The sequence below is a fragment of the Erwinia sp. TECH1 genome (genome assembly GCF_054057575.1).
This window is the reverse complement of sequence record NZ_JBSRZK010000001.1, coordinates 689,328-744,868: the sequence shown is the minus strand read 5'-3', so window position 1 is coordinate 744,868 and position 55,541 is coordinate 689,328. Positions and strand designations below refer to the sequence as shown.

The following is a 55,541-nucleotide window of genomic DNA, read 5'->3' as shown; positions in this document are numbered from 1 at the left end:
GCGTCACGCTGTTCGATCGGGCAGCCGTTATCGGTGGTCAGTTTACGCTTGCCAGGCAAATTCCGGGCAAAGAGGAGTTCAGCGAGACGCTACGCTATTACACGCGCCAGCTGATGCTGAATAACGTTACGCTGCGGCTTAATCATGCCGTCACGGCAGAAGATCTGGCCGGATATGACCAGGTGGTGCTGGCAACCGGCGTATTGCCGCGCACGCCGGAAATCCCCGGTATCGACCATCCCAGCGTGCTGAGCTATCTGGCGGTGCTGCGCGATAAAAAACCGGTGGGCAAGCGCGTGGCGATTATCGGTGCGGGCGGTATTGGTTTTGATATTGCCGAGTATCTGACCCAGCACGGCGAGCCAACCAGTCAGAACATCACGGCTTTCTGTCAGGAATGGGGCATTGACCGCACGCTGCAACAGCCTGGTGGCCTGACAACGCCGCAGCCGCCGCAGAGCGAGCGCCAAATCTGGCTGCTTCAGCGCAGGCCAGGCAAACCCGGCGCCAGCCTTGGCAAAACCACCGGCTGGATCCATCGCGCCAGCCTACAGATGCGTCAGGTCAAGATGTGGGGCGACGTGCAGTATCTGAAAATCGACGATGACGGCCTGCATATTCTGCATCAGGGCGAGCCGGTTCTGCTGGCGGTGGATAACGTGGTGATCTGCGCGGGCCAGCAGTCCGATCGTCGTCTGGCGGAAGCGCTGGGCGACCGTCCGGTGCACATTATCGGCGGCGCGGATCGCGCGTTAGAGCTGGATGCACGGCGCGCTATCGCCCAGGGCACGCGGCTGGCGTTAACGATTTAGCCGGGCCAGCGCGGCGAAGCTTTTCCTGGCGGCGGCAACAAAAGTTATTCGCTGTTCACATCGCCAGGTTAAGCTGTCAGGACTCAGGACATCCGTTAAAAAGGTCGCCCGATGCCGCACGCTTACCATTCCACCCTGCTCTCTTCTCTTGCCTGGCTCGATCATGCTTTTCAGCCCGCTGGCGAGCCGCCGCCGCCGGAAAGCATCATGAATCGTCAGCGCCATACGGCTAATGTCCTGCTGAGCAGCGAAGCGCTGCCGGTGAAAAGCCACGAGGCCGACGGCCTGATTGCCACAGATTCGTACCCCGTTGCGGTCTATACCGCCGACTGCCTGCCGGTGCTGATCGCCGACGTGCGGCAGAAGCAGGTCGCCGCCGTTCATGCCGGGCTGAACGGCGCGCTAAAAGGCGTGCTCATTCAGACTATCCATCGGCTTTGCGAGCGCGGTGCAACGCCGGACAGCCTGTATCTTGCCGTTGGCCCGTCGATTGGGCCGTGCTGTTATGAACTGGGCGAGGATCGCATCGCGGCTATGCGTCAGGAAAACCCGCACGACCTGCGGCCGTTGCTGGCGTACTCCACGCGGCAATATCGCAATCCGCAGGCGGTAAGAGCGCAGGCAATCGGCACCACGCAGGGCGTCTGGTTCGATCTGCCGCTGCTGGCGAAACGCATGGCGATGCGCGCAGGCGTGCCGGAAGCGCAAATCGAGCTGAGCGGCATCTGCACCTATTGTATGGCGGAAGAACAGGCGAGCTATCGCCGCAACGGCCATTTTCAGCATGGCTATCAGCAGCGATATGCCTGGATCAGGCGGCGTTAACGCAGTTTTACCGAACGCAGGATCACAAACTTTTGGTTAGAGGCGACGGTGGTGCAGTTGCCGAACAGCTTCTTCATTTTGCGATAGTAGTCGAGATGACGGTTGCCGACGATGCGCAGCTCGCCGCCGTATTGCAGACAGCGGCGCGCATCGCGGAACATCTGCCAGGCAATATGATCGGTCAGCGTGTTCTGCTGATGGAAAGGCGGATTGCAAAGCACCGCATGCAGGCGATCGGAAGGGAAACCGGCCAGCGAGTTATTGACCGCAAAGTGGCTGCGCGCCATGTCCTGCGGGCGGTTAACCTCCACGTTCATCCGGCTGCTGGCGACCGCCATCCAGGATTCATCAACGAAATGCACTTCCGCCGTGGGATTCTGCTCCAGCGCCATCAGGCCGATCACGCCGTTGCCGCAGCCCAGATCGACAATTTCACCGTCGATATTATCCGGCAGATGCGCCATAAAGAAACGCGCGCCGACGTCCAGCCCGCTGCGGGCAAACACGTTGGCGTGGTTATGAATGTGGTAAGGCGTGCCGTCCAGCGGCCAGCTGTAGGTTTCCGCGCCTGCGGCCAGTTCCGGCAGCGCTGGCGTACAGTAGATCAGCCGCGCTTTTTTTACCGCCAGCGACGTGGTGGTTTTCCCCAGCACGCGCTCGAACAGCTGTAGCGTCGAGGTATGAATATCTTTTGCTTTACCCGCCGCGATAACCTGCGTTTCCGGCGTTACCACATGGCGCAGCGCGCGCAGCTGTTGCTCCAGCAGCGCAAGGGATTTAGGGATTTTTATAAGCACGCGGGCCGGGCTGGCGGGCAGCGCGGCCAGGCTGTCCAGAAAATGCACGTCGCCTTCGTCCATGCCGTTTTCCAGCAGGTTCTGCCGCGTCGCCTGCTGGCTGATCCACGAGTCGCTGATGCTAAAAAGTTCTTCGCCCACCAGCGCACAGGCCAGCGCGCCAAAGGTGTCGTTAAAGATCAGCGTCGTGCCGTTGGCAGGCTTGTCCGCAACCTGTTGCAGCAAATATTCATCGGCGGCGTCCCACGCCTGTAACGGGCTTTCTTCACGCATCTGGGGAAAACGGTGCAGCGTCAGCGTGCGGTGGCTCAGTTCGAATTGGCTCATGGGATCTCCGGCTGGATAAAAATTCCCGCGAGTTATCCCCTAAAATGCGCCGACAGTAAATGTTTTTCTTGTTCAGGCGAGAGTTGCGACCGCTGTCACCTTTTCTTCTTTTGTCGCCACCGTGCCGCGCTGACTTTGTTATCGCCTGAAATTGCTGATTTTTTCCTGACGGATCCGCGCTGCCTGCGGCTGCCGTCAGCCGCGGGTTGCCTGATGCTGATGAATAATAGCGAGAATGTCCTCAATGGTTGCGTTTAACAGCCGACCTTCCCGATAGGCCTGTAGCTCGGCTTCACCGCCGTGGATCGCTTTTTCCGGTCTTTCCACAAAAGTGCCGATCGGCTCAAACTTCTCATCCAGCACCACGGTAAAAGGGATCCGCACCTTATCCAGCGCCAGCGCGGGCAGCAGCGTACGTTCCGCCCGGCTTTTGCTGATAATCGCCTGGGAGATGGTCGGCTGTAGCTCGCTGATAAACTGCATCGCGGTCACGTTGCGCTGGCAGTCCGGACACCACAATTCCGCTGCGGTCAGCAGATAATAAGCGCCGCGCACCTGTTTTACCTGCTCCTTCAGCTCGCTGGAAACATACTCTTCCGAGTTCAGCTTCGCGCGCGCCCTCTTTGACGGCGGCAATTTCGCCAGCCAGGCCGGTTTTGGCAAAAGCCTCAAAGCCCGCGCCCGCGCTGAACAGCTCTCTGTAATCAATCATGATGACTCCGAATCATTCACTAAACCGACAGTATGCGAAAAGGTCTTAAGGCTTGCAACGTCACGCGCCGTCGACGCAAAGATCCCCCGGCGCGGCGTCCGCATGATAAAATCCGGCTTTCGACCATTATTTATGTGGGAGCGCCTGTGTCTTTACTCTATTTACAAGGTTATCCGGAGTCATTGCTGACTCAGGTGCAGCAGCTAATCGATCAGCAGCGGCTGGGCGAAGTACTGCAAAAACGCTATCCCGACACGCACGCCATCACCAGCGACAAAGCGTTATATGACTACGCGCTGACGCTGAAAAACCAGGCCCTGCGTAACGCACCGCCGCTGAATAAAGTGATTTACGACAGCAAAATCAAGGTAATGAAACACGCGCTGGGGCTGCACACCGCCATTTCCCGCGTGCAGGGCGGCAAGCTAAAGGCGAAGGCGGAAATCCGCGTGGCGACCATTTTTAAACAGGCGCCGGAGGCATTTTTACGCATGATCGTGGTACACGAGCTGGCGCACATTAAAGAGAAAGATCATAACAAGGCGTTTTATCAGCTTTGCTGCCATATGGAGCCGCAGTATCACCAGCTGGAATTTGATACGCGCCTGTGGCTGACCGAACAGGCGCTGCGCGGCAGAGAAAGCTAGCGCCGCCGCGACGTGCCTCCGTGCTCGCCGCGACCTGCTGTCGCATTATAAAAAGTCCTTTGCTTTCTGGATCAGGCTGGTTTTGGTAAGCGCGCCCAGAAACTTGCGCTCGACAGGATTATTCAGCACCGGCAGACGCTCCAGCGTCACCCTGGCGAAGGCTTCCCAACCTTCCGTAATGGTTTGATTCTCAAAAATATAAGGGAAATTCTCGTCCGTTACGCAGCTTATCGGCGAGTTCAGCGTAATCTCCTTATCCAGCACCTTGCGCGAAATATCGTGGATCGACACCGCGCCCATAAACTGACCGGTTTCGTTAATCACATAGACGAAACGTTCGCGCTTCAGCGAGCTCACCGCCAGCGCCTTGCCGACGGGATCCTGCGGCTGTAGCGCCGCGCCGGAAACGATAAACTGCGAGATAATGCCGTTGTCAAAATCGAACTTGGCGTCCGAACGGCTGAAATGGCGCTGAATAACCGGATAGGTGCTGCTGGATTGCAGACGGTACACCACCATAAAAGCCAGCACGCAGGCGATCATGGTTGGAAACAGCAGGCTGCTGTTTAGCGTCATTTCCAGCACCATCAGCATCGCCATCAGCGGCGCCTGGCTGACCGAGGCCAGCACCGCGCCCATGCCCACAGCGGCGAAAATGACGACGTTATCCACCGGCAGCCCGGCCAGCGCGGCCAGGCTGGCAACCACCACGCCCAACAGCGCGCCGGTCAGCAGCGATGGCGTAAACAGCCCGCCGACAGCGTTGGAGCCAACCGAAATAGCCGTGGCCAGCATCTTTAACAGCAGCAGCGCAATCAGCCCTTTTAGCATAAAGCTGCCGGCCATGATCTCCACAATCTCCTCATAGCCGTTGCCGAGCACCTTAGTGCTGCCGATAGCCAGCACGCCCACCATCACGCCGCCCAGCCCCAGCCGCAGCGGCAGGCTTTTAACGCGGCTAAAGCGCTTACGGCTCTGCGCGATCAGCCAAATCAGCGTCCAGCCGGCCAGGCCCGCCAGCAGGCCAATCAGCACCGTCAGCAGCATGTTTTCCGGCGTCAGCGCAAACTGCGCGTGGGCAAAAGGGTAGATGGCGGAACGATAGCCCAGCGCGGACATGGTCAGCACGGCCACGCCAGCCGAGATAATCAGCGGGATCAGCCGCTGTAAGGCGGAAATGCCGAACGCGATTTCCGCCACAAAGATAGCCGAGGCAAGCGGCGCATGATAAACGGAAGAGAGCCCGGCTGCCGCGGCCATCGCCACGACGTCCGTGTTCTTCAGCGGCAGATTTTTGAAGCAGAAGCGGCCCATCAGGCTGCCCACCAGCGCCGAAATCTGCACCATCGGCCCCTCCTTACCAATGGACGCGCCGCTGCTGATGCTGGCGATGGAAGAGAGCGCGCGAAACAGCGAGGTTTTGGTCGGCACCGCGTCCAGCCTGGCGTTGATCACTTCCAGATAATCGGTGCGAACCGTCGCTTTCTGTTCAATAGCGGTGGCGTAGCGCAGAAAAAATCCGGCCAGTACCCCGCCGCCGCCGACAATCAGCGGCCACGTATACCAGGGCCAGACGCCGATAGCCTGGGTCACATCCTGACGGCTGCCGAACATCAGCAGATTGATGCCTTCTATCAGCAAGCGGAAACCCAGCGTCACCAGCGAAGCCGCCAGCCCCACAGGAATAGCGACCAGCAGGCTGGTCCAGTTAAGTGCATGTTTACTGCCTGTGGACATGAATTTTTTGACCTCGCCGCCGTTAACCTGCTCTTATCGTGAGAGAGGCAGCGTTAAAAATCAAATAGTCAGCGCGCCCGCCGCGCTTTTTTGCCTGCTACGCTGGTAGATAAGGTTACGGCGCGCACGGCGCCCGGCTCAATGAATCAACCGTTCGGGAAAAATTATGATCCGCTTCGCTGTTATTGGAACCAACTGGATTACGCGTCAGTTTGTCGACGCCGCGCACGAAACCGGCAAAATGAAGCTTACCGCCATTTATTCACGCACGCTGGAGCAGGCTCAGGCCTTCAGCCGCGACTATCCCGTTGAGCATTTTTTTACCTCTCTCGATCGGCTGGCGCAGTCGGATGCGGTAGACGCCGTTTATATCGCCAGCCCCAACGCGCTGCACTGTCAGCAGGCGCTGCTGTTTTTACAGCACAAGAAGCACGTGATTTGTGAGAAGCCGCTCGCCTCTAACCTTCGCGAAGCGGAAGCGATGATCGCCTGCGCGCGCGCTAATCAGGTGGTGCTGTTCGAAGCGTTTAAAACGGCCAGCCTGCCGAACTTTCACATTTTGCGCCAGGCGCTGCCGAAGGTCGGCAAGCTGCGCAAGGCGCTGTTTAGCTACTGCCAGTATTCATCACGCTATCAGCGCTATCTGGAGGGAGAGAACCCGAATACGTTTAATCCGGCCTGGTCAAACGGCTCGATAATGGATATCGGCTACTACTGCCTGGCAGCGGCGGTCAGCCTGTGGGGCGAGCCGGCGCGCGTGGTCGCCACGGCTTCGCTGCTGGAGAGCGGCGTCGACGCCCACGGTACGGTGGTTATGAGCTACGACGGTTTCGACGTGACGCTGCTGCACTCCAAAGTCAGCCAGTCCGATCTGCCCGGCGAAATCCAGGGCGAAGCGGGATCGTTGGTTATCGGGCAGCTGGCCGACTGCCAGCAGATCCATTTCATACCGCGCGGCGCGAAGCCGCAGGATCTTAGCCAGCCTCAGCACATCAACACGTTACTGTACGAAGCGGAAACCTTTGTCCGGCTGGTGGAAGAACACGCTGTAGACCATCCGGGCCTGACCGTGACGCGCATCACAGCGGCGCTGCTGACGGAGATCCGTCGCCAGACCGGCGTGGTTTTTCCTGCCGATGCGCTGGCCGCCGTGTAAATATTGCTAAATATTTCTGCGTAAGATTGACCAATGTGCTCGCGGCCACTATCTTCACTGCTGCAAAGGGGAGTAACTTCTTCGTCGGTCAATCGTCATTACGGTGCGTAAGCGCCCGGTTGCCGGGCAGTCAGCAAGCTGACTGTAAGTGAGACCTTGCCGGAAGGCGAGGTTTGCTCACAGCAAAAATAGTGTGGCTGACGTCTTCCGATGTTGGCCATTTTATTTTTGACAGGACAAAACTATGAATACTGTAGGCACGCCGTTACTTTGGGGCAGCTTTGCTGTCGTGGTGGTGATTATGCTGGCCATCGATCTGCTGATGCAGGGGCGGCGCGGCGCGCAAACCATGTCGATGAAGCAGGCCGCCTTCTGGTCGCTGGTCTGGATTAGCCTCTCGCTGCTGTTCGCCGCCGGGCTGTGGTGGTATCTGAAAGAAACCGTCGGGCCGCAGATCGCCCATACGCAATCCCTCGCCTTTCTGACCGGTTACGTGCTGGAAAAAGCGCTGGCCGTCGATAACGTTTTCGTCTGGCTGATGCTGTTCAGCTACTTCTCCGTTCCTGCTGCGCTTCAGCGCCGCGTGCTGATTTACGGCGTGCTGGGCGCCATCGTGCTGCGTACCATCATGATTTTCGCCGGCAGCTGGCTGGTGTCGGAATTCAGCTGGATCCTCTACCTGTTCGGCGCGTTTCTGCTGTTTACCGGCGTCAAAATGGCGATGGCAGGCGGCGATGAAGGCGCGGTAGGCGATAAGCCGGTGGTGCGCTGGCTGCGTGGCCATCTGCGCATGACCGATAACCTGGAAGGCGAAAAGTTCTTTGTGCGCCGCAACGGCCTGCTCTACGCCACGCCGCTGCTGCTGGTGCTGATTATGGTCGAGCTGAGCGACGTTATTTTCGCCGTGGACAGCATTCCGGCTATTTTTGCCGTTACTACCGATCCCTTTATCGTCCTGACCTCTAACCTGTTCGCTATTCTTGGCCTGCGCGCGATGTACTTCCTGCTGGCTAACGTGGCAGAACGCTTCTCTATGCTGAAATATGGTCTGGCGATCGTGCTGATTTTTATCGGTATCAAGATGCTGATCGTCGATTTCTATCATATTCCGGTGGCGGTTTCGCTGAGCATCGTCGGCGGTATCCTGGCCATTACGCTGCTGATTAACGCTCTGGTTAACCGCCGCAACGATCGTTTAGCGCTGCGGAAATAACTTTTACCCTGACGTAACAGCCAGGCCCGACGGCAGAATATTCCGCCGCCGTCGGGCCACTTTTCGCTTCCCCTGCCAACACATTTCCTTATACTGCCTGCGCAAACACACCGATGCCGTCAGTTCAGCGCACACGACGCTGAGGCGCATTCCATCACTTTTACAGCTGGTTTTTATATGAGTAATGAAAAGAATCGTCCCGGCCTGTTGCAGCGTCTGATGCAGGCAGGCCTGGTTACGCAGATCTTGATCGGTCTGGTCGCTGGCGTGGCGCTGGCGTGGTTTTCCAAAGAGAGCGCGCTTTCCGTCAGCCTGTTCGGCTCACTGTTTGTCAGCGCGCTGAAAGCCGTAGCGCCGCTGCTGGTCATGGTGCTGGTGATCTCCTCTATCGCCAACCACAAGCAGGGCCAGAAAACCTCTATCCGCCCTATCGTGATACTGTATCTGCTGAGCACGTTTTTTGCCGCCGTGCTGGCTGTGGCGTTCAGCCATTTGCTGCCGCAGACGCTGACGCTGAGCGCCGCCAATAATGAAATCACGCCGCCGTCCGGTATCCTGGCCGTCTTAAACGGCCTGCTGATGAGCATGGTTTCCAACCCGATCGACGCGCTGATGCATGCCAACTATATCGGCATCCTGGTGTGGGCGATTGGCCTGGGCTTCGCTTTCCGCCACAGCAGCGACACCACGCGCGCTTTCCTGAATGATGCCTCCGACGCCGTGACTTATCTGGTGCGTATCGTGATCCGCTTCGCTCCTGTCGGTATTTTCGGCCTTGTGGCGTCGATTCTGGCCTCTACCGGCTTTTCGGCGCTGTGGCAGTACGCGCATCTGCTTGCCCTGCTGCTGGGCTGTATGCTGCTGATGGCGCTGGTTATCAACCCCATTCTGGTCTACTGGAAGATCCGCCGTAATCCTTACCCGCTGGTCTTTACCTGCCTGCGGGAAAGCGGCGTCACCGCCTTCTTTACCCGCAGTTCGGCGGCCAATATCCCGGTAAATATGGCGCTGGCGAAGAAGCTTAATCTGGATGAAGACACCTATTCCGTCTCGATCCCCGTGGGCGCCAATATCAGTATGGCGGGCGCGTCCATCACCATTACCGTGCTGACGCTGGCGGCGGTGAATACGCTGGGCATCCATGTAGATATCGGCACCTCGATCCTGCTTAGCCTTGTGGCCTCCATCTGCGCCTGCGGCGCGTCCGGCGTGGCGGGCGGTTCGCTGCTGCTGATCCCCGTCGCCTGCAATATGTTCGGCATCCCTAACGATGTGGCGATGCAGGTGGTAGCCGTAGGCTTTATTATCGGCGTTCTGCAGGACTCCGCCGAAACGGCGCTGAATTCTTCCGCCGATATTCTGTTTACCGCCGCGGCCTGCATGGCCGAAGAGCGTCGGGTGGAACAAAAAGCTTAACCGGCGGCGCCGTCAAAAGATGGCGCCCTGCTCAGCGAGAAATCCTGCCCTGCCGAACGGGTGGGGTTTCTCGCCCTGTCGCGCAGCGTTACGCGCCCGCTATAAAGTCACCCCGCTTTTAAAAATCGCCAGCTCGCGAAAATCATTCAGCTCGTTTCTGGTCTGACGGCCGCAGGCGATTTCCACCAGCAGATCGATAAATTTTTCCAGTAGCGTCGTCATCTCCACGCCCTGAAGCAAAGGCCCGGCATCAAAATCGATCCAGTGCGGTTTCTTCGCCGCCAGTTCGCTGTTGGTCGCCAGCTTAACGGTGGGCACAAAGCCGCCGTAGGGCGTGCCCCTGCCGGTACTGAACAGCACCATATGACAGCCCGCCGCCAGCGCGCTGGTCGCCACGGCATCATTGCCCGGCGCGCTGAGTAAATTCAGCCCCGGCTTGCGTACGCGCTCGCCATATTTCAGCACGTCCACCACCTGGCTCCGACCCGCTTTCTGCGTGCAGCCCAGCGACTTTTCCTCCAGGGTAGTGATGCCGCCCGCTTTGTTGCCCGGCGAAGGGTTTTCAAAAACGGGCTGATGGTGCTGCAGGAAATAACGCTTGAAATCGTTAATCATATCGACAGTTTTGCGAAAGGTTGCTTCGTCCCGACAGCGGTTCATCAGGGTCTGTTCGGCGCCAAACATTTCAGGCACTTCCGTCAGCACGGTGGTGCCGCCGTTGGCTATCACCTCGTCTGAGAAACGTCCCAGCAAGGGGTTAGCGGTAATGCCGGAAAGGCCATCCGAGCCGCCGCATTCCAGGCCAAACGTCAGCTCGCTTAGCCGTCCAGCCTCGCGGCGATCGTTACGCATCGCTTTATACAGGCGACGTAGTTGAGCCAGCCCGGCTTCCACTTCATCATCGTGCTGCTGTAGCGTCATAAAGCCGACGCGATCGGCATCCACTTCGCCCAGCGTCTCGCGAAAAGCATCGATCTGATTGTTTTCGCAGCCCAAACCTATCACCAGTACCGCGCCGGCATTTGGATGGCGCACCATATTTTGCAGCAGGGTGCGCGTATTGAGATGGTCTTCTCCCAGCTGCGAGCAGCCATACGGATGGGTGAAGAGGAAAACGCCGTCAATATCTGTCGCGCCCTCGCTTTCTGCCATAAAGCGGGCCACCATTTGCTTTGCTATACCGTTGACGCAGCCAACCGTTGGCAGGAGCCAGAGTTCGTTACGAATGGCGGGCCTGCCGTCACGGCGGCGGTAAATCTGCACTTCGCGATCGCCAGCCGGTTTTGGCAGCGTGACGAAATCCGGCCGATAGCGATAGGCATTTACGTCCCCAAGATTGGTACAGAGGTTATGAGAATGGACCCCTTCCCCTGCGGCGATCGCCTGGGTGGCATGCCCAACAGGCAGGCCATATTTTATAACCGGCTCATCCACAGCCAGCGGTAAAAGGGCGAACTTGTGCCCACGCGCGACAGGCTGTTGCAACACGATTACGTGCCGGTTTGCTTCCAGCGCCTCGCCTTCCGCCAGGTCAGCCAGCGCGACGGCGACGTTATCTTCAGGATCGATCCGGATATAACGCTGCATAATGTTTTCCTCAGCTAAGCGGGGCTGGCGTATGCCCTTGCTGATAAGTCGTGGCACAAATACCGTTACCCTTGCGGTCAGTCCCGGTACGGCATTGCGCTCCTTCCCCGGTATTGCGTTTCGCCCAGGGCGTTTTCTGTCCGTACTGGTAGCGGAGCCGCAACGGTTCAGGACGGCGGTTACAGCTCAACGGCAAAATAGTCGCGCGCATTGTTAAAACAGATGTTTTCCACCATTTTGCCCAGCAGATTGAGATCGGCCGGTGCTTCACCGTTATCCACCCAGCCACCGATCGTTTCACACAGCAGGCGACGGAAATATTCATGCCGCGTGTAGGAGAGAAAGCTGCGGCTGTCGGTTAACATGCCAACGAAACGGCTGAGCATGCCCATTTGCGCCAGCTGCGTCAGCTGTCGCGTCATGCCGTCTTTCTGATCGTTGAACCACCACGCGGAACCGAACTGCATTTTGCCCGGCGCTCCTTCGCCCTGAAAATTGCCGGCCATCGTGGCGATAACTTCGTTATCCCGTGGGTTCAGGCAGTAGAGAATGGTTTTTGGCAGCGCATCCTTTCGGTGCTGGGCATCCAGCAAACGCGCCAGCGGTACGGCGATCGGAGCGTCGTTAACAGAGTCATAGCCCACGTCCGGCCCCAGCCGCGCAAACTGACGACTGTTGGCGTTACGCAATGCGCCGATATGATACTGCTGAACCCAGCCGCGCTGAGCATACTGCGCACCAAGCCATACCAGCACCGCCGTTTTAAATTGCGCAATCTCCAGCTCGTTCGGGCTTTTTCCGGCAAGACGCCGCGCCAGGATGCCGTCCAGCGTGGCTTCGTCCGCATCGGCATACAGCACAACATCCAGCGCATGGTCGGCAATTTTACAGCCGTGAGCGGCAAAATGGTCAAGCCGGCGGCTGAGTGCCTGACGGAGATCGTCGAAGCGGACAATATCCGTATCGCTAACCGCAGCCAGTTTTTGCAGATAGTCACAGAAGCCGCCAGCCTCCAGATTTAACGCCTTATCAGGACGCCAGCCTGGCAATATTTTGACAGTGAAGCTGGCATCTTCAGCGAGCAGGCGATGGTAGCGCAGGTCGTCGACCGGATCGTCGGTCGTGCCCGCCATTTTCACATTCATCTGCTGCATGATACCGCGGGCGCTGAACGCATCCTGTGCCAACAGCGCGTTGCACCGCGACCATATTTCTTCCGCCGTTTCCGACGACAGCAGCGTGTCCGTAATGCCAAAAGGTCGGCGCAGCTCAAGATGCGTCCAGTGGTAAAGAGGATTGCCAATGGTATCGGGCACCGTGCTGGCCCAGGCGGCAAACTTCTCACGATCGCTGCCGTTACCGGTAATCAGCGCTTCCGGTACGCCATTCGCCCGCATCGCTCGCCATTTGTAATGATCGCCTTTTAGCCAGATGTCATACAGATTTTTGAATCGATAATCCTCGGCAATCTGCTGCGGCGGCAGATGGCAGTGGTAGTCAAAAATGGGCTGCCCGGCCGCAAACTCATGGTACAAGCGGCGCGCAAACTCCCCCGACAGCAAAAAATCTTCCTGCATAAAACCCGACATACCCTTCTCCTGTGGTCAACATCCTTTGCTGCAAAGTTATCATACCAATTATTGAGATACGGCGTAATTTTGTGCAACCCCGATCACAAAAATGCCATTTACGCCTGACGGCGTTGCCGGGACAAAAAATAACCTATTGATTAATATAATATTAAAAAAACATTAGCCGCCTGGGCTGCAATTGTGACGTTTCTCTCCTTTAGAATCTGTATGACAAGTTATTGTTGCGGCATTCAGCCTCCTGACAGTACGGCGGTTGGAGAGTTAACGTGCGGGTGCCAACCAGCAAGCCGTCCCGCGTTGAAAAGGAAGCCATAAATCAATAGGGATTAGAAAAAGCGGGAGAATTTTATGCGTAAAATCAAAGGACTGCGTTGGTATATGATAGGTCTGGTCACGCTGGGCACCGTGCTGGGCTACCTGACACGCAATACGATTGCCGTTGCCGCGCCTACGCTGGAATCACAGCTGCATATCACGACCCAGCAGTACTCCTATATCGTCGCCGCCTATTCGGCCTGCTATACCGTGATGCAACCCGTCGCGGGTTATATCCTTGACGTGCTGGGAACGAAAGTGGGTTACGCTCTGTTTGCCATTCTTTGGGCGATTTTTTGCGGAGCCACGGCGTTGGCCAATAGCTGGACGGGACTGGCGCTGGCTCGTGCCGCCGTAGGCGCGGCAGAGGCAGCGATGATCCCCGCCGGATTAAAAGCCAGCAGCGAATGGTTTCCGGCCAAAGAACGATCTATCGCGGTAGGCTATTTTAATGTCGGCTCGTCCATTGGCGCCATGCTGGCACCGCCTCTGGTTGTCTGGGCTATCGTGGCGCACAGCTGGCAGATGGCCTTTATTGTTACCGCCATCCTTAGCTTTATCTGGGCGTTATGCTGGCTGATTTTTTATCAGCATCCAAAAGATCATAAAAAACTGCATGAAACCGAGCGTCGGTACATTCTTTCAGGCCAGGAAGCGCACCATCAGGTCAGCAATGCGACCAAAATGAGCGCCTGGCAAATTGTTCGCAGCAGGCAATTCTGGGGGATCGCGCTGCCGCGCTTTCTGGCTGAGCCCGCATGGGGAACGTTCAACGCCTGGATCCCCCTGTTTATGTTTCGGGCCTACGGCTTCAATCTGAAAGAAATTGCGCTGTTCGCCTGGATGCCGATGCTGTTCGCCGATCTTGGTTGCATCATCGGTGGCTATCTACCGCCGCTGTTCCAGCGCTGGTTCGGTGTCAATCTTATCGTCTCGCGTAAGCTGGTGGTTACTATGGGCGCGCTCCTGATGATTGCTCCCGGCACCATTGGCTTATTCAGCAGTCCCTACACCGCGATTGCCCTGCTTTGCGTAGGCGGCTTTGCTCATCAGGCGCTGTCGGGCGCGTTAATAACCCTTTCCTCCGATGTGTTTGGCCGCAATGAAGTGGCGACCGCCAATGGCCTGACGGGGATGGCGGCCTGGAGCGCCAGCACGCTGTTTGCGTTGATCGTCGGCGCCCTGGCGGACACGCTGGGATTCAGTCCGCTGTTCGCCGTGCTGGCGCTGATGGATGTGCTTGGCGCAGTAGCTATCTGGACATTATTAAGCAACCAACCCGCAGTCGATCAGAAGCAGCAGAGCGTCAGGTCGGCCGGGGCCGCCGCGCGCTAGTCCGGGTTTCTCCCGCCCGGCGGAAGTGGTATAACAAATTCCATCATTGTGCGGCAGGAGAAAGATTATGGTGTTGGCCGAATCCCGACGTCTTTACCAGCAGCTCGCTGCGGAATTTAAACGTCGTCTGGAGGAAGGGGTTTATGCCGTTGGCGAGAAATTACCGGCTGAACGCTTTATTGCAGAAGAAATGGGCGTCAGCCGCACTGTGGTGCGTGAAGCGATCATCATGCTGGAAGTAGAAGGATACGTTGAGGTACGCAAAGGCTCAGGTATCCATGTGATCTCACAACACCAGAGAAACAGCGTCGTTCCGGACGAACAGTCAGAATTTGCCAGCTTTGGCCCGTTTGAACTGCTACAGGCTCGCCAGCTGATTGAAAGCAATGTGGCAGAGTTTGCCGCCACTCAGGTAACCCGGCAGCATATTCAGCAGTTAATGGAAATCCAGCAGCAGGCCAGAAAAGAAGATCGCTTCCGTGATTCAGAATGGGATTTAAAATTCCATGTGCAGATTGCCCGCGCCACGCAAAACGGCGCGCTGGCCGCTATTGTAGAAAAAATGTGGCTGCACCGTTTGCACAACCCCTACTGGCTGAAACTGCATGAACACATTGACGACAGCGCTATGGAAAGCTGGTGTGACGATCACGATCGCATACTTAACGCCTTGATGCGTAAAGATCCGGCCGGCAGCAAGCTGGCCATGTGGCAGCACCTTGAACATACCCGCCAGATGCTGTTTAAAGCCACTTCAGACGATTTTGAACCCAGCATCGATCGTTACATGTTTACTGAAAATCCCGTTGTCGCCATCAAAGGCATCTCTGTGACCGATAAGTAAGGGTTTTGCCGCCGCCAGGCGGCGAAATTATTGCAGTTAACCCTCTAATTATGTCAGCCTGTGTAAAACTCCTTTGCACCTCCTGATTGCGCCTGTACAACAACGGTAATGCTGGCTTTGCCCAGGCTTATCAGACCGCATTCATAACGATTTGACGGCCCGGCGTATCAAGCCCGACAGGCCGTTTATTTTCACCTTTGTTTCTTTTTTTCGTGTTAAGACCAGGTTCCGCACGCATACTAACTACAACCATTTGTGATGAACTTTGCCGGAACATGGCGAAAATGCTATTCAGGGACACTTTATGGATATTTTAAAAGCGCTGGTCCATGCCCTCTGGCACCAGGATTATGTCATGCTGGCCGATCCCTCCTTGGTCTGGGCAATCTATTTAGTGCTGTTTATGATCTTATTTCTGGAAAATGGCCTGCTTCCTGCCGCTTTCCTGCCGGGCGACAGCCTGCTGATCCTGGTCGGCGTGCTGATTGCCAAAGGCACGATGAATTTTCCGCTTACGCTGCTGGTATTGACTACCGCCGCCAGCCTGGGCTGCTGGGTAGGCTATATTCAGGGGCGCTGGCTGGGCAATACGGCCACGGTGCAGCGCTGGCTCGCCCATCTACCCGCGCAGTACCATCAGCGCGCGCACGCTTTGTTCCATCGCCACGGGCTTTCGGCCCTGTTGATCGGCCGCTTTATCGCTTTTGTCCGCACGCTGCTGCCGACCATTGCCGGGCTGTCGGGCTTAAACAACGCGCGCTTTCAGTTCTTCAACTGGGTGAGCGGGCTGCTTTGGGTACTGATCCTGACGGTGCTGGGCTTTGCGCTGGGCAGAACGCCTCTTTTTCAGCGGTATGAAGATCAGCTGATGGCTTGCCTGATGATGCTGCCGCTGATTTTATTGGTTGTCGGCCTGTTTGGGTCGCTTTATGTTTTATGGAAAAAGAAACGCACTATGAATGAGAAAGGAAACTCATGATGAAAAATTACGCTTCCCGCAAACGAATACTGGGCCTGGTGGCGCTGGCATCGGTTGCGCTGACAATGATTGCGCTTTTGCCTGCCCTGTTTGGCGGTGAAACGGCGCTGCAAATTCGGGCCTCTCGCCAGGGTATTACGGTGCCGGACGGCTTCTATGTCTATCAGCGGCTGAACGCGGAAGGCATCCATATTAAAAGCATCACGCCGGATAAAAACACGCTGGTGATTAAATTTGATTCACAGGAGCAAAGTACCGCCGCCGAGAAAGTGCTGCGCCGCCTGCTGCCGGAAGGCTTTGATATCGCTCAGCTCGAACAATCTTCTGAGTGGCTCAGCCGCATCAGCCCGCATAAGCAGAGCATTGGCTAAGAAACGTGCCCGGCAGTGCCACTTCCGGGCCTCTATCCTTAAGAATCTTCTCTCTTTTTGAGCTTTCCGCATTTCCTGACTATGCTTAACTGGCCGGCGTAAGCGGCAAGCATGACAGGATTAACGGGGTTGTATCAGCGAACCCAAACAATGGAAGGTCACTTTATGAAATACCGCACGATCCTTGGCCTCAGCCTTTTATCCCTGACCACTTTCGCTCAGGCGGCAGACTCGCTGTGCCTGCAAAAAGAGCAGGACATTCAGCACGAGATCGATTTAGCCCGTCAGCACGACAACCAGCGCCGCGTTACTGGTCTGGAGCGGGCGTTGACGGAGGCTCGCGCGGGCTGTACGGACGACAAACTGAAGGCGAGTCATCAGGAAAAGATCGATGAGCTGCAGCAGAAAGTGGAAGAGCGGCAAAAAGAGCTGAACCAGGAGAGAGCGGATGGCGATGATAAAGAGAAAATCGCTAAACGTGAACGCAAGCTGGCAGAAGCAAAACGTGAACTGAAGGAAGTCCAGGCCGCCCCTTACTGAGGCAGGCAGGATTCTCATTACTGATTATAAAGGAGTTTGTTATGTCAAAAGATATCACTTCCGATCATCTGCGTGCGGAATTAAAGAATCTGGCGGATACGCTGGAAGAAGTGCTGAGCAACACCACTGACAAATCAAAAAACGAGCTGGACAAGCTGCGTAGCAAAGCACAGAGCGCGCTGAAAGATACCCGCGCACGTTTAGGCGACTCCGGCGATCGCCTCGCCAAAACTTCGCGTGAAGTTGCCGATAATGCGGACGTTTACGTGCGCGAAAATCCATGGACCAGCGTGGGCATCGGCGCCGCTATCGGCGTAGTGCTGGGCGTGCTGCTGACGCGTCGATAACAATGAAAGATTCCCAGCAAAGCCAGGGCCCAGGCAAAGGGGTCATCAACATCGGGCAGCGCCTCGTCACCACTCTGGTCGGGATTGTAGAAACCCGCGTCAGGCTGGCCGTCGTGGAGCTGGAAGAAGAGAAGGCGAACCTGATCCAGCTGTTGATCATGGTCGGGCTGACCATGCTCTTTACCGCTTTTGGCCTGATGAGCCTGATGGTGCTCATTATCTGGGCGGTGGATGCACAGTATCGCCTGATGGCTATCGGCATTACCACGGCGGTGCTTTTTGCATTAGCGCTGTTCTTTGGACTCTGGACGCTGGCCAAATCTCGTCGTTCTACCCTTCTGGGCGCTACCCGTAAAGAACTGAAATCCGATCGTAAGCTACTGGAGAACGATTAATGAGCCGCGAGCGTGACGAGCGTAAGGCCGAACTGCTGCGTCAGATCCAACAGCAGCGGCTCGATCTCAGCATCCAAAAGAAATTCTGGCTGGAAAGTACTGCCCGTTACGATCGCGGCTGGCTAACGCTGCTCAGCCTGAAGCGTTATATTGCGGTCGGCAGCGGCCTGGCGGCTATCTGGTCGGTGCGTAATCCACGCCGTATTACCCGCTGGGCCAAGCGCGGCCTGGGTATCTGGAGTACGGTGCGTATGGTACGCAACTTCCTGCCGGGCCGCTGATGCTTTCTGTTCTTTCTCAGGTTCAGCCTCGCTGAACCTGAATACTCAATTTTTCTGAAGAACTTTGACAGTTTAACTCGCTTACAATCCTCTCTCCTGACGAATATTATCTTCTGCAACGACCGGGAATTAACGCGTATTCAGCGTCATAACCGGGCTTCATGCGGCCAGGAGCTATTCCGGCCAGATAAAATTTATCGGGGATTAACATGAAAAAATTAGAAGATATCGGCTTTCTGGTCGCGCGTATTTTGATGCCTGTCCTGTTTATCGTGGCGGGCTGGGGAAAAATTACCGGTTATGCGGGCACGCAACAGTATATGGAAGCAATGGGCGTACCGGGCTTTTTACTGCCGCTGACCATTTTGCTGGAGTTCGGCGGCGGTCTGGCTATCCTGTTTGGCTTCCTGACGCGCTTTACCGCCATCTCCACCGCCATTTTTACGCTGATTACCGCATTTGTGTTTCACAGTAATTTCAGCGTAGACGGTAACTCTATTAACTTTATGAAAAATATGAGTATCTCTGGTGGTTATCTGCTGCTGTTTATTACCGGCCCTGGTGCATACAGTATCGACCGCTTAATTAAAAGAAAAAAATAAACAATGATTAAAGCAGGGCTTTATGCCCTGCTTTCAATAAGCGCCAGCGTATCTGATTAAAAGATTAACCAATTTCTTAACCAGACGACTATAACGTTAATTTTTCTGTACGGTATAAAAATAATGCCAGGGGATGTGACTCTCCGAACCAGACCGCCAATTAAGCCGATTTATTTTTGATCTGTGAGATAGCGCTGATACCAAAATTAACGATACCGACGATGCCGGAACCGATATTCGTAATAGCGCTAATGAAATCCAGTTCCAGAATGCTGCCGATACCGGATCCCAGCGTACCCGCCGCCGAGGTTGCATCCGTTGTCAGGCCACCCGCTGACGTGCCCAGATCCACAACGCCGCCAATGGCTGCGCCAATGCTTTTACCTAAATCTGCAAAAAAGCCAGCACCTGAGACAACTTCAACTTCCTGGCTGTTTAATTCACGCATAAAATTCTCCTTTTTTATTAATAACCCCACGCCATAAAGCAGGCGAGAACTATTTTAATGACAGCCAGCAAAAAAAGTCAAATATCTACAGGCCCAAATCAATACAGAATAAAGGCAGCCTTAAAACAGGCATTGTATTAATGGTGAAAACCAGAATGTAATTAGCGCTTTTAATTATAAAGCCGGGGCATTACATCCAGTAAAGTTAAAAAAACCAACCTGATACCCTCTATTTTATCGCATAATTATTTTTAGGAGAAAGTAACGAGCTTTTTTCTGATAACAGGTTATATTCTTTTATTATCATTTAATTATCAGGGAGTTTACATGGGACAGCTTATTGACGGCGTCTGGCACGATAACTGGTACGACACAAAATCCACGGGCGGGCGCTTTAAACGTTCTGATTCTGCCTGGCGCAGTTGGGTAACGCCCGACGGCTCTGCCGGCGCAGACGGCAAAGCCGGTTTTCGTGCCGAGGCGGATCGCTATCACCTCTATGTTTCGCTTGCCTGCCCCTGGGCGCATCGAACGCTGTTGATGCGTCAGCTAAAAGGGCTGGAAAAGCTTATTTCCGTATCGGTAGTCCATCCGCTGATGCTGGAAAACGGCTGGACGTTTGATGAAGATTTTGCGGGCGCGACGGGCGACAGCCTTTATCAGAACGAATTCCTGTATCAACTTTATTTGCACGCTGATAAGGACTATACCGGCCGGGTCACCGTCCCGGTACTTTGGGACAAGCAGCAGCAGACTATCGTCAGTAATGAATCAGCCGATATTTTGCGAATGTTTAACAGCGCATTCGACGCGGCAGGCGCCCGCGCCGGCGATTACTATCCGGCGGACTTACGCGCCAAAATCGATGAGGTGAACGGCTGGGTTTACGACACCGTTAACAACGGCGTCTATAAAGCGGGGTTCGCTACTTCTCAGGCGGCCTATGACGAGGCGGTCACCGCCCTTTTCCAGTCACTGGACAGGCTTGAACAAATGCTGGGGCAGCATCGCTATCTGACCGGCGACCGGCTGACCGAGGCGGACCTGCGTCTGTGGACGACCTTAGTTCGCTTCGATCCGGTTTATGTGACGCATTTCAAATGCGATCGCTATCGTATTAGCGACTATCTGAACCTGAGCGGCTTTTTACGAGAAATTTATCAGCTGCCGGGCATCGCTGAAACGGTCGATCTGGCGCATATCCGCCATCATTATTACCGTAGCCACAAGACGATCAATCCCTACGGCGTTATCTCGACCGGCCCGGCTTTCGACTGGGACGAGCCACACGGGCGCGATGAACGCTTCCGCTAGCCGGCGTTATCCCCTGAGCGGCGCGTGACGCTTCGCCAGCAGCTTAGGGATCTCCCGCAGGCACCATGATTTGGCTTCGCCCATGCTGTCGCGGCGCCAGGCCATAATGATATCGACCTCTTTGCTGTATTCCGGGCTGACAACACGCAGACGCCCTTCGGCAATATCTTTTTCCACCATCGGGTACGGCATGGACGCCACGCCCAGCCCGGCCAGCAGCGCACGGCGCTTATCTTCGATTGAACTGACGGTCAGCCGCTGCTGCTTATCCAGTAGCTGTACGGTCAGTACCGGGCGCTCGCGCGCCGTATCCGCTACGGCAATACCCCGATATTTCACCCGTGATGGTTCCGATAACGGTTCCGGTTCCTGATGGATAGGATGATCCGGGCTGGCGACGATCACACTCATAATGCTGTACAGCTTGCGGGTGTTGATCTCTGAAGAGGCGCGAAAATGCATATCCGGCGCGATAACGATATCCGCGCGGCCCTGCTCCAGCCTTTCCCAGGCGCCCGCCAGCACTTCCGTCACCAGCGCGATTTGCGTATTGGCTTTTTCGGCAAGTTTATCAATCAAAGGAAAGAGATATTCGCAAGGAACCAACGCTTCGGTAACGATAGTCAACTGTGTTTCCCAGCCCCGCGCCAGCGCTTCCGCATCGGTGGTCAGCTTATCGGCCGCTTCCAGCAAAATCCGGCCCCGCTCCAGCAGCATGCGTCCTACGTTGGTAAACTTAGTTCGGTGTCCGGAGCGGTCAAACAGCACCACGTCCAGCTCCTCTTCCAGCTTTTGCATGGTGTAGCTGAGCGCTGAAGGGACGCGGCCCAGCTCATCTGCCGCCGCCGCAAAGCTGCCGCGTCGATCGATAGCATCCATTACTCGCAGCGCCTCCAGCGTCAGAGCGCGATCTTTTGCCATAGCGGTTCTCTTTCAGGATTTTTGAATATGGCAAGCAGATTAACTGGCTAACAATCTGGCGTCCAGCGCCTTACTATAGCGGCATAATAAATGACCGACGCGGTTTGCCGGTTAATAAGGAGGAAAATATGATTACCAGTCGCACCGTACAACAGTGTGGTCAAGCCGATTACGGCTGGCTCCAGGCGCGATACACGTTTTCCTTCGGCCACTATTTTGATCCTCAACTGCTGGGCTACGCCTCTTTACGCGTGCTCAATCAGGAAGTGCTGACACCAGGGGCTTCCTTCCAACCCAGAACCTGGCCAAAGGTCGATGTTGTTAATCTGATCCTGCAGGGCGAAGCGGAGTACCGCGACAGCGACGGCAACCATGTCGTGGCGCGCGCGGGCGAAGCTTTGCTGCTGGCTGCCCAACCGGGGATCAGCTACAGCGAGCATAATATCAGTGGCGAGAAGCCATTGACGCGTATGCAGCTTTGGCTGGACGCCTGTCCCGACAGGGAAAACGCGGCGATTCAATGCCTGTCGATCCCGACTAACGCGAGCGCCATACTGCTGGCCTCGCCGGACGGTGCACAACAGAGCCTGCAGCTTCGCCAACAGGCCTGGATTTATCATCTGAGACTGCAACCGGGCGAAGATGTGACGCTGCCGTTACGTGGTTCGCGCGCCTATCTGCAATCGATTCACGGCGGCTTTACCGTGACCGCATCTTCAGCGGATCGGCAGACGCTTGCCTGCGGCGACGGCGCATTTATCGAAAAAGAGCAGAGCGTGACGATAACGGCAACCACGCCAACGCGCGCGCTGGTGATTGATTTAGCCGAGTAGTCGCCGTTGCCTACTCCTGTAAAACTCGCCAGCGATGCATGACGGGTTTAGCTGCCTGATACGTCAAATAAGCTGATGGGCACGGCGACCCTCTCGCCGATTGACCAGCCTTTTTTGCCTAAAATATGCTGAGGCGTGTTTTCCGGCACGGTAAAAAAGAAGGTGTTGCTCTCTTCTTCTACTTTTCCCTCGTCTAAATCTTCAGGGTCCAGATCCATCTCGTCCAGCTCTTCTTCAGACAGCCCTAAATGGGTGGCCAGTATCGATCTTTTCATCGTTTATCTCCTCAGCGTTAACGCTTACGGTTAAAATTTTCAAAGCGCCGTAGTTATTTTATATCCTCAGGTAAATTTCGTTCGTTAATCGCACGTTGATTTTCTCTGGCCTATTGTCAGAGGTGAGCGATAACACGAGGAGCAGGGAATGAAAAAGCTGGCTGTGATGTTTGTGCTTTTACTGGTTGGCTGTGTCGATTTAGGGCGCATTGGGACGCATCCTGACATGAAACAGGTCTACCTGAAGGGATATCCACACAATGTTGCCGACTGTCTTTTTGCTGCGGCGCAGAGTCAGCACCTTCGGCTGGAGCGGGACGGCCGCCTGACTCAAGGTATTGAAAAGTATAATCTGACGGACAGAAATTACGACAACGTGGCCTGGATTGAAATTGCGGCAGCAGGCCGTCAACAATCCAGCGTGACCTTCTATTATGCTAAGGAGCCTGACGTCAGCGCGGCGGTTTCCGCCATGGCGGCGCGCTGCAAAGACTCGCGCTTTTAAGCTTTTGCTTTCACAAAAAGCATTGTGAACAGGCCGCACCGCAGAAAGCAAAAAACCCGCCGAAGCGGGTTTCTTACTGAAAATGTTGAAGCTGACCGGTAAGCCGCTTTCCTTTCATAAAAAGCGTCGTGGACGGTTCTGCCGTAGAAAGCAAAAAACCCGCCGAAGCGGATTTCTTACTGAAAATGTTGAAGCTGACCGGTAAGCCGGGTTCTGTCGTGGACAGTCATTCATCTAGGCCAGCAATCGCTCACTGGCTCAAGCAGCCTACCCGGGTTCAGTACGGGCCGTACCTTGTGAACCCCTATTTGGCCTTGCTCCGGGTGGAGTTTACCGTGCCACGAACTGTTGCCAGCCGCGCGGTGCGCTCTTACCGCACCCTTTCACCCTTACCTGATCCCACAAGTGGGCCATCGGCGGTTTGCTCTCTGTTGCACTGGTCGTGGGCTTGCGCCCCCCAGGCGTTACCTGGCACCCTGCCCTATGGAGCCCGGACTTTCCTCCCCTTTGTCTGTCTCCCCCGAAGGAGGACGGCAACAAAGCGGCGACTGTCTGGTCAGCTTCGGCGCGGATAATAGGGCATTCCGCGCGGTTTGTCACCCCTCTTGCTGCTCCAGCGCATACTTATAGAGCGCATTCTTTTTTACGCCGTGAATTTCGGCGGTCAGCGCGGCGGCTTTTTTCAGCGGCAGCTCCTGCTGCAACAGCGCCAGCGTGCGCAGCGCTTCCGGCGGCAGCGCGTCTTCCACGGCCTGATAGCCTTCCACAATCAGCACCATTTCGCCTTTGCGGCGATTTTCGTCTTCTTTAACCCAGGCCAGCAGCTCGCCCACCGGCGCGCCGTGAATCGATTCCCAGGTTTTGGTGATTTCCCGCGCCAGGACTACGTAGCGCTCGCTTCCCCATACGCTGACCATATCCTGTAAGCTTTCCAGCAGGCGATGGGTGGATTCATAAAAAATCAGCGTGCGGGATTCCTGCTCCAGCGCGCGCAGCGTGTCGCAACGGCCTTTGCTTTTGGCGGGCAGAAACCCTTCGTAACAGAATCGATCGGACGGCAACCCCGCCGCGCTTAATGCTGTAATCGCCGCGCAGGCGCCAGGCAACGGCACCACGTTTACGCCCGCTTCCCGGCAAAGACGAACCAAATGATAGCCGGGATCGTTAATCAACGGCGTGCCGGCATCGGAAACCAGCGCTATGCTTTGCCCGTCCCGAAGCTTTGCCAACAGCGTTTCCGCCTTCTGCTGCTCGTTGTGATCGTGTAATGCGAACAGGCGCGCATTGATGGCGAAATGTTGTAGCAACAGCCCGGTATGACGTGTATCTTCCGCTGCGATCAGGTCGACGCTGGCAAGCACCGAGAGCGCACGCTGGGTAATATCGCCCAGGTTACCAATCGGTGTGGGAACGATGTAGAGCGTGCTGGCCGAAATCTCTTCGCGTTGTTTCATTGTTTGATCCGAATTGCCGATTTAATATTGAGCATCTTGAAAAAAACATAACTGGATACAGTATGCTTCCTTCGAAAGTCATTCATAACAAAGCAGGACGCTGCGTGCCTCTGCTGCTGGCGGCCCTGATTTTTGCCGGTTGTTCCGGCCAGGGCCCACAGGCGCCGACGGTCAACGTGCAGGGCACCGCGACAGGCACTTCCGACTCTTATTTGCAGCAAATGCAGCAAAGTTCAGATGATAACAAGGTTGACTGGCAATTACTCGCAATCCGGGCGCTGCTGAACGAAGGAAAAATTCCTCAGGCCAGCGACCAGCTGGCCAACCTGCCGCAGCAGCTGAATGATGTCCAGCATCAGGAATCGCTGCTGCTACAGGCGCAGCTCAAGGTGATGCAGAAGGATGCGGCCGGCGCGGCGCAGCTTTTGCAGCAGATTGATGCCGCCTCCCTGTCGAAGGAGCAGCAGGCCCGTTACTACCAGCTGCAAATTGCCGGCAGCCAGGGATTAACGCAGCTGCGCGCTTATATTGCGCAGGAACCGCTGCTGAGCTCGCCAGCCGATAAGCAGAAAAATATTGATGCAACCTGGCTGGCGCTGAGCCAGATGACGCCAGAGCAGGCCAACGGCCTGGTGATCAACGCCGATGAAAACACGCTACAGGGCTGGCTGGATCTGCTCAACGTCTATAAGGCCAACGTCAGCGATCCCACGATGCTGAAAGCGGGCATCAGCGACTGGCAGACGCGCTATCCTAACAACCCGGCGGCGAAAATGCTGCCAACGGCGCTGAGCCAGGTGCAGAACTTCCAGCAGTCGTCGACCGGTAAAATTGCGCTGCTGCTGCCGTTAAGCGGCCAGGCGCAGATCTTCGCCAAAGCGATTCAGAAAGGGTTTGACGACGCACGCAATGGTGCGCTGGCCCAGCCGGCTGCACAGCCGCAGGCCGCCGCCGCCAGCACCGCACCTGTTGACGCCAATACCGCCACGCCTGTCGATGCCAACGCCGTGCCAGCAGCAGCCAGTCCGGCCACCGATAGCGCTGCTGCTCAGCCAGCTGCGCAAAACAGCGATAGCGCCGCTCAGCCTGCCGTGCAGAACGGCAGCGTGGCGCAAACCGCGCCGCCATCCAGTTCGGCGCAGGTTCAGGTCTACGACACCAGCAGCCAGCCGATAGATCAGGTGCTGGCGCAGGCGCAGAAAGACGGTGCCACGCTGGTGGTCGGCCCGCTGCTGAAAAGCAACGTCGAGCGTTTAGCTGCCTTACAAACGCCGTTGAATATCCTGGCGCTTAACGAGCCGGAGACGGTACAGAACCATCCGAATCTTTGTTACTTTGCGCTTTCTCCTGAAGACGAAGCGCGTGACGCCGCGCATCATATGTGGGATCAGGGCAAGCGTTCGCCGCTGCTGCTGGTGCCGCGCAGCTCGTTGGGCGATCGCGTCAGCAAAGCATTTGCTGCAGAATGGCAGCAGCTGGGCGGCGCGACCGTGCTACAACAGCAGTTCGGTTCGCAGGGCGAGCTGAAGCAGGGCATTAATAGCGGTGCGGGCTTGCGTCTGACCGGTACGCCGATCGTTGCTCAGCCGCAGCAGCCGCAGGGCGTAACTATTGCGGGCCTGACCATTCCGGCGCCGCAGGCGGATACGCCAGCGGCAGGCGACGGCAGCGTGGATTCGCTGTATGTCGTGGCGACGCAGGATGAGATGGCGCTTATCAAGCCTTCCCTCTCCATGCGCGTCAGCAGCCGCAATATGGCACAGATTTATGCCAGCTCGCGCAGCTATCAGGCAGGCAGCGGCCCGGACTATCGTCTGGAGATGGAAGGCGTGCAGTTCAGCGATATCCCGCTGCTGTCGGGCGCTAATCCCGCGCTGATGCAGCAGGCGGCTAAAAACTTTAACAACGATTACTCTCAGGTTCGTCTCTATGCCATGGGCGTGGACGCCTGGACCCTGGCCAATCACTTCAATGAAGTGCGCCAGCTGCCGGGCTTCCGGCTGCAGGGGGAAACCGGCAACCTGAGCGCCACCCAGGACTGCGTCATCAACAGGAAGTTGGTATGGAGCCAGTATCGCCAGGGACAAATCGTTCCGGCATCCTGAGCCGTCAGCAAACGGGGGCGGGCTATGAGCTACAGGCCCGCCGCCTGCTGGAAGGTGCAGGATTAACTTTTATCGCGGCTAACGTCCGCTTTCGCGTCGGAGAGATCGACCTGATTATGCGTGATGGCGAGACGTGGGTTTTCGTAGAGGTGCGCTATCGCCGTAACGATCGGTTCGGCGGTGCCGCCGCCAGCGTAACCCGCAGCAAGCAGCAAAAGCTGCTGAAAGCCGCAGCCTTATGGCTGAACGGTCGCCAGAGCAGCCTTGAGAGCGCCCGCTGCCGCTTTGATGTGGTAGCGATAACCGGCGCACGAACGGACTGGTTGTCCGATGCTTTTACGGCGGAGTAATTTCGCCAACCACTTGCCAGGTGAAAAACGTGCTGGAAAGAATCAAAGTTTGTTTTACCGAAAGTATTCAGACGCAGATAGCCGCAGCGGAAGCGCTGCCGGATGCTATTTCGCGCGCGGCGATGACGATTGTCCAGTCGTTGCTGAACGGCAATAAAGTGCTGAGCTGTGGCAACGGCACCTCCAGCGCCAACGCCCAGCACTTTGCGGCCAGTATGATCAACCGTTACGAAACCGAGCGCCCCAGCCTGCCTGCGGTAGCGCTGAGCGCGGATAACGTGCTGCTGACGGCAATCGGCAACGATCGCCTGCACGACGAAATCTACGCCAAGCAGGTCCGCGCGCTGGGCCATGCTGGCGATATTCTGCTGGCCATTTCAACGCGCGGCAACAGCCGTGATATTGTGAAGGCCGTTGAGGCAGCGGTAACGCGCGATATGACGATTGTCGCGCTGACCGGCTATGACGGCGGCGAACTCGCCGGTTTGCTGGGTCCACAGGACGTGGAAATTCGTATTCCCTCGCACCGGAGCGCGAGGATTCAGGAAATGCATATGTTAACCGTGAATTGCCTGTGCGATTTGATCGATAACACCTTGTTTCCCCACCAGGACGTTTAAGGAGCTATGATGAAGCTGATTTCCGCAACCGCCATCGTGCTGACCGCGCTGATGCTACAGGGCTGCGTTGCCGCCGTGATCGGCAGCGCGGCGGTCGCCACCAAAACGGCCACCGACCCGCGTACCGTGGGCACCCAGGTTGATGACAGCACGCTGGAGTTACGCGTCAGCAACGCGCTGGCGAAAGACAACCAGATCAAAAAAGAAGCCCACATCGTGGCAACGGCCTACCAGGGCAAAGTGCTGCTGACCGGCCAGGCGCCGAGCGCCGATGTCGCTAACCGCGCTAAACAGATCGCCGTCGGCGTGGATGGCGCAACCGAGGTCTATAACGAAATCCGCACCAGCGAGAAGGCCAGCTTTGGCACGGCCTCTTCCGATACCTGGATCACTACCAAAGTGCGTTCCAACCTGCTTTCCAGCGACCAGGTCAAATCTTCTAACGTGAAGGTCACCACCGAAAACGGCGAAGTGTTCCTTTTAGGTCTGGTAACTACCGCAGAAGCCAAAGCGGCGGCCGATATCGCCAGCCGGGTCAGCGGCGTGAAGCACGTCACCACCGCGTTCACTATTCTGCAATAAGCAGCAAAAGCCCGGCCAATGCCGGGCTTTCACTTTTATCATACCGCGTCGCCCGCTATAGCCGACTCAGACAATCCATCGCTACCGCCTTGAAGCTGACAAAATCCTTGCTGTCGCGCAGCCGCGCCATCGCCCGCTCGCGCAGGAACGTCACGAACAGATCGTAAATCGCCATCGCCTCTTCATAATCGCTTTTGCTGATTGCCAGCAGAAAGATCACCGAGGCCGTTTCGTCTCCCCATGCGATGCCCTGCGGCGCCAGCACGGTATAGACCACGCTTTTCTTCGCCAGCAGGCCCAGCGAGTGCGGTAGCGCAATGCCTTCGCCAAACATCGTGCTGACAATGGCTTCGCGCTCCACGACGGAATCGTGAAACGTCTGGTCGACCGCGCCCTCTTTTTCCAGCCGATCGCAGAGCATACGGAACAGCTCCGCCTGGGTTACGGGCTGGTCGATAACAAGAAAATGGCCGGCGTCAAAGAACTTTTCCAGCATATAAGGCCGGGTGCGATCCACCAGCACCAGTTTGCCAATCTGCTCCAGCTGGTATTCCGTGGGAAAAGGCGACATCACCACCACCGGCTTCTGTTTCTCGACAAGGCGCGTAGTGGAGATAACAAAATCTTCTTCAATACCCGGCTGCTGCTCATACTCGCGCTGCGAAATAATATTGTTGACCACGATCTGCGGATATTTCCGCATCAGCATCGCCTGGATCATGCGCACGGTGGAATTGCCGGTATCGCACACCAGCAGCACCTGCGGATGGCGCCGGTAGCCGACGTCATAGTGCCGCTCCAGGCCGACGCCGATATGCAGCACCAGAAATCCCATCTCGTTTTCACTGATGGTATAAGGGGTGTATTTTCCCCAGCTGGATACGGCGGCCAGCGTCACGTCCCACGCCATCGGATAGTGCTGCTTGATGTTCGCCAGCAGCGGGTTAGGAATAGCGATCTGGTAACGCACACGGGTGATCATGGTTTTAATATGCGTCAGCAAATCTGCCCGCAGCTGCCCGTCGCTTTGCAGATTAAAGTTGTAGTGAGTATTGATGTAGCTAAGGATGTAATTGACCAGCGATTCGCCGTCGTCCGGGCTGATGGCATCCGGCGCAATCGCCTCAACGCGCCGTGCCGCGATATTAACGCGCAGGTAGGCTTCTTCTGCGGCTGAGAACGCTTTGCCGGTGAGCGGCTGTAGTAGCGCAATCAGATGGCGCGCCGCGCCTCGCACGTCGTCATCCACGTCGTCAGCCGTGAAATCGGAAAGCGGATAGCCTTCGCTGATGCGCCTTACGGACACCGCACAGTAGAGGCGCAGATAAAACTCACCCTCATCCGTCATCCTGACGGCAAAACGCCCCAGCGACTGGCTCAGCAGCGGCTGTAGCGTAGCCAGAATGCCGCTGTTCAGCACCTCCAGATGCAGCAGCGGATCGTCGGCATCCTCCTGTGCAATCTGGTAGAGCAGATCGGTCAGGCAGGTGCGCACGGCCATTTCGCTGCCGAACAGCTTCATGCCGTAGCGCGGCCGGGTTTCAATCACCAGCTGATAGCGCGCCAGCCACTCTCTCACTTCAGCCATATCGCTTTGCAGCGTGGCGCGGCTGACAAACCATTCATCGGCCAGATCTTCCAGCTTAAGGGAATAGGCTGAGGTGAGAAATCGGGTTAACAGGTAATGCACTCGCGCCGCCGAAGTGCGGGGAATGCGTAAAGACGAAGGCGACTGGTGCCGCAGCTGGCTGTAGCGCTGCGCATCTTCAATTTTTAACCGATAGCCCTCGCCCCGATTCAGCACAAAGCGGATGCCGTGATCGGCCAGTAGCTCATTCAGCGCGGTAATGTCCGTACGTACGGTGCGGGTAGATACCGCAAAACGGCGCGCCAGCTCGTCCTGAGGCAGCGTTTCGTTTTGCAGCGTATCGAAAAGCCTTGCAAGGCGTTGGTTAGGGAATCTCACCGGGTTTCCTGTGGTTGTCTTGGTTGCGCTCCGTTAACGAAACGGGCCGGGATCGCCCGGCCTTGATCGCGCGCTTACCCCACCAATTTTTTTGTCATGGCCAGCAGCGCGCGGACGTCGTCCGGACGAGTATTGCCGGAAGCCTTATCAATAATCGAGCTGTAAATGTGCGGGATGATTTTGCTGACGCCCGCCTCCAGCGCGATTTGCAGAATGGCGGCATAGTTATCCAGGTCGATGCCGCCCGTCGGCTCCAGCCAGAAATCCTGCTCGGCGCAGGCTTTCGCCACCGCGCGAAACTCCTCGACAGCCTTCAGTCCACCCATCGGGAAATATTTCACCGAGCTGCCGCCCATATCTTTCAGCAGCGCAATCGCGGTCGCTATCGGTACTATCCCCTCTGGCGCCTGCGAACTGAGCGGCCCGGTGGAAATTTTGACCATGCCTGGCCTGCCCGTCGGCGAAATCAGGCCGTTAACCACCGTCTGGCGCTGGCCCAACAGCGCGCGGCTGGTCGCCACGCCGGTAAACACCTGGTTCACGTGCTGCGGTTGCAGCTGGCCTGCAATAGCGCTGACCATCGCCGACTGGTTCGGATCGCCCGCCCCCAGCCCAACGGAGAGCGCATTGTCGATCAGCGCCGCGTAGTCACGCATATCGGCAACGGCGCTTGCCACGCTGTCATAGTTTTTCGACAGCACGCCAACCAGCACGTGGCCTTCAGCCGCCTGCCAGATCTCGCGGGCGTTCTCTTTCGATCCTGCCAGCACGTTCAGACAAACGCGATCGCGATAGAAATTTGGCATAAGCGTCATGCTGTTTTCCCTTCTGATAATAATGCTCTGACGGAAACGTAAATAGTATTCAGCTGCTCTGGCGAGACACTGCGCACGTCGACCTCGACAATGCCTTCATTGGCTTTATAGCCGCGAAAATAGATCGCTATCTCGCCTGTTTTTAACCTCTGCACGACGTCGCCCGTGGTCAGACCGATCTTAAGCTCGTCGAAATGGATTTCTGCCCTGGCGATATCTCGTCCGGCGGCATCCCAAACCACGCGCGCGCTGATGCCGTCCAGCGCGTTCAGGTTGTCGATAAACGGCGTCATCTTCTCGACCATCTGTGCGCCGGACATTTTCGGCTGTTGCAGATAGTTTTCGATCGCCTGCGTCAGGCCAAGGATGCCTTCCTTGCCGACCTTCATTGCCCGGCCGATGCCCTGCGACTGGCGCTTCACCCACTCAACGTATTTTTTGCGCCCCATCACCAGCCCGCTCGTAGGGCCTTCGATAGCCTTCGCGCCGCTGTAGATCACCAGATCCGCGCCGCCCTGGTAGTAGCGCTGTAAATCTTCTTCCGCCGCCGCATCGACAATCAGCGGCAGATTATGCTGGCGCGCAACGGCGGCCGCCTGTTCGACGCTGAGGTGGCTTTTCTGCACGCAGTGATGCGATTTGATATAAAGAATGGCCGCCGTTTGCGGCGTCACGGCGGCGGAAAGCTGCGCGGCGGAGCATTCGTTGGCGTAGCCTGCTTCTACCAGACGCCCGCCGCCCAGCGCGACCATAGTGCCGACGGGCGCGCCGTAATTAACGTTATGGCCTTTCGGCACCACGATATGGTGAGGAACAATCAGCGGCGAGGCGTGTAGGTTTTCCAGCAGCCAGTCGTTATCTTTGACGATGACCGCCGCCACGGATTGCGCGATGCCCGCCGACGCGCAGGAAACCATCACCGCATCCTCACAGCCGAGCAGGCTGGCGATATAAGCGCCGGTTTTATCAACCAGATCGTTCATTTCAAAATAGTGGTTAAGGCCGTACTTTACCGTGTCCACCACGTCGGCGGCAGGGGTAGAGACGCCCAGAATGGTCATGCGGCCCGAAGCGTTAATGACCTGTTTTAAGCCATATTTCTCATAAATCGAAGACATGATGCTTTTTCCCTTCTTCGGTAACAAACCAGCGGCCAGCCACCACGGCGGCCAGCGGCACCAGCTGCTTTTCGCCCGTGGCCGACTGGCCTTCGGAATCGGTAAACACGCAGGACGCATCCTGCACGTCGAAAACAGTCAGATCGGCGTCATAGCCCACCTCCAGCCGTCCCTTCTGCGATAGCCGCAGGCCGTCAGCCGCGTTGGCGGTCACGCAGTCAATAATTTGCGGCAGGGTCATGCCTACGCTGAAGAATTTCGCCATCACGTGCGCCAGCGAATGCACCGGCCCGTTAAGGCGGTTGCGGCAGTAAATATCCGAGCTGATGGTTTGCGGCAGAATGCCCTGCGCGATAGCCACGCGCGCCACGTCGAAGCTGAAGCTGGCCGTGCCGTGCCCCACATCCAGCCGCACGCCGCGCTCCAGGGCACGATGAACGGAGGCGCGCAGCTGACCGGCAGGTGTCAGGATGCGGTTGGGCTTGCCGTTATAGCAGTGGGTGATGATGTCGCCGCTGTCCAACAGATCGGCTATTTCATCCAGATTGGGCGGGTTATTGCCAATATGCACCATCAGCGGCAGCCCGCCGTTTTCCTGCTGGATCGCTTTGGCACGGATCAGCGGCTGCACGCCGTTTTTACCTACCACGCTGCTGCTGATGCGCGCCTTGATGCCAAGAATAAACCCTGGCAAACGCTGCACCGCCTCACGCACGCCGACGCGGTCGATTTGCGTCATATCCGCCAGCTCGTTTTGCGTTACGATGCCGGTGCGCGCGATATTCAGCAAGGCGTAAACCTGCGTGCGGGCGCTGCGGGTTAAACGACAGAACTCGTCAACATCGTCCGCGCCGGTGCTGCCCGCATCCACGACGGTCGTCACGCCGGTAGCAACGCCGATGCAGTCCGCTTCGTCGTGATAAATCGGCGAATTGGGATAGCAGTGCACGTGCGAATCGATCCATCCGGCGCTCAGGTAAAAACGCCCGGCCAAATCGTACTCGCGCGTGGCCTGACCGCTGACCTCGCCCAGCGCGGCAATTTTTCCGTTGTGTACGGCGATATCGGTCAGCCCGCCGTCCGCCAGGCGCGCCCGGCGCACAATAAAATCAAACATGGCAAACTCCTCCGTCTGCAAAAGCGGTCGCCAGCGCCGCTGAGCCCTGGCGATCGGGCTAGAGCGCCACCGGGAAAAATGCGCCCAGCAGCATTGCGCCCAGAATGGCGCCGCCGGTAATAGGCTTGTTCCAGAGATAAAACAGCAGCGCGCCGATGAGCGAACCCAGACCGATGGGAATTGAGGCGGCCATAGCCGAGAGAATAATTAGCGGCCCGAGGAAACGCCCGGACGCGTTGCCCGCGCCCATCATGACGTCGGCGCCATAGGTTGAATCGCTGTTATTGATGGTGAACCTGCGCGCCAGAATAATGAGGTAGCCGATCGCCAGGCCCAGGATCAGGCCGGTCAGCAGCGAGGCGGCAAAGTTGGCCACGGGGAAGATAAATCCGGCGCCCAACAGCAGCGCCGGCACGCCAAGGCCGACGCCCGTCTGGATGGCGCCGCCGATATCCAGAATGCCTACCAGCGACCCTTCGATAATACGGGCGAACAGAAAGCTCGCGCCAAAGGCCGCCACCGCGCCATAGACGCCGGTTTCCATACCCGCGCGCAGCATAGAGACAAAGGCGACCTCGTTAAACGCGCCCAGCCCATAGACGTAATACATATGCGTTCCGGCGAACACGCCGGCGGAAAGCAGGCCGACAAAGATCGGGAAAGACCAGTCGGCATACCAGAAACCGCTTTTTGCTTCCATTTTCCTCTCCTTATTTTCCGCTCAGCGCGTTATGGAACATCGACAGCCAGTCCGGCACGCCCAGCCGGAAAGATTCCAGCATTTTCATATCGAAGCCGCGGAAGAAGCCACTCAGGACAAACAGCAGCACGATGGCGAACATCATCACTTTGGTGACGCGATGCCAGCCGCTCTCTTCAACGCCCTTGCCGATCAAAATGCCCAGCACCAGTCCCGGCACCGCATTGCCCATAATCAGCTGCGCCAGGCCGCCGAAGATGGTGGCCCAGAAACCCGATTTTTTACCGGCATCGATTGCCGCCAGCCAGAAGATCACTGGCATCACGGTATTGACCAGCAGGTTAGCCGCAGGCACCAGCACCTTAACGGCGGTGATCTGGAGCGCCGCCGGCACGGCCGAAGCGGTAGAATTCAGAAAGGCGACCACCACCATGCCGATCAGGCCGCAGGCGATGGCCATTTTTTTCGGATCGTGCAGCGTTTCTGCCAGGTTGCGGTTTCGGATCATCAGCGCCGCCGCGCCCCAGTTCGGGATAATGCGGTGGTCGACGTCCTGGGTAAACGAGCCTGCGGCAACGGAAGAAGCCCAGGCGTTAAAGAAGAAACCCAGACCAAACGAGAAGTGAGAGGCGGGATCGCCTTCACAGGAGTTGAGTTCACCCAGCGTGCGAAAGGCGCCCATGCCCTGAGTCGCCGGCGCATGAAACATACGCGCGGCGCCAGCGCCAACGCCTACTCCGACCAGGCCGCCGATAATAAGAGATTTAAAAAGGATAATTAAAAACATCACACTTTCCTTGCAGGCTTGCGCCAACGTTTTTAAGTTATGTTTGCCCGGCTAGCGCGTGAGGAAATCGATTTTGTCGACATCGATAGCGTTCACGCTGACGGTAATTTCCAGTTCGATGCTGTAACTCCGCCGCTCCCTCGCCAGAAAGAAAAACAAAAAGCGTTCTTTCCTGACGCTTTCCCGCGCCAGCACCACCCTGACCTCCTGCGGCTCAATGCGCAGCAGCACCTTACCGGTCGTCTTTAGCAGCGTGCTCTGCACACCGCTCAGCGCATCGGCGAACGCTTTCTCTTTGCTGTCGCCTTTGCCGCTGACCTTTACCGCTGTGGTAAATTGCTCCTTCATCGGTCAGGCACCGTGCTTCTTGTTCCAGGCCTGCACCAGGCGTTCGCCCAGCTCTTCTTTGTCCATAAAGCCAAAGCCGAGCACGTTCGCGCCCTCGTTGATGGCGGTTACGCCCTCTTCTACAGAGCGCATGCCATATTTCGCTTTGTAGCCGTGTTTGGTTTGCGCGGTAATAGCGCCTGCGCCGCCGCTGCCGCAAAAAGAGATGCCAAAAGTGGCGTTTTCCGCTTTCATGACGTCGCCCAGCTTCATGTCCGCCGCCACGCCCGGCACCACCACGGCCTTCCCGCCCGCTTTCTCGACGCCTGCCGCGACTTTCTGGCCTTTCCCTAAACGATCGCCAATAACAACAATGACTTGTGACATAAGCATTTTCTCCGGCTGGTAAATTTACGGTTGGTTTTCTTTTGCGACTTCAACGTGAACGGAAAGCAGCCAGGCTTCTTCCTGGGGCAAGTTGCCAAAGAGATCCACCACCTGCTGGGCCAGCAACATGGATCCCGGCGAGATCTCGTCAAACAGTTCAGCCTCGACTTCCGGCAGCGGTTCGCCCGTTAGCGAGCGCGAAGCCATTGCCCGCACGTGCGAAGCCAGCATTTTTTGCTGAACGGCATCAGGATAAATATTTTTGGCAGCAAACAGCTCGCTGATTTGCATCATCATTTTGTCGGCAAGCGCCTGAACCGCCTGTTGCTCGTCGGTTTCTTTTACCGCCACTGCTCCGTCTTTCACGCAACGCCCCTTATTTTCCGTTTTGGTTCGGCTGTAAACCGAATTTATTCGCGAGAGAAATAAAGTAGCGCCGGAGGTAGCGATTTTGTAGACCGCATTTTTCCGTTTCAAAGTGGAAATAAGCGCGAAGCCAGGGAAATCCTTCACAAAATGGTTATTTCACTTAACAGAAGAGCAAAAGTGGAAGGTAAATCACAGTACGACAGAAAAAATGTCTGCCTGATCGGCCGATAACGGCGATCGCAGCGGCTATCCTGATGGAAACCATAGGAATTGCTTATGGTAGTGGAGAACGAAATCATTATTTAAATAAAAAAAAGAAAGATTAGCTCTATTTAATAAATAAAACAGACATAAAGTAAATTCCCAGATAGTGAGAAGCCCCTGCGCGCTGACACAGGGGCAAAATCAGAATTCACGCTTGACAATCAAATAACCGTTAAATTCTATATTACACTCATAATCATTCGCAATGGTAGAGACAAGGAAAATATCCTCTTTTCCCTCCTTATCTTTAACAGTAAACTTAATTATGAGGTTAACAGGATTATCCTGTGAATATATTTCTTTGTTATCGCTTATCGATAAAAGGGTATCGGTTTTATAGGTTTTTTCGGCATAGTATTGTGATAACAAATCAGAGACAGGTTCGTTGAATAGCAATTCCGTGGTTACCCCATCGGGCGGTATGCTCTTAATGTCAATATGCATTTCCTCATGCATTTTATCCATCATTCTTATGGCAGTACCTGATATGGGCGAATTACAATTATTATCAAGCACCGGCGCGGCAAGCGTACAGGTGCTGCAAATAATTAAGGGGAGAAGAAAATATCTCATTCAACAATAATCTCCTTATCCTTTGAATCCCAAATTGCTTTACGGAACCTTGGATCCAGTATGATGCAGCCATTTGAGGCTTCGCCTGGATGCGTTTGACTTTCTCCATGAATTAGAAAACCACTCCGATTACACATATTGTTGCCTTTATCTGGCTCAAGGCGAAGCGTGAATCGACCCGCTTTTTTATGTGTGAATGGAACGCCTGTGATCCGGTATTTACCTCTGGGCAACGGGCCTCTATCGCGCAGACATTCATACTCAGGATTATCTTTATAGCCCGGAGAACCAGCATAAAGCGCGCTGAACTTGTATTCCCCGTTACGCTTAAAGGTCTTCATCATTACATTATACGTCCATGCCATTGTTACTCTCCTTGTTTACCTCACATGTTATAAAGCCTCTTAGCAAGATTACTTAACAGATATCGCTTAAGCGTTTCTATAGCGGCAGCAAAAAATTTAGGCCTCTTATAACCTCAATCAAAAAAGAATTGATTTTGCATAAACCTGGCGTATTATCGATTCAAGGTGGGATTTCTACGCATGCCACTTACGCATCATGAACCCTGGCAACCGACGGGGTTGTGAAGGCTATATGAGGAAGGTTATCTAATTTTTTCTATTTTACCGGCGATTTCATCGCCTCTATATTTATATAGCGGCGCTAGTGTAGGTTTTTATGGTTGGTATTCTTTGCCTGGCGGGATTTCTAAATTGATAGTTACGATAGCTATCACTTTTTGTGCATTTATTTACGGTTTCAGCATCAAAATTCATTAAAGCCCTCCAAAGCAAATATTAATCCATGCAGAAATCTCACTGTGGCGGAGATCTTTTCATTTTAAGGTTTTACAGGGCAGAACTCATCACCATCAGTAGCAGGCTGGGAAGTAAAGGGAGGCGCAGTCTGCGCCTCCCTTACATAAGCCACCAGAATTATTGTCCGGCGATTTTCATTTCCGGGATCAGCACGGAGCCGCACTGAATATTGCTGCGGGTTTCGATATCGCTGCCCACCGTGACCATATTGCGCCACATGTCCTTCAGGTTGCCTGCGATAGTGATTTCGCTTACCGGATACTGAATTTCGCCGTTTTCGACCCAGAAACCGGCCGCGCCGCGCGAGTAGTCGCCGGTGATGCCGCTAACGCCCTGGCCCATCAGTTCCGTCACTACAAGGCCGGTGCCCATTTTTTTCAGCAGCTGGTCGAAGCTGTCGCCCTGACCGTTGATGCGCCAGTTATGGATGCCGCCCGCATGGCCGGTGCTTTTCAGGCCCAGCTTGCGCGCCGAGTAGCTGGTCAGCAGCCAGGTTTGCAGCACGCCGTCTTTGATGATGTCGCGCTGTTCGGTACGCACGCCTTCGCTGTCGAACGGCGTAGAGGCCAGGCCCTTACGCAGGTGTGGCTGCTCCTGGATGGTCAGCCATTCCGGCAGGATCTGTTTGCCCATCGCATCCAGCAGGAAAGTGGATTTGCGGTAGACGCTGCCGCCGCTGATCGCGCCGACCAGATGGCCAAACAGGCCGGTCGCCACTTCCGCCGCAAAAATAACCGGCGCTTTCATGGTGGCGAGCTTGCGCGGCGAGAGGCGCGACAGCGTGCGGCGGGCGCACTCTTCGCCGACCCACTCCGGCGACTTCAGGTCTTCGATAGCGCGGCCGATGGTGTAGGCGTAATCGCGCTCCATATCGCCGTTAGCTTCGGCAATAACGCTGGCTGAAATCGAATGGCGGCTGGATGAGTAGCCCTGGATCATGCCGTGGCTGTTGCCGAAGACCTTCATGCCGATATGGCTGTTGAAGCTGCCGCCTTCGGTATTGGTAATACGCTTGTCGGCTTTGAGCGCAGCCTGCTCGGCCCGCGCCGCCATCTCGATCGCTCTGTCAGGATCAAGATCGGTGGGATGGAAAAGATCCAGATCCGGCGCATCAAAAGCCAGTAGATCGCGATCCGCCACGCCCGCATAAGGATCGGCGGAGGTATAGCGGGCGATATCGACAGCCGCCTGCACGGTACGCGCGATGGCGTCCGGGCTGAGATCGGTCGAAGACGCGCTGCCTTTGCGATTCTGATGATAAACGGTAATGCCTAAAGCGCCGTCGCTGTTAAATTCAACGTTTTCTACTTCGCCGTAGCGGGTGCTGACGCCGATCCCCGTGGTTCTGGTGACGGCGACTTCCGCCCCATCGGTGCTGGCTTTGGCCAGCTCGAGTGCTGTTGCGACCGCCTCTTCGAGGGTTTTACGCTGTTCTGCAACTTGGGAGAGTAATTTCATCGACCTACCATATAATTAACAGAGGGCTTTTCTGGGTATACGCCACCAGATTTCCGGACTCTTCAGGGTTTCAGGTTTACCTGAGTCTAACAGACTCAGCGAACAATTTCGCAGTAGCCTGAGTTTCCTGATAGCATTAGCCTCTTTTTTAGGGAGCCTCCCATGACCAAACAGCCTGACGACTGGCTCGATGATGTACCAGATAACGAAGAAGAAGATGATGAAATTATCTGGGTCAGTAAAAGTGAAATTAAACGTGATGCCGAAGAGCTGAAGCGCCTGGGCGCCGAGCTGGTAGAACTGAGCGGTAACTCGCTGGATAAAATCCCGCTGGATGAAGATCTGCGCGCCGCCATCGAGCTGGCGCAGAAGATCAAGAAAGAGGGACGCCGCCGTCAGCTGCAGCTGATTGGCAAAATGCTGCGCTCGCGCGACGAAGATCCTATCCGGCAGGCGCTGGACAAGCTGAAGAACCGTCACAACCAGCAGGTTGCGCTGTTCCATAAGCTGGAGATGCTGCGCGATCGTCTGGTTGCCGAAGGCGATGACGCGATGGCGGACGTTTTACAGCTTTATCCGAACGCCGATCGTCAGCAGCTGCGCTCGATGATCCGCAACGCCCAGAAAGAAAAAGCGGCCAATAAGCCGCCGAAAGCTTCCCGCCAGATCTTCCAGTATCTGCGCGAGCTGGCCGAAGCCTCCTGAAAACGCTGCGGGTTTGCTTGCCCGCAGCGCCGACTGGCTGGCCCGTTACGCCAGCCGATCCAGCAGCTTCTGATGAATGCCGCCAAATCCCCCGTTGCTCATCACCAGGATGTAGTCGCCCGGCTGCGCCGTTTTAGCAATCATCTCTACCAGCGTATCCACGTCCGCGCTCCAGTGAGCGGGCTGTACGCACGCCTCTGCCACTTCGGCGACCTGCCACGGAATATGGTGCGGCTGCAGCAAAAACACCTCATCGGCCCGGCCCAGCGCAGGCGCTAAATCGTCTTTGCTGATGCCCATTTTCATGGTGTTGGAGCGTGGCTCCAGCACCGCCAGGATACGCGCTCTGCCGCCTACCTTGCTGCGCAGCGCGGTCATGGTCGCCAGAATGGCGGTAGGATGATGCGCAAAATCATCGTAAACCTTAATGCCATTGGCTTCGCCGCGCAGTTCCAGGCGACGGCGGGCGTTGATAAAGTCGTCCAGCGCCTTACCGGCATCTTCCGGCTTCACGCCTACGTGGCGTGCAGCGGCAATGGCCATCAGGCCGTTATGCATGTTGTGCTCGCCCACCAGCGACCAGTTCACTTCCGCCACGCGCTCGCCGTCCAGCCAGACTTCCCAATGCGAGGCGTCCGGCGTCAGCTTTTTCGCCTGCCAGCGGCCGTTTTCGCCGGTGCTTTCCTGCTCGCTCCAGCAGCCCATCGCTATCACCTGCTTCAGGTTGCTGTCCTGCTCCGGCACGATAATCCGTCCCTGACCCGGCACGATGCGCACCAGATGATGGAACTGCCGCTGGATCGCTTTTAAATCATCGAAAATATCCGCATGGTCGAACTCAAGGTTATTCAGGATCAGCGTGCGCGGGCAGTAATGCACGAACTTTGAGCGCTTATCGAAGAACGCGCAGTCATATTCATCCGCCTCAATCACGAAGAATGGGCTTTTTCCTAAAGTTGCGGAAACGTCGAAGTTACCCGGCACGCCGCCGATGACAAAGCCCGGCTCCAGCCCGCACGCCTGCAGGATCCACGCGGTCATGCCCGCCGTAGTGGTTTTTCCGTGCGTTCCGGCAACCGCAATCACCCAGCGGTCGCGCAGGACGAAATCGTGCAGCCATTGCGGGCCGGAGAGGTAAGGAATATTCCGTTCCAGCACCGCTTCCACACAGGCGTTGCCGCGCGTCATGGCGTTGCCGATGATCACTAAGTCGGGCGCGGGATCGAGCTGGGAAGCATCATATCCCTGAATTAAATCAATGCCTTGCTTTTCTAAAAGCGTGCTCATCGGCGGATAAACGTTGGCATCGGAACCGGTCACTTCATGACCCAGCGATCGGGCCAGCATTGCCAGACCGCCCATGAATGTGCCGCAGATACCGAGGATGTGAATACGCATAAAAGGTCCGTTTACTGAAAGGGTCGGTGCACAGTGTAGCGTCCTCATCGTGCGGAAGAAACGGAATTTGCCCTATGTTCTTTAGCCCTCATTCGGCTAAACTGCCTCGACATACGTTGGCAGTTTGTATCGCAGGCTGCTGTTCAACCGCAGATTCAGGGATTGTGTTATGAAAACGTTAGGCGAATTTATCGTCGAGAAGCAACACGACTTTCCTCACGCCACAGGTGAACTGACGGCGCTGATTTCAGCTATCAAGCTGGGCGCAAAAATCATTCACCGTGACATCAACAAAGCGGGGCTGGTCGATATTCTGGGCGCCAGCGGCGTGGAAAACGTGCAGGGCGAACAGCAGATGAAGCTCGATCTGTTTGCCAACGAAAAACTCAAGGCCGCGCTGAAAGCACGCGGTATCGTAGCCGGTATCGCTTCTGAAGAAGAAGATGAAATCGTTATTTTCGAAGGCGTTGAGAACGGTAAATACGTGGTGTTGATGGATCCGCTGGACGGCTCTTCCAACATCGACGTTAACGTTTCCGTCGGCACAATTTTCTCTATCTACCGCCGCATCACGCCGCCAGGCACGCCGGTAACGGAAGAAGATTTCCTGCAGCCGGGCAGTCAGCAGGTTGCCGCGGGCTATGTCGTCTACGGTTCCTCTACCATGCTGGTTTACACCACCGGCTGTGGCGTGCACGCTTTCACCTACGATCCTTCGCTGGGCGTTTTCTGCCTCAGCGCGGAAAAAATGGCTTTCCCGGAAAAGGGCTACACCTATTCCATTAACGAAGGCAACTACATCCGTTTCCCGCAGGGCGTGAAGAAATACCTGAAGTTCTGCCAGGAAGAAGATCAGCTGACCCATCGCCCTTATACCTCGCGCTATATCGGCTCGCTGGTGGCGGATTTCCACCGCAACCTGCTGAAAGGCGGCATCTATCTCTATCCAAGCACCGCCAGCCACCCACAGGGCAAGCTGCGCCTGCTGTATGAGTGCAACCCGATGGCGTTTCTGGCCGAACAGGCCGGCGGCAAGGCCAGCGACGGCAAAAACCGCATTCTGGATCTGGTGCCGGAAACCCTGCATCAGCGCTCGCCGTTCTTTGTCGGCAACACCGATATGGTTGACGACACCGAGCGTTTCCTGCGCGAATATCCGGACGCTTAAGGCCGACGGCTATGCAGACAGGGCGATCTTCGGATCGCCCTGTTTTTTTTGCGTGCGCTTTGCCAGCACGTTAAATAATCGGCCAGCGTACTGGAGCATTCTGAAAGCCCAAAAAGGGGGCATACTTTCATATCCAGTTGGCTATAATGAGCGTCACTTGATTTAAGACGATTAAAGGAATTCACCATGAGTTTAAACCAGGTTCCAGCGGGTAAAGATCTGCCAGAAGATATCTACGTTGTTATTGAAATCCCGGCCAATGCCGATCCGATCAAATATGAAGTAGATAAAGACTCCGGCACGCTGTTTGTTGACCGTTTCATGTCTACCGCGATGTTCTATCCGTGCAACTACGGTTACATCAACCACACGCTGTCTCTGGACGGTGACCCGGTAGACGTGCTGGTGCCGACGCCATACCCACTGCAGCCAGGCTCAGTGATCCGCTGCCGTCCGGTTGGCGTGCTGAAAATGACCGACGAGTCTGGCGAAGACGCCAAGCTGGTTGCGGTTCCGCACACCAAGCTGACCAAAGAGTACGATCACATCAAAGATGTGAACGACCTGCCGGAACTGCTGCGTGCGCAGATCACCCACTTCTTCGAGCAGTATAAAGCGCTGGAGAAAGGCAAATGGGTGAAAGTGGAAGGCTGGGACAACGCTGAAGCGGCGAAAGCTGAAATCATCTCCTCTTTCGAGCGCGCGAAGAAGTAAACCGCCGCCCGGACAGTAGATAAAAAAACACCGCTCAGTGAGCGGTGTTTTTATTTATACGAAGGCAAAAAATTATCATCCATTAGCTGCTCCCAACCCCACGGCAAGATCTGGGGAAAGGCATCGGCTTCCAGGCCGGTTTCCCGCGCGGCGGAAAGAATAGCATCGCCATACGCATCCCTCATCAGTTCGGGAAGCTCACTTTTCAAACTGGGATTACGGTCTAATCGCCGTCCAATTTTACGGCGCTGTTCGGCAATGGTCAGTTGCCAGCTACGCCCCCGGTAAGTGGGCTGATATTGCCATTTCAGCAGGTGCATAAGCAGCACCTCAAGACGCGATTCCAGTTCGCGACGTTCACTGTTGCCCATGCTTCTGATTTCCTCAAGCAGGTTCCCTTTGTCCAGCTGCGCCAGATTACCGGCTTGCAGTAATTCCGCCTGTTCCAGCGTCCAGCCGTAGAAGTCATTTTCATATTGAGAAGCCATGATTTTCTCTGCGAAGTAATCAATATTGATAGAAAGTCAGTGTGTCAGAGACGATCGGCGCCGTCAAAATCAAGCTCACTTTTTGTGCAATGCACCGCATCCAGCCCATAAAAAAACACCGCTCAGTGAGCGGTGTTTTTATTTATGTCACGCGTGTCAGGCAGGATCCTGGTTATCCCGCAGCAGCCAGTCTCCGCTGGCTATCCGCTGCTTGCCCTCTACCGAACGCTGATAAACGTACAGCCATGCGCTGCCGTAAGGCGTCGGCATCAGCTCGCGCTTATACTCTCCGCCTTTGGTTCTGAGCGCGTCCAGCTCGCCCAGCGTGGAGGCGTCCACCCGGTAGACCTCGCAGTAAACCTGCCCGCTACCCGCGACGACGCCGGGGTAAAGACCCAGATTATATAGCTCGTAGCCGTCGATCTGATGATCGCCCAGCCACTGCCCGTTGGTCATCCAGTGACTGTTGCCTTGCTTGCGTCTCAGGCTGCCGTAGACAATTATTCGCATTGCTAGAACTCAAACTGATAGAGCACATCAAGCGCCTGGTCTACACCAGACACCGCTTCCAAATAAAGTTTGGGCATCAGGCGATAACGTAAGGTTAAGGTCGCCAGTGAATCAAATATGCCAACACCATATTTTACCTGTAGACCCGGCAGCACGTAACCGCTGACCTGAACCTGCTGGCTGTCGCCGACGCCCGCCGTGTCCAGCGCGAGATTACTTACGCCGAAAGTCTCCCCGATTTTACCCACAACCTGCCCACTTTGTGCAAGCCCTAATCCCACCAGCGCCGAGGTTAATGCGCTGCTGTCGCTGCCGGTCGCGTCCAGACCCTGTCCACGCAGCAGATAAGAGAGCGCTTCCTGCTGCGACATAGCCGGATCGGAGAAGACTTCCGCCTTCGGCTCGTCGGCCAGACCGATAACGCGCACGCCTGCTGTGACGTCATTTTCCGTGGCTTCCGGGTTGCGGATAGCCTCGATGTTGAGGTAAGGCTGGTTGGCCGGGCCAGAGAATTGCAGCTCGCCTTTACGCACGATCAGATCCTGACCGTAGGCATGGAAACGCCCGGAAGGAATGTTGATCTGGCCGTTCAGCCCCAGCCCGCGTTTATCCTGCGCCAGCTTCAGATCGCCGTTCAGCTTCGCTTTCAGCCCAAAGGCGCTCAGACGCACGTCGTTACCGACGTGAATAACCAGGTTGCTGTTGATCGGAATCGAGGTGCTTTTTGGCGCAATCGGCTTGAGGTTTTCATCCAGCAGCACTTCATCCGACGAGACGCCAACGGCGCTTTCCGGCACTTCCTGGACGGTCACGCGCGCCCAGGGAATATCGACGCGGCCGTTCAGGTTAAACGCCTGCGGCGTGGCTTCAAACTCCAGATCCGGCGAAACGTCCATGCGGATCATCGGCGGCACCGTCACGCGGATTTTGCTGCCCTTCGCCGCAATACGCGCCCGCCAGGCGTCCAGCTGCGCCCAGTCCGCGTCGCCGCTGAGCGCCAGCTGCCCCTGAGACGTCTCGATCAGACCCTGTAGGGTAGAACTCATGCCGTTAAAGACCATGTTCAGATTGGCTGAGGTCAGATCGACCGGCATAAAGCTGCCCTGAACATCGACGTTTTTCAGCCCCAGTTGACCAAAGACCTGCGGTTTTTGCAGGCTGCCGCCCAGGCGCAGCGCGCTGTTAAGCACGCCGGCCACTTTTTCGCCCTGCATCAGCGCCGGATTGAGCAGCGTCAGATCGATGTTTTTAATATTAACGTTGCCGGAAAGCCCGCGTTTGTTCTGCGGATCGGCGATCTGCACGTTGCCATCCAGCTGGCCGTTTTTAGCGATGCGGATCAGCCAGTCGAGCTGGGCACGACCGTTACGCAGCGCCGCGTTCAGGTTCAGCGTATCAAAGGCTACGGGCAGCGTATTGCCGTCCACATCCTGCGCGACCTTCACGCCGTTGCCTTTCAGCGAGACGCGGCCCTGCGGCAAACCGCCGTCTGCTGTCCAGCTGACGTCGGCATCGCCGCTGAAGACACCGCTGAGTTTGGTTTCATCCGTCAGGAAAGGTTTCACCATCGCCAGATCGAAACGGTTGAGCGTCACCTTCGCATGGCCGGACGGGCCGGCTTCGATGGTTTGCGGCACGCACAGTTCAGCGTTGGGGTTTTGCCAGCAGTGCGGGCCAACCGAGACCGTCTGGCTACTGTTGAGATAGTCCAGCGCAATGGCGCGCGTTAAGCGCCATTCCCCTACCGGGGTGTCGAAGCGGGTATTGTTCAGCGTGCCGCGCCAGCGCTGCTGGCTGCGATCGAAGCTGCCGTTCAGCTGGAGCTGGCCGGAAACCGGATCGCCATTGACCGTCAGCTTCAGCTGGTGCGCTTTTTCATCGCCGCTGGCGTCCAGATCCAGCCGGTTAACCGTCAGCGTGTCCTGCTTCAGCCGATCCACGCGCAGCGCCAGCTTGCCCTGGATCTGCTCGCCTGATTTCACGTCGCCCTGTAGCGCGACGCGGGCGATGCTCATCGCCTGCCAGCGGAGGCCGGTAGCGGTTAAATCAGCCAGCAGCTGCGGGGTTTTCAAATCGCCGCGCGCTTTGATGGTGCCCTTCGCCGCGCCGCCCAGGCCAGGCAGCGCGTTATCCAGATGCTCAGCGTCAATATTGGCGTCCAGCGACAGCTTGTCGCCGAGCGAGCCTTTAACATCGACATTATTACGGCCCAACACCAGTTTGATGCCGGGAATATCCCACTGGTTGTAGCTGTTGCCGTAGAGCGAGCCGTCAGCGCTAACCGCATTCTGTTTCACGTTGCCGCGCAGCTTCAGTTCAGGCACGCGCATTTGCCAGCTGCCGCCGTACAGGCTGCCGCGCGTGGTGATTTTGCCTTCCAGCTTCGCCGGCCAGTCCGGATACTGCCGGGCGGTGTTGATGCCGTTAAGCTGAAGCTCGCTGCGCCAGCTGATCGCCTTGCTCCAGTCCACCAGCGCCGTCAGGTCGGTGGTGCCCTCCAGCGCGGCCAGCCGCAGCTTATCCAGCGAGAACTGCTCCGCGTTACCCTTGCCGTCCAGCGTAAGCGTGGCGGGCGGAATGGCCTGGCCGCGCAGCGCGGCTTTCAGCGACATAACATAGTCCGTCGCTTTGCCTTTTATGCTGAAGTTCAGGTTATCGGCCTGATACTGCGTTTCGCCGGCCAGCGGCCAGCGCAGCTGCGCGCTTTGCATCGTCATCGCCAGCGGCAGGCCCGCTTCGGCCAGCTTCGTTTGCGCGTTCAGCTGCATCCGCACGGGGCCGGAAAGGTTCAATGCCAGATCCAGCTGCTCGCGCAGGCCGCCGCCGACGGTCATTTTGATCTTCTCGCCTTTGATCGGATCGACGTTAAGCGAGCTGGTGAGGTTGAAATTCACTGGCCAGGCATTCGCCAGCTGTGCCTGACCGCTGGCGTTGAGCTGACCCTGCGGCGAATCCACATCCAGCGTTTCCAGACGCAGCAGGCGATCCTGCGTTTGCGCCTTCACCAGCAGACGCGTGATGGCGATATCAGTATCGCCGGTAATGCGCAGCTGCTCGCCGAGGATCTGCTGGACGTTTACATCCAGCGGCATTTTGAAATCAGGCAGATCCGGCAGCAGCGGTTTGGCGAACATCGCCTTCAGCGTTTCGCCCAGCGGCGGCTCGTTAGCCTGCGGCTGCTGCACTTTTGGCTGCACCACCTGCTCGTCGGCCACTTTGGCCGCCTTCGGCAGCGCAATCAGCAGGCCCTGAATATGGGTCGGCGTTAAGGTCAGCGCGCGCTGCTGCCAGCTGAGGCCAGAGGTAAAGTCCGCCAGCGAGATCGCCGTGTCGTCTACTTTTACCGTGACGTTATGCAGCGCCAGCTGGCGCAGCGTAATCGGGTACGGCGTGCTGAGATCGCCGGAAGAGGCTTCATCCTCTTTCGCTTCCGGCGCGGGTGGCCCCAGCTTTTTGCTGTCCACCACCACGCTGACGTCGCGCAGCGCAAGGTCATTGACGCAGAACGCGCTGTTTTTCAGGCAGCCCAGCTGCAGGGCCAGATGAAACTCGCCGGCATTAACCGTCACGCCAGGCATCTCATACTGCACGCCTTTTAACGTCAGGTTACGCCAGCCGCCGCTGACCTGTTTGATGTCCAGCCCCGGCACCCAGCGCGCCGCGCCGTTCAGCACCAGATGTAATCCGGTGGTGGTGCCAATTAAAAATGCCACGCTGCCGAGCAGCACGACCAGGAAAATCAGGATGCCAATAAGGACCTTTTTCCAGCGACTCATAATTCAGGCCCCAATCCGATATAAAACTGTACGTCCCGATCTTCGCTGTCGCCGACCGGACGGGCGATATCCAGCTTGATCGGCCCAACCGGCGACTGCCAGCGCACGCCGAAACCGGCGCCGGTTTTGACATTGCTCTGCTTGATGTCGTTGACCGCTTCGCCGGAATCCACAAACACCGCGCCCCACCATTTACCGGTTACGTTGTACTGATATTCCACCGATCCGGTCGCCAGCTTCGAGGCGCCGGTCAGCTTGCCATCGTCGTCGCGCGGCGAAATGCCTTTGTACTTGTAGCCGCGAATGCTGCGGTCGCCACCGGCGAAAAAGCGCAAATCAGGCGGCACGCGTTCAAAATCGTTGGTTTCAATCCAGCCGAGATTGCCGCGCAGCACGAAGCGATGTTTATCCGCCAGCGTGCGGATCCAGACGTTTTGCGCCTGCACCACGGCGAAATCGATATCCGAGGCCCAGGTCGTATCGGAGACATCCAGCGAGTAGCGCTGCGAGTCGCCCCACACGGGCATCAGGCCGCCGCGCGAACGGGTGCGGTTAACGCTGACGCCGGGATAGATCAGCATGGTGGTGTTGGTGACGTTACCCTGGGTAAAGTGATCCAGGCTCCAGTGCAGATTAATGGCGCGCTGCCAGCCCGTAGAGGATTCCCAGTAGCGGGACGCGGCCAGCGTGGTGGAGTCGGATTTGGTGTCGTTCAGGTCGGTTCTTTTCAGGCCGTTCTGCAGCAGGTAATACTGCTCGACCGGGTTTTTCAGCAGCGGGATTTTATAGCTGAAGTCGAGCTGCTGCTCCGGCGCAGAGATATTGGCGCTGGTGGTAAAGCTGTGGCCGTAGGAGTTTACCCAAGGCCTTTTCCAGGTCGCTTTAACGCGCGGGCCGACGTCGGTGGAGTAACCCACGCCCGTTTCGATGGTGTTTTCCGTGCGCGGGCTGACCACGCCGTGCAGCGGTAATATTTTATTTTTGCGGGATTGATCGAACTGCGGCGCGACCACCACGGAATTAAACCAGCCGGTAGAGGAAAGGCGGCGGTTCAGCTCGGCCAAATCGCGCGAGCTGTAGTAGTCGCCCTTTTTAAACGGCACCAGGTTTTGCAGGTATTCCTCGCGGATCTGCGACCCTTCAAAGGTGACGTCGCCAAAGCGGTAGCGCTGACCGCTGTCGTAATCGATATCCCAGAAAGCTTCGTGCCGCTCGACGGAAACGCCCAGCTGGCTTTTGCGGTAGTCGCCGTCAAAATAGCCTTTGCGCAGCGCCAGATTGCTGAGCGAGCTTTTAAAGCTGTCGTAGTCGCTGTGGTTAAGCACGCCGCCGATTTTGGCTTTGCCGGTGCGTACCAGCGTCTGGTAATCCTCGTCGGTGCGCGCGCCACCGCGAATAATCACCGTTTCGCCCGCCAGCTTCACCGGCGGGCCGGGCGTGACTTTCGTCAGCAGCACCGGACGTCTGCCGCCCGCAGGCGGCGGCTGCAGTTCAAATTCAATTTCCGGCTCGTAGTAGCCCAGCGCCTTAAGTCCTTCCTTAACCGCTTCGCTGACGCGCGCGCGGAAACGCCCATCGGAGGTCACTTCCTCGCTTGCGATGGTCGACAATCTTGCGCGCACGTTTTTTTGTAATTCCCCAGACAGGCCAGTGACCTGCAAACGCACCGTAGCCGCCTGAGCGGCAGGCACGGCTGCGATCAGACCTAACATGCAATAGACATGGATTCGTGGCACGCTAACTCCTGAATTTATTGCCGGCCCGGATTCCAGATGGGCGCAACTGCTGAATCTTGAAAATAGCCCGCTTAAGCATGGCAACTTTTTACGGGTTCAGAGGCTCTTTTTCACTGAAAGGCCGAAATTTGCGTTATTGTGTGCAAAGAATCGCCAGGTTACAACCATGGATCGTGAGGGAATGTTACGCTATATCAGCCTGCAATGCAGACTCGGATAAATCTCACCGCCGGTTCGCCTGCAGCGCCGTAATTGTAAGCAATCCTCACCACAGCTATAATCTCTGGCAGAGGCCGCGCTGCGGCCAGTTAACGTCTTTCTGCCCAAGCCAAATGGCGCAGACATTTTTGGCACGGATAGCCCGGTGCCGCTCACAGGTACAGAAGGTCAGCTGCTCCTCATCTGCTGCCCAGGCCAAAAATGACAGGTAATCAACTTAAGGCCTGCTTTAGCGCATTTTCCTCTGAAAGCGCCTGAAGCGGCCATTTAATGGATGTTTTATGTTAGACAGCTTGCTTGTCATCTTAATGCTGATCGCCATCAGCTCATTTTTTTCACTTTCGGAAATCTCTCTGGCCGCCTCGCGCAAAATCAAGCTGAAGCTGCTGGCGGACGACGGCAACATCAACGCCCAGCGCGTGCTGAAGATGCAGGAAACGCCGGGGATGTTTTTTACCGTGGTGCAGATAGGCCTGAACGCCGTGGCTATTCTGGGCGGTATCGTGGGCGATTCCGCGTTTTCGCCCGTGTTCCGCTCGCTTTTCGATCGCATCACCGGCCCGGTACTGGCGGAGCAGCTGAGCTTTATCGCCTCTTTTACCGTGGTGACCAGCCTGTTTATCCTGTTCGCCGATCTTTTCCCAAAACGTCTGGGGATGATCGCGCCGGAAACCGTCGCGCTGAAAATCATCAATCCAATGCGGATGTGCCTGTTTATCTTTCGGCCGCTGGTGTGGTTCTTTAACGGCGGCGCCAATATTATTTTCCGCCTGTTTAAAATCCCGCTGGTGCGCAAGGACGATATCACCTCAGACGATATCTACGCGGTGGTAGAAGCGGGCGCGCTCGCTGGCGTACTGCGCAAGCAGGAGCACGAGCTGATTGAAAACGTGTTTGAGCTGGAGTCGCGCACCGTGCCCTCCTCCATGACCTCGCGCGAGAACGTGGTGTGGTTCAATCTGCATGAGGATGAGTCGAGCCTGAAGGAGAAGATTGCCAATCATCCGCACTCCAAGTTTCTGGTCTGTAATGACGATATCGACCATATCGTCGGCTATGTCGATTCCAAAGAGCTGCTGCTGCGCGTGCTGGGCAACCAGAGCATGGCGCTTAACAGCGGCGTGCAGATCCGTTCGGCGTTGATCGTGCCGGATACGCTGACGCTCTCCGAGGCGCTGGAAAGCTTTAAAACCGCAGGGGAAGATTTTGCGGTGATCATGAACGAATATGCGCTGGTAGTGGGGATCATTACCCTGAACGATGTGATGACCACGCTGATGGGCGATCTGGTTGGCCAGGGAATGGAAGAGCAGATCGTGGCGCGCGACGAGAATTCCTGGCTGGTGGAAGGCGGCACGCCAATCGACGACGTGATGCGCGTACTGGATATCGACGAGTTCCCGCAGTCCGGCAACTACGAGACTATCGGCGGCTTTATGATGTATATGCTGAGAAAAATCCCTAAACGCACCGACTTCGTGAAGTTTCACGGCTATAAGTTCGAGGTAGTGGATATCGACAGCTACCGTATCGATCAGCTTCTGGTGACGAGGATTGATGAAACCCGACAGGGTGCCGCCGTGCTGAACAAAATGGTCGAAGAATAAAAACAGAAAAGGCGCGAATTTCGCGCCTTCTTTCTTTTGAACCGGCCTGCCGGTTGCTAGTTGAACTCGGTCTGCAAACGCAGCACCTGACGGTTCACTTCTGACATCACGCTATAGTGCTGCTTATCTTTAATGCGTGGGATCAGGATCTTACCTTTATCGAACTCAAATGCGCCTACATCTTTGATGTAGATCCGGCCACGGAATAGTGTTTTGACATATTTGGCCACCTGCAGCGGATTATAGCGCTGGAAAATCTTCATGTTACAACTCCTGAAAGATGATGCGTGCTGCGTCGTTTCCAAGTTCGGTACGAATCTTTGCAGCACAAAGTGGATACACTATAGACCAGGTTTCACTTCTAAAATTCCTAAAACCGAGTTTTTTTACTGTTTTTACACATCATGACAGTAGGCTCTTTCACCCGGCTGCATGAACGCAGTATAAACCTTCGACCTTTACGGAATTGTGCGTTGTGTTGCAAAGATGTTGTATCGCTGCGACAGACGCATCATCCACGTTTATTATTGCAGAAACATGACTAATGAGTTCAATCATGATTTTTCGTCTTTTACTGCTGCTGTTAACGTTGCTGTCGTGCGCCGCCAGCGCCCATAACCTGGTTACAGGCCAGCGCGTGCCGCCTGTCGGCATTACCGATCAAGGCGAGCTGCGTTATCAGCAGGAGCAGTTCAGCTATCGAGCCTGGAACAGCGCCGCGCTGCCGGGCAAAGTGCGCGTTCTTCAGCACATCGCCGGACGCGCCTCGGCCAAAGAGAAAAATGCGGCGCTGATCGAGGCGATTAAATCGGCCCGGTTTCCCCACGATCGCTATCAGACCACCACGCTGGTGAATACCGACGATGCTATCCCCGGCACCGGCATGTTTGTCCGCAGCAGCATTCAGAGCAATAAGAAACAGTATCCCTGGTCGCAGTTTATCGTCGACAGCGACGGCACGGCCAAACGGGCCTGGCAGCTGCAGGATGAAGGGTCGGCGATTATTGTGCTGGATAGCGGAGGAAAGGTGCGTTTCGTCAAGGATGGCGCGCTGACGCAGCAGGAAGTCCAGCAGGTGATTATGCTGGTGCGTCAGCTGTTACGCTGACGGACAGAGGGAGGCGCCGGTGCCGCCTCCCCTGGCCGATTAAAAGATCGAGACGCGGAAGCCCGGATTCAAAAAGGCTTCGCGCGGCGCATAGTCCAGCGTTTTCCCCTGCCAGTCATGCACGTGCGCGCCTGCGGCAATGGCTACGGCGTGGCCTGCACCGGTATCCCAGATATTCGTTGGCCCAAAGCGGGGATAGAGCTGCGCCTTGCCTTCCGCGACCAGACAGAACTTCAGCGAGGAGCCAATAGCAATGGTCTGATGCTCGCCCAGCTGGCTAAGGTAATCCTCCAGCTCGCTGTCGGAATGCGAACGGCTGACCACCACCAACGGCGGGCGCGCCTCGCGCACGTGGATCTGCGTTTTTACGCCGCCCTCTTCCTTCCAGGCTTTCCCCTCGGCGGCCGAATACATCACGTCCATCACCGGCGCGTAGACCACGCCCAGCACGGGCTTGCCGTTTTCAATCAGCGCAATATTGACGGTGAACTCGCCGTTCCGCTTGATAAACTCCTTGGTGCCGTCCAGCGGATCGACCAGCCAGTAGCGCTGCCAGTGCTGGCGGATCTCCCAGCCCGGCGGATCTTCTTCAGACAAAACGGGCACGTCGGGCGTCAGCGTGGTCAGCCCCTTCAGGATCACCTTGTGTGCGGCGATATCCGCTGCGGTGACCGGCGAATCATCGGATTTTGTGGCAACATCAAGCGGCGCCTGACCATCGTATATCTGCATGATGGCAACGCCCGCGTCTCGTGCCAGCTGGCATATATTCTCTAACATTGTCCACCTCTTGATTTGCTGGCTGGCGCTGGCTATCACTTTGCCAGCGCCAGCGCTCTCTGTTGATCATAGTCGATAGCAAAGATCGAAGGCCAAACGATCCGCCAGCGCTTAATTATCAATAGCATAAATTATTTTACGCCGCAGGGGCTGCTGTTTTTCATCAGGTTGACCCCGCAACGACCTTAATCGTTCCCGACGGGCCGGGCCATAAGAGATAAATATTTGTAGCTGCTCACATAATTATGAGAAAGAAGGTATTAGTTTCATAAAACTTTGCGACGTTAGGGATTACACAAACGCTATTAAGGAGAAACAATGATTAAGTCCGTTGTGACGCCCGTTGCGCTGCTGGTCAGCTGCGCGCTACACGCTGCCACGGTCGATTTCCGCCTGCTGGAAACCACCGACCTGCACAGCAATATGATGGATTTCGATTACTACAAGGATACCCCAACGGAAAAGTTCGGGCTGGTGCGTACCGCAACGTTAATTGAGGCGGCGCGTAAAGAGGCCGCCAACAGCGTGCTGGTGGATAACGGCGACATTATTCAGGGCAGCCCGCTCGGTGACTATGTGGCGGCCAGGGGCTTACAGCAGGGCGAAATCCATCCCGTTTACAAGGCGCTGAACACGCTGGATTACACGGTAGGCAACCTGGGCAACCATGAATTCAACTATGGCCTGGATTACCTGCAAAAAGCCATCAGCGGCGCGAAATTCCCCTACATCAATGCCAATATCATTGATATCCACAGCGGTAAGCCGCTGTTCACGCCTTTTTTGATTAAGGCGACGGAAGTGACGGATCGCGAGGGCAACAAGCATCAGCTCAAAGTGGGCTACATCGGTTTTGTGCCGCCGCAGATTATGGTGTGGGACAAGAAAAACCTCAGCGGTAAAATTACCGTGGAGGATATTACCGAAACCGCCCGTAAATGGGTACCGGAGATGCGCCGCCAGGGCGCGGATCTGATCGTGGCTATCCCCCATTCCGGCCTCTCCAGCGAGCCGTGGCACGCGATGGCGGAAAACTCCGTTTACTACCTCAGCCAGGTTCCCGGCATCGACGCCATCCTGTTTGGCCATGCGCACGCCGTTTTCCCCAGCAAAGATTTTGCCGCGATCAAAGGTGCCGATATCGCTAAAGGTACGCTGAACGGGATACCGGCGGTGATGCCGGGCATGTGGGGCGATCATCTGGGCGTGGTCGATCTGGTGCTTAATAACGATGCAGGCCGCTGGCGGGTAAGCGAAGCGACCGCGCAGGCCCGGCCCATTTACGATACGGCGGCGAAAAAATCGCTGGCGGCGGAAGATCAGGCGCTGCTGAAGGTGATGGCGCCCGATCATCACGCCACGCGTGAATTTGTCAGCCAGCCTATCGGAAAATCGGCAGACGTGATGTACAGCTATCTGTCGCTGGTTCAGGACGATCCGACCGTGCAGATTGTGAATAATGCGCAGCGCGATTATGCAGAGCGCTTTATTCAGGGCGATCCGGATCTGGCCAATCTGCCCGTGCTTTCCGCCGCCGCACCGTTCAAAGCCGGCGGCCGTAAAAACGATCCGGCCAGCTATGTGGAAGTGGAAAAAGGCCCGCTGACCTTTCGTAACGCAGCGGATCTTTACCTCTATCCCAATACGCTGGTGGTCGTAAAGGCCAGCGGTAAAGAGGTAAAAGAGTGGCTGGAATGCTCGGCGGGTCAGTTTAACCAGATCGATCCGGCCAGCACTAAACCGCAGCCGCTGATTAACTGGGATTTTCGTACCTATAATTTCGACGTTATTGACGGCGTGAGCTACCGAATCGACGTCACGCAGCCTGCCCGCTACGATGCGGAATGTCAGTTGATTAATGACAAGGCTTCCCGTATCCGCGATTTAACCTTCCAGGGAAAACCAGTCGATCCCGAGGCGACTTTTCTGGTGGCGACCAATAACTATCGCGCCTACGGCGGCAAATTTGCCGGAACCGGCGAGGATCACGTCGCTTTTGCTTCTCCGGATGAAAATCGCGCTGTCGTAGCGGCATACATTACGGCGCAGACCCGGGTGCATGGCGAGGTCAGTCCGCAGGCGGATAACAACTGGCGGCTGGAAAATATTAACGCTAAGGTCCCTCTGAATATCTTTTTTGAAACTTCGCCATCTTCAAAAGCAGCTGAATTTATTAAAAATCATGGCCAATATCCGCTGAAGCAAGCAGGCCAGGACGATATCGGCTTTGCGCTTTACCATATTGGCCTTAACTGACGAATCTTTCATAAAAAAGCCAGCCTGGCATACAAGGCTGGCTTTATTTATTACCAGTGGTAATAAACTTATGCGCCGGTAGAGGATTTCAGGCTATTAATGGAGTCAATACCATATTTGACCAGGCCAACCACGCC

Annotated in this window: 57 protein-coding genes and 1 other RNA gene (2 of these 58 cut by a window edge); 28 read left to right on the top strand and 30 right to left on the bottom strand. The window is 56.2% G+C overall.

From position 1 onward, the window contains the following. A protein-coding gene (locus ACVWZ0_RS03350; protein WP_253455737.1) for an NADPH-dependent 2,4-dienoyl-CoA reductase crosses the window boundary here: on the top strand, positions 1–812 show its 3' portion. The gene continues 1,192 nt to the left of window position 1, outside the view; only the last 812 of its 2,004 coding nucleotides appear in the window; its start codon lies off the left edge, out of view; it ends in the stop codon at positions 810–812. Between the two features lie 111 nt (positions 813–923). Continuing rightward, a complete protein-coding gene (locus ACVWZ0_RS03345) occupies positions 924–1,637 on the top strand; it encodes a polyphenol oxidase family protein (protein ID WP_253455739.1) in 714 nt (237 codons plus the stop codon). Here the strand turns inward: ACVWZ0_RS03345 and rlmG are convergent. Both rlmG and ACVWZ0_RS03335 read right to left on the bottom strand, forming a co-directional pair. Further along, positions 1,634–2,761 (bottom strand): 23S rRNA (guanine(1835)-N(2))-methyltransferase RlmG, encoded by a 1,128-nt coding sequence (gene rlmG / locus ACVWZ0_RS03340; protein WP_253455741.1) that lies wholly within the window; start codon positions 2,759–2,761, stop codon positions 1,634–1,636. The two genes, ACVWZ0_RS03345 and rlmG, sit on opposite strands and share 4 nt — an antisense overlap. A gap of 195 nt (positions 2,762–2,956) precedes the next feature. Further along, positions 2,957–3,433 (bottom strand): thioredoxin family protein, encoded by a 477-nt coding sequence (locus ACVWZ0_RS03335; RefSeq protein WP_456783629.1) that lies wholly within the window; start codon positions 3,431–3,433, stop codon positions 2,957–2,959. A gap of 186 nt (positions 3,434–3,619) precedes the next feature. Between ACVWZ0_RS03335 and ACVWZ0_RS03330 the strand changes: the two genes are divergently transcribed. After that, positions 3,620–4,120, top strand: a complete 501-nt coding sequence (locus ACVWZ0_RS03330) for a M48 metallopeptidase family protein (RefSeq protein WP_253455745.1) — start codon at positions 3,620–3,622, stop codon at positions 4,118–4,120. Positions 4,121–4,165: 45 nt separating this feature from the next. On the opposite strand, the gene ACVWZ0_RS03325 is transcribed toward ACVWZ0_RS03330, so the two are convergent. After that, positions 4,166–5,857 (bottom strand): chloride channel protein, encoded by a 1,692-nt coding sequence (locus ACVWZ0_RS03325; RefSeq protein WP_253455747.1) that lies wholly within the window; start codon positions 5,855–5,857, stop codon positions 4,166–4,168. A gap of 166 nt (positions 5,858–6,023) precedes the next feature. On the opposite strand from ACVWZ0_RS03325, the gene ACVWZ0_RS03320 reads away from it, so the two are divergent. The 3 genes from ACVWZ0_RS03320 to sstT all read left to right on the top strand — a co-directional run bounded on the left by ACVWZ0_RS03320 (position 6,024) and on the right by sstT (position 9,642). Next, complete coding sequence (locus ACVWZ0_RS03320) at positions 6,024–7,013, top strand: Gfo/Idh/MocA family protein (RefSeq protein ID WP_253455748.1); 990 nt, start codon at positions 6,024–6,026, stop codon at positions 7,011–7,013. A gap of 244 nt (positions 7,014–7,257) precedes the next feature. Beyond that, entirely contained in the window at positions 7,258–8,226 is a 969-nt protein-coding gene (locus ACVWZ0_RS03315) for a TerC family protein (protein ID WP_253455751.1), read from the top strand. A 177-nt stretch (positions 8,227–8,403) separates the two neighbouring features. Next, positions 8,404–9,642, top strand: a complete 1,239-nt coding sequence (gene sstT, locus ACVWZ0_RS03310; protein ID WP_253455753.1) for a serine/threonine transporter SstT — start codon at positions 8,404–8,406, stop codon at positions 9,640–9,642. A 99-nt stretch (positions 9,643–9,741) separates the two neighbouring features. On the opposite strand, the gene ACVWZ0_RS03305 is transcribed toward sstT, so the two are convergent. Next, entirely contained in the window at positions 9,742–11,229 is a 1,488-nt protein-coding gene (locus ACVWZ0_RS03305; RefSeq protein WP_253455755.1) for a UxaA family hydrolase, read from the bottom strand. 179 nt (positions 11,230–11,408) lie between these two features. Beyond that, complete coding sequence (uxaC, locus tag ACVWZ0_RS03300) at positions 11,409–12,818, bottom strand: glucuronate isomerase (protein WP_253455758.1); 1,410 nt, start codon at positions 12,816–12,818, stop codon at positions 11,409–11,411. A gap of 351 nt (positions 12,819–13,169) precedes the next feature. Between uxaC and ACVWZ0_RS03295 the strand changes: the two genes are divergently transcribed. From ACVWZ0_RS03295 to ACVWZ0_RS03255, 9 genes are all read left to right on the top strand, one after another. Next, the gene (locus tag ACVWZ0_RS03295; protein WP_253455761.1) at positions 13,170–14,471 is read left to right on the top strand and encodes an MFS transporter; all 1,302 of its coding nucleotides are present in this window, start codon (positions 13,170–13,172) and stop codon (positions 14,469–14,471) included. A 67-nt stretch (positions 14,472–14,538) separates the two neighbouring features. Beyond that, entirely contained in the window at positions 14,539–15,315 is a 777-nt protein-coding gene (exuR, locus tag ACVWZ0_RS03290) for a transcriptional regulator ExuR (RefSeq protein WP_253455764.1), read from the top strand. Between the two features lie 304 nt (positions 15,316–15,619). Beyond that, positions 15,620–16,294 (top strand): DedA family protein, encoded by a 675-nt coding sequence (locus ACVWZ0_RS03285; protein ID WP_253455768.1) that lies wholly within the window; start codon positions 15,620–15,622, stop codon positions 16,292–16,294. Then, positions 16,291–16,665 carry an EnvZ/OmpR regulon moderator MzrA gene (gene mzrA, locus ACVWZ0_RS03280; protein ID WP_253455772.1) on the top strand — a complete coding sequence of 125 codons (375 nt, stop codon included), beginning with the start codon at positions 16,291–16,293 and terminating at the stop codon, positions 16,663–16,665. Before ACVWZ0_RS03285 ends, mzrA begins: the two co-directional genes overlap by 4 nt. A 165-nt stretch (positions 16,666–16,830) precedes the next feature. Next, positions 16,831–17,205 carry a DUF1090 domain-containing protein gene (locus ACVWZ0_RS03275; protein ID WP_148101255.1) on the top strand — a complete coding sequence of 125 codons (375 nt, stop codon included), beginning with the start codon at positions 16,831–16,833 and terminating at the stop codon, positions 17,203–17,205. A gap of 41 nt (positions 17,206–17,246) precedes the next feature. Next, on the top strand, positions 17,247–17,552 hold the full coding sequence (locus ACVWZ0_RS03270) for a DUF883 family protein (RefSeq protein WP_125290365.1): 306 nt from the start codon (positions 17,247–17,249) through the stop codon (positions 17,550–17,552). A 2-nt stretch (positions 17,553–17,554) separates the two neighbouring features. After that, positions 17,555–17,947, top strand: a complete 393-nt coding sequence (locus tag ACVWZ0_RS03265; RefSeq protein WP_125290364.1) for a phage holin family protein — start codon at positions 17,555–17,557, stop codon at positions 17,945–17,947. Next, a complete protein-coding gene (locus ACVWZ0_RS03260; protein WP_253455775.1) occupies positions 17,947–18,228 on the top strand; it encodes a YqjK-like family protein in 282 nt (93 codons plus the stop codon). The genes ACVWZ0_RS03265 and ACVWZ0_RS03260 overlap by 1 nt, the downstream gene beginning before the upstream one ends. Positions 18,229–18,437: 209 nt before the next feature. Continuing rightward, positions 18,438–18,830: a DoxX family protein gene (locus tag ACVWZ0_RS03255; RefSeq protein WP_253455778.1), complete on the top strand. Its 393-nt coding sequence runs from the start codon at positions 18,438–18,440 to the stop codon at positions 18,828–18,830. Positions 18,831–18,990: 160 nt separating this feature from the next. On the opposite strand, the gene ACVWZ0_RS03250 is transcribed toward ACVWZ0_RS03255, so the two are convergent. Continuing rightward, complete coding sequence (locus tag ACVWZ0_RS03250) at positions 18,991–19,278, bottom strand: hypothetical protein (RefSeq protein ID WP_253455780.1); 288 nt, start codon at positions 19,276–19,278, stop codon at positions 18,991–18,993. A 327-nt stretch (positions 19,279–19,605) separates the two neighbouring features. Here ACVWZ0_RS03250 and ACVWZ0_RS03245 point away from each other — a divergent pair, with 327 nt between their 5' ends. After that, entirely contained in the window at positions 19,606–20,592 is a 987-nt protein-coding gene (locus ACVWZ0_RS03245; protein WP_253455782.1) for a glutathione S-transferase family protein, read from the top strand. 6 nt (positions 20,593–20,598) lie between these two features. On the opposite strand, the gene ACVWZ0_RS03240 is transcribed toward ACVWZ0_RS03245, so the two are convergent. Then, positions 20,599–21,513: a LysR family transcriptional regulator gene (locus ACVWZ0_RS03240; RefSeq protein WP_125290359.1), complete on the bottom strand. Its 915-nt coding sequence runs from the start codon at positions 21,511–21,513 to the stop codon at positions 20,599–20,601. Positions 21,514–21,641: 128 nt separating this feature from the next. On the opposite strand from ACVWZ0_RS03240, the gene ACVWZ0_RS03235 reads away from it, so the two are divergent. After that, on the top strand, positions 21,642–22,346 hold the full coding sequence (locus ACVWZ0_RS03235) for a pirin family protein (protein ID WP_253455784.1): 705 nt from the start codon (positions 21,642–21,644) through the stop codon (positions 22,344–22,346). Between the two features lie 47 nt (positions 22,347–22,393). Here the strand turns inward: ACVWZ0_RS03235 and ACVWZ0_RS03230 are convergent, their stop codons facing one another. Continuing rightward, positions 22,394–22,621 (bottom strand): hypothetical protein, encoded by a 228-nt coding sequence (locus tag ACVWZ0_RS03230; protein WP_253455785.1) that lies wholly within the window; start codon positions 22,619–22,621, stop codon positions 22,394–22,396. A 148-nt stretch (positions 22,622–22,769) separates the two neighbouring features. On the opposite strand from ACVWZ0_RS03230, the gene ACVWZ0_RS03225 reads away from it, so the two are divergent. Next, the gene (locus ACVWZ0_RS03225; protein WP_253455787.1) at positions 22,770–23,126 is read left to right on the top strand and encodes a hypothetical protein; all 357 of its coding nucleotides are present in this window, start codon (positions 22,770–22,772) and stop codon (positions 23,124–23,126) included. A gap of 186 nt (positions 23,127–23,312) precedes the next feature. Here ACVWZ0_RS03225 and rnpB read toward each other — a convergent pair. Beyond that, positions 23,313–23,690, bottom strand: an RNA gene (rnpB, locus tag ACVWZ0_RS03220) — RNase P RNA component class A. Between the two features lie 32 nt (positions 23,691–23,722). Then, a complete protein-coding gene (gene rsmI / locus ACVWZ0_RS03215) occupies positions 23,723–24,580 on the bottom strand; it encodes a 16S rRNA (cytidine(1402)-2'-O)-methyltransferase (RefSeq protein ID WP_253455789.1) in 858 nt (285 codons plus the stop codon). A 62-nt stretch (positions 24,581–24,642) separates the two neighbouring features. Between rsmI and ACVWZ0_RS03210 the strand changes: the two genes are divergently transcribed. The 4 genes from ACVWZ0_RS03210 to dolP are packed head-to-tail and all read left to right on the top strand — an operon-like array spanning position 24,643 to position 28,237. Then, on the top strand, positions 24,643–26,685 hold the full coding sequence (locus ACVWZ0_RS03210; protein WP_253455791.1) for a penicillin-binding protein activator: 2,043 nt from the start codon (positions 24,643–24,645) through the stop codon (positions 26,683–26,685). Further along, positions 26,643–27,035 carry a YraN family protein gene (locus tag ACVWZ0_RS03205; protein WP_253455794.1) on the top strand — a complete coding sequence of 131 codons (393 nt, stop codon included), beginning with the start codon at positions 26,643–26,645 and terminating at the stop codon, positions 27,033–27,035. The genes ACVWZ0_RS03210 and ACVWZ0_RS03205 overlap by 43 nt, the downstream gene beginning before the upstream one ends. Before the next feature lie 29 nt (positions 27,036–27,064). Continuing rightward, positions 27,065–27,655 carry a DnaA initiator-associating protein DiaA gene (diaA, locus tag ACVWZ0_RS03200; RefSeq protein ID WP_125290352.1) on the top strand — a complete coding sequence of 197 codons (591 nt, stop codon included), beginning with the start codon at positions 27,065–27,067 and terminating at the stop codon, positions 27,653–27,655. Between the two features lie 9 nt (positions 27,656–27,664). After that, positions 27,665–28,237 carry a division/outer membrane stress-associated lipid-binding lipoprotein gene (gene dolP, locus ACVWZ0_RS03195; protein WP_253455797.1) on the top strand — a complete coding sequence of 191 codons (573 nt, stop codon included), beginning with the start codon at positions 27,665–27,667 and terminating at the stop codon, positions 28,235–28,237. 55 nt (positions 28,238–28,292) lie between these two features. Here the strand turns inward: dolP and ACVWZ0_RS03190 are convergent, their stop codons facing one another. The 12 genes from ACVWZ0_RS03190 to pmbA all read right to left on the bottom strand — a co-directional run bounded on the left by ACVWZ0_RS03190 (position 28,293) and on the right by pmbA (position 38,939). Further along, on the bottom strand, positions 28,293–30,203 hold the full coding sequence (locus ACVWZ0_RS03190; RefSeq protein WP_253455800.1) for a BglG family transcription antiterminator: 1,911 nt from the start codon (positions 30,201–30,203) through the stop codon (positions 28,293–28,295). Between the two features lie 74 nt (positions 30,204–30,277). After that, entirely contained in the window at positions 30,278–31,018 is a 741-nt protein-coding gene (gene dagF / locus ACVWZ0_RS03185) for a 2-dehydro-3-deoxy-phosphogluconate aldolase (protein WP_253455802.1), read from the bottom strand. Further along, positions 31,015–32,136, bottom strand: a complete 1,122-nt coding sequence (locus tag ACVWZ0_RS03180; RefSeq protein ID WP_253455805.1) for a DgaE family pyridoxal phosphate-dependent ammonia lyase — start codon at positions 32,134–32,136, stop codon at positions 31,015–31,017. The genes dagF and ACVWZ0_RS03180 overlap by 4 nt, the downstream gene beginning before the upstream one ends. Beyond that, on the bottom strand, positions 32,120–33,253 hold the full coding sequence (locus ACVWZ0_RS03175; RefSeq protein ID WP_253455808.1) for an amidohydrolase/deacetylase family metallohydrolase: 1,134 nt from the start codon (positions 33,251–33,253) through the stop codon (positions 32,120–32,122). Before ACVWZ0_RS03175 ends, ACVWZ0_RS03180 begins: the two co-directional genes overlap by 17 nt. Before the next feature lie 58 nt (positions 33,254–33,311). After that, positions 33,312–33,953: a DUF4310 family protein gene (locus tag ACVWZ0_RS03170; protein WP_125290346.1), complete on the bottom strand. Its 642-nt coding sequence runs from the start codon at positions 33,951–33,953 to the stop codon at positions 33,312–33,314. Between the two features lie 10 nt (positions 33,954–33,963). Next, a complete protein-coding gene (locus ACVWZ0_RS03165) occupies positions 33,964–34,740 on the bottom strand; it encodes a DUF4311 domain-containing protein (RefSeq protein ID WP_253455811.1) in 777 nt (258 codons plus the stop codon). Between the two features lie 51 nt (positions 34,741–34,791). Next, a complete protein-coding gene (locus ACVWZ0_RS03160; RefSeq protein WP_253455814.1) occupies positions 34,792–35,088 on the bottom strand; it encodes a DUF4312 family protein in 297 nt (98 codons plus the stop codon). A gap of 3 nt (positions 35,089–35,091) precedes the next feature. Further along, positions 35,092–35,454 carry a glycine-rich SFCGS family protein gene (locus tag ACVWZ0_RS03155; protein ID WP_253455817.1) on the bottom strand — a complete coding sequence of 121 codons (363 nt, stop codon included), beginning with the start codon at positions 35,452–35,454 and terminating at the stop codon, positions 35,092–35,094. 24 nt (positions 35,455–35,478) lie between these two features. Then, positions 35,479–35,820 carry a glycine dehydrogenase gene (locus ACVWZ0_RS03150; protein ID WP_253455820.1) on the bottom strand — a complete coding sequence of 114 codons (342 nt, stop codon included), beginning with the start codon at positions 35,818–35,820 and terminating at the stop codon, positions 35,479–35,481. 408 nt (positions 35,821–36,228) lie between these two features. Continuing rightward, positions 36,229–36,660: a hypothetical protein gene (locus tag ACVWZ0_RS03145; protein ID WP_253455823.1), complete on the bottom strand. Its 432-nt coding sequence runs from the start codon at positions 36,658–36,660 to the stop codon at positions 36,229–36,231. Beyond that, positions 36,657–37,025: a tlde1 domain-containing protein gene (locus ACVWZ0_RS03140; RefSeq protein WP_253455826.1), complete on the bottom strand. Its 369-nt coding sequence runs from the start codon at positions 37,023–37,025 to the stop codon at positions 36,657–36,659. The genes ACVWZ0_RS03145 and ACVWZ0_RS03140 overlap by 4 nt, the downstream gene beginning before the upstream one ends. A gap of 573 nt (positions 37,026–37,598) precedes the next feature. Further along, entirely contained in the window at positions 37,599–38,939 is a 1,341-nt protein-coding gene (gene pmbA, locus ACVWZ0_RS03135; protein ID WP_125290339.1) for a metalloprotease PmbA, read from the bottom strand. Between the two features lie 162 nt (positions 38,940–39,101). Here pmbA and yjgA point away from each other — a divergent pair, with 162 nt between their 5' ends. Next, on the top strand, positions 39,102–39,644 hold the full coding sequence (gene yjgA, locus ACVWZ0_RS03130) for a ribosome biogenesis factor YjgA (protein ID WP_253455830.1): 543 nt from the start codon (positions 39,102–39,104) through the stop codon (positions 39,642–39,644). A gap of 45 nt (positions 39,645–39,689) precedes the next feature. On the opposite strand, the gene mpl is transcribed toward yjgA, so the two are convergent. Continuing rightward, positions 39,690–41,042 carry a UDP-N-acetylmuramate:L-alanyl-gamma-D-glutamyl-meso-diaminopimelate ligase gene (mpl, locus tag ACVWZ0_RS03125; RefSeq protein ID WP_125290337.1) on the bottom strand — a complete coding sequence of 451 codons (1,353 nt, stop codon included), beginning with the start codon at positions 41,040–41,042 and terminating at the stop codon, positions 39,690–39,692. Between the two features lie 169 nt (positions 41,043–41,211). Here mpl and fbp point away from each other — a divergent pair, with 169 nt between their 5' ends. Together fbp and ppa are read left to right on the top strand one after the other, a co-directional pair. Then, positions 41,212–42,210, top strand: coding sequence for a class 1 fructose-bisphosphatase (fbp, locus tag ACVWZ0_RS03120; RefSeq protein WP_253455834.1), 999 nt, complete (start codon positions 41,212–41,214; stop codon positions 42,208–42,210). A gap of 186 nt (positions 42,211–42,396) precedes the next feature. Beyond that, positions 42,397–42,924, top strand: coding sequence for an inorganic diphosphatase (gene ppa, locus ACVWZ0_RS03115; RefSeq protein WP_125290335.1), 528 nt, complete (start codon positions 42,397–42,399; stop codon positions 42,922–42,924). 50 nt (positions 42,925–42,974) lie between these two features. Here the strand turns inward: ppa and ACVWZ0_RS03110 are convergent, their stop codons facing one another. From ACVWZ0_RS03110 to tamA, 4 genes are all read right to left on the bottom strand, one after another. Beyond that, complete coding sequence (locus ACVWZ0_RS03110; RefSeq protein WP_253455837.1) at positions 42,975–43,412, bottom strand: DUF29 domain-containing protein; 438 nt, start codon at positions 43,410–43,412, stop codon at positions 42,975–42,977. 156 nt (positions 43,413–43,568) lie between these two features. Then, positions 43,569–43,922: a gamma-glutamylcyclotransferase family protein gene (locus tag ACVWZ0_RS03105; protein ID WP_125290334.1), complete on the bottom strand. Its 354-nt coding sequence runs from the start codon at positions 43,920–43,922 to the stop codon at positions 43,569–43,571. A 2-nt stretch (positions 43,923–43,924) separates the two neighbouring features. Next, the gene (gene tamB, locus ACVWZ0_RS03100; RefSeq protein ID WP_253455839.1) at positions 43,925–47,698 is read right to left on the bottom strand and encodes an autotransporter assembly complex protein TamB; all 3,774 of its coding nucleotides are present in this window, start codon (positions 47,696–47,698) and stop codon (positions 43,925–43,927) included. Then, positions 47,695–49,434 (bottom strand): autotransporter assembly complex protein TamA, encoded by a 1,740-nt coding sequence (gene tamA / locus ACVWZ0_RS03095; RefSeq protein ID WP_437177813.1) that lies wholly within the window; start codon positions 49,432–49,434, stop codon positions 47,695–47,697. Before tamA ends, tamB begins: the two co-directional genes overlap by 4 nt. Before the next feature lie 500 nt (positions 49,435–49,934). Between tamA and ACVWZ0_RS03090 the strand changes: the two genes are divergently transcribed. Continuing rightward, positions 49,935–51,260, top strand: a complete 1,326-nt coding sequence (locus tag ACVWZ0_RS03090) for a hemolysin family protein (protein ID WP_253455841.1) — start codon at positions 49,935–49,937, stop codon at positions 51,258–51,260. Positions 51,261–51,316: 56 nt separating this feature from the next. Here the strand turns inward: ACVWZ0_RS03090 and ACVWZ0_RS03085 are convergent, their stop codons facing one another. After that, a complete protein-coding gene (locus ACVWZ0_RS03085) occupies positions 51,317–51,523 on the bottom strand; it encodes a DUF1107 domain-containing protein (protein WP_246760837.1) in 207 nt (68 codons plus the stop codon). Between the two features lie 290 nt (positions 51,524–51,813). Here ACVWZ0_RS03085 and ACVWZ0_RS03080 point away from each other — a divergent pair, with 290 nt between their 5' ends. Further along, positions 51,814–52,368 carry a YtfJ family protein gene (locus ACVWZ0_RS03080; protein WP_436830504.1) on the top strand — a complete coding sequence of 185 codons (555 nt, stop codon included), beginning with the start codon at positions 51,814–51,816 and terminating at the stop codon, positions 52,366–52,368. Between the two features lie 39 nt (positions 52,369–52,407). Here the strand turns inward: ACVWZ0_RS03080 and cysQ are convergent, their stop codons facing one another. Next, a complete protein-coding gene (gene cysQ / locus ACVWZ0_RS03075) occupies positions 52,408–53,148 on the bottom strand; it encodes a 3'(2'),5'-bisphosphate nucleotidase CysQ (RefSeq protein WP_253455845.1) in 741 nt (246 codons plus the stop codon). A gap of 318 nt (positions 53,149–53,466) precedes the next feature. On the opposite strand from cysQ, the gene ACVWZ0_RS03070 reads away from it, so the two are divergent. After that, positions 53,467–55,404 carry a bifunctional 2',3'-cyclic-nucleotide 2'-phosphodiesterase/3'-nucleotidase gene (locus ACVWZ0_RS03070; protein ID WP_253455847.1) on the top strand — a complete coding sequence of 646 codons (1,938 nt, stop codon included), beginning with the start codon at positions 53,467–53,469 and terminating at the stop codon, positions 55,402–55,404. A 68-nt stretch (positions 55,405–55,472) separates the two neighbouring features. Here ACVWZ0_RS03070 and ACVWZ0_RS03065 read toward each other — a convergent pair whose 3' ends face one another. After that, positions 55,473–55,541: the 3' portion of a hypothetical protein gene (locus ACVWZ0_RS03065; protein WP_253455849.1), read on the bottom strand. The gene runs 222 nt beyond the window's last position; only the last 69 of its 291 coding nucleotides appear in the window; its start codon lies beyond the right edge, outside the window — the gene reads right to left on this strand; it ends in the stop codon at positions 55,473–55,475.

Excerpts from the sequence above, each read along its gene's own strand:
- ACVWZ0_RS03345 (WP_253455739.1), top strand. The coding sequence starts at position 924 with ATGCCGCACGCTTACCATTCCACCCTGCTCTCTTCTCTTGCCTGGCTC.
- rlmG (WP_253455741.1), bottom strand. The coding sequence starts at position 2,761 with ATGAGCCAATTCGAACTGAGCCACCGCACGCTGACGCTGCACCGTTTT.
- ACVWZ0_RS03325 (WP_253455747.1), bottom strand. The coding sequence starts at position 5,857 with ATGTCCACAGGCAGTAAACATGCACTTAACTGGACCAGCCTGCTGGTC.
- ACVWZ0_RS03320 (WP_253455748.1), top strand. The coding sequence starts at position 6,024 with ATGATCCGCTTCGCTGTTATTGGAACCAACTGGATTACGCGTCAGTTT.
- ACVWZ0_RS03315 (WP_253455751.1), top strand. The coding sequence starts at position 7,258 with ATGAATACTGTAGGCACGCCGTTACTTTGGGGCAGCTTTGCTGTCGTG.
- sstT (WP_253455753.1), top strand. The coding sequence starts at position 8,404 with ATGAGTAATGAAAAGAATCGTCCCGGCCTGTTGCAGCGTCTGATGCAG.
- ACVWZ0_RS03305 (WP_253455755.1), bottom strand. The coding sequence starts at position 11,229 with ATGCAGCGTTATATCCGGATCGATCCTGAAGATAACGTCGCCGTCGCG.
- uxaC (WP_253455758.1), bottom strand. The coding sequence starts at position 12,818 with ATGTCGGGTTTTATGCAGGAAGATTTTTTGCTGTCGGGGGAGTTTGCG.
- ACVWZ0_RS03295 (WP_253455761.1), top strand. The coding sequence starts at position 13,170 with ATGCGTAAAATCAAAGGACTGCGTTGGTATATGATAGGTCTGGTCACG.
- exuR (WP_253455764.1), top strand. The coding sequence starts at position 14,539 with ATGGTGTTGGCCGAATCCCGACGTCTTTACCAGCAGCTCGCTGCGGAA.
- ACVWZ0_RS03285 (WP_253455768.1), top strand. The coding sequence starts at position 15,620 with ATGGATATTTTAAAAGCGCTGGTCCATGCCCTCTGGCACCAGGATTAT.
- mzrA (WP_253455772.1), top strand. The coding sequence starts at position 16,291 with ATGATGAAAAATTACGCTTCCCGCAAACGAATACTGGGCCTGGTGGCG.
- ACVWZ0_RS03275 (WP_148101255.1), top strand. The coding sequence starts at position 16,831 with ATGAAATACCGCACGATCCTTGGCCTCAGCCTTTTATCCCTGACCACT.
- ACVWZ0_RS03270 (WP_125290365.1), top strand. The coding sequence starts at position 17,247 with ATGTCAAAAGATATCACTTCCGATCATCTGCGTGCGGAATTAAAGAAT.
- ACVWZ0_RS03265 (WP_125290364.1), top strand. The coding sequence starts at position 17,555 with ATGAAAGATTCCCAGCAAAGCCAGGGCCCAGGCAAAGGGGTCATCAAC.
- ACVWZ0_RS03260 (WP_253455775.1), top strand. The coding sequence starts at position 17,947 with ATGAGCCGCGAGCGTGACGAGCGTAAGGCCGAACTGCTGCGTCAGATC.
- ACVWZ0_RS03255 (WP_253455778.1), top strand. The coding sequence starts at position 18,438 with ATGAAAAAATTAGAAGATATCGGCTTTCTGGTCGCGCGTATTTTGATG.
- ACVWZ0_RS03250 (WP_253455780.1), bottom strand. The coding sequence starts at position 19,278 with ATGCGTGAATTAAACAGCCAGGAAGTTGAAGTTGTCTCAGGTGCTGGC.
- ACVWZ0_RS03245 (WP_253455782.1), top strand. The coding sequence starts at position 19,606 with ATGGGACAGCTTATTGACGGCGTCTGGCACGATAACTGGTACGACACA.
- ACVWZ0_RS03240 (WP_125290359.1), bottom strand. The coding sequence starts at position 21,513 with ATGGCAAAAGATCGCGCTCTGACGCTGGAGGCGCTGCGAGTAATGGAT.
- ACVWZ0_RS03235 (WP_253455784.1), top strand. The coding sequence starts at position 21,642 with ATGATTACCAGTCGCACCGTACAACAGTGTGGTCAAGCCGATTACGGC.
- ACVWZ0_RS03230 (WP_253455785.1), bottom strand. The coding sequence starts at position 22,621 with ATGAAAAGATCGATACTGGCCACCCATTTAGGGCTGTCTGAAGAAGAG.
- ACVWZ0_RS03225 (WP_253455787.1), top strand. The coding sequence starts at position 22,770 with ATGAAAAAGCTGGCTGTGATGTTTGTGCTTTTACTGGTTGGCTGTGTC.
- rsmI (WP_253455789.1), bottom strand. The coding sequence starts at position 24,580 with ATGAAACAACGCGAAGAGATTTCGGCCAGCACGCTCTACATCGTTCCC.
- ACVWZ0_RS03210 (WP_253455791.1), top strand. The coding sequence starts at position 24,643 with ATGCTTCCTTCGAAAGTCATTCATAACAAAGCAGGACGCTGCGTGCCT.
- ACVWZ0_RS03205 (WP_253455794.1), top strand. The coding sequence starts at position 26,643 with ATGGAGCCAGTATCGCCAGGGACAAATCGTTCCGGCATCCTGAGCCGT.
- dolP (WP_253455797.1), top strand. The coding sequence starts at position 27,665 with ATGAAGCTGATTTCCGCAACCGCCATCGTGCTGACCGCGCTGATGCTA.
- dagF (WP_253455802.1), bottom strand. The coding sequence starts at position 31,018 with ATGACGCTTATGCCAAATTTCTATCGCGATCGCGTTTGTCTGAACGTG.
- ACVWZ0_RS03180 (WP_253455805.1), bottom strand. The coding sequence starts at position 32,136 with ATGTCTTCGATTTATGAGAAATATGGCTTAAAACAGGTCATTAACGCT.
- ACVWZ0_RS03175 (WP_253455808.1), bottom strand. The coding sequence starts at position 33,253 with ATGTTTGATTTTATTGTGCGCCGGGCGCGCCTGGCGGACGGCGGGCTG.
- ACVWZ0_RS03170 (WP_125290346.1), bottom strand. The coding sequence starts at position 33,953 with ATGGAAGCAAAAAGCGGTTTCTGGTATGCCGACTGGTCTTTCCCGATC.
- ACVWZ0_RS03165 (WP_253455811.1), bottom strand. The coding sequence starts at position 34,740 with ATGTTTTTAATTATCCTTTTTAAATCTCTTATTATCGGCGGCCTGGTC.
- ACVWZ0_RS03160 (WP_253455814.1), bottom strand. The coding sequence starts at position 35,088 with ATGAAGGAGCAATTTACCACAGCGGTAAAGGTCAGCGGCAAAGGCGAC.
- ACVWZ0_RS03155 (WP_253455817.1), bottom strand. The coding sequence starts at position 35,454 with ATGTCACAAGTCATTGTTGTTATTGGCGATCGTTTAGGGAAAGGCCAG.
- ACVWZ0_RS03145 (WP_253455823.1), bottom strand. The coding sequence starts at position 36,660 with ATGAGATATTTTCTTCTCCCCTTAATTATTTGCAGCACCTGTACGCTT.
- ACVWZ0_RS03140 (WP_253455826.1), bottom strand. The coding sequence starts at position 37,025 with ATGGCATGGACGTATAATGTAATGATGAAGACCTTTAAGCGTAACGGG.
- pmbA (WP_125290339.1), bottom strand. The coding sequence starts at position 38,939 with ATGAAATTACTCTCCCAAGTTGCAGAACAGCGTAAAACCCTCGAAGAG.
- yjgA (WP_253455830.1), top strand. The coding sequence starts at position 39,102 with ATGACCAAACAGCCTGACGACTGGCTCGATGATGTACCAGATAACGAA.
- mpl (WP_125290337.1), bottom strand. The coding sequence starts at position 41,042 with ATGCGTATTCACATCCTCGGTATCTGCGGCACATTCATGGGCGGTCTG.
- fbp (WP_253455834.1), top strand. The coding sequence starts at position 41,212 with ATGAAAACGTTAGGCGAATTTATCGTCGAGAAGCAACACGACTTTCCT.
- ppa (WP_125290335.1), top strand. The coding sequence starts at position 42,397 with ATGAGTTTAAACCAGGTTCCAGCGGGTAAAGATCTGCCAGAAGATATC.
- ACVWZ0_RS03110 (WP_253455837.1), bottom strand. The coding sequence starts at position 43,412 with ATGGCTTCTCAATATGAAAATGACTTCTACGGCTGGACGCTGGAACAG.
- ACVWZ0_RS03105 (WP_125290334.1), bottom strand. The coding sequence starts at position 43,922 with ATGCGAATAATTGTCTACGGCAGCCTGAGACGCAAGCAAGGCAACAGT.
- tamB (WP_253455839.1), bottom strand. The coding sequence starts at position 47,698 with ATGAGTCGCTGGAAAAAGGTCCTTATTGGCATCCTGATTTTCCTGGTC.
- ACVWZ0_RS03090 (WP_253455841.1), top strand. The coding sequence starts at position 49,935 with ATGTTAGACAGCTTGCTTGTCATCTTAATGCTGATCGCCATCAGCTCA.
- ACVWZ0_RS03085 (WP_246760837.1), bottom strand. The coding sequence starts at position 51,523 with ATGAAGATTTTCCAGCGCTATAATCCGCTGCAGGTGGCCAAATATGTC.
- cysQ (WP_253455845.1), bottom strand. The coding sequence starts at position 53,148 with ATGTTAGAGAATATATGCCAGCTGGCACGAGACGCGGGCGTTGCCATC.
- ACVWZ0_RS03070 (WP_253455847.1), top strand. The coding sequence starts at position 53,467 with ATGATTAAGTCCGTTGTGACGCCCGTTGCGCTGCTGGTCAGCTGCGCG.